55 protein-coding genes, 1 tRNA gene and 1 pseudogene (2 of these 57 running past the window's edge) are annotated in these 54767 nt (G+C 63.1%); 19 read left to right on the plus strand and 38 right to left on the minus strand.

What is annotated here, in order from left to right; translation table 11 throughout:
- Positions 1-365, plus strand: a pseudogene (locus PQT43_RS09985) (sulfatase) (its annotated part extends 398 nt beyond the left edge of the window); the annotation flags it as partial.
- A 124-nt stretch (positions 366-489) separates the two neighbouring features.
- Here the strand turns inward: PQT43_RS09985 and PQT43_RS09990 are convergent.
- From PQT43_RS09990 to PQT43_RS10005, 4 genes are all read right to left on the minus strand, one after another.
- The gene (locus PQT43_RS09990) at positions 490-1302 is read right to left on the minus strand and encodes an endonuclease (protein ID WP_272753789.1); all 813 of its coding nucleotides are present in this window, start codon (positions 1300-1302) and stop codon (positions 490-492) included.
- On the minus strand, positions 1295-2581 hold the full coding sequence (locus tag PQT43_RS09995; RefSeq protein WP_272753790.1) for a DNA cytosine methyltransferase: 1287 nt from the start codon (positions 2579-2581) through the stop codon (positions 1295-1297). The genes PQT43_RS09990 and PQT43_RS09995 overlap by 8 nt, the downstream gene beginning before the upstream one ends.
- Before the next feature lie 221 nt (positions 2582-2802).
- Positions 2803-2871, minus strand: a complete 69-nt coding sequence (locus PQT43_RS10000) for a hypothetical protein (RefSeq protein WP_272753939.1) — start codon at positions 2869-2871, stop codon at positions 2803-2805.
- Between the two features lie 245 nt (positions 2872-3116).
- Complete coding sequence (locus PQT43_RS10005; RefSeq protein ID WP_272753791.1) at positions 3117-3392, minus strand: fructose-bisphosphate aldolase; 276 nt, start codon at positions 3390-3392, stop codon at positions 3117-3119.
- Positions 3393-3921: 529 nt separating this feature from the next.
- Here PQT43_RS10005 and PQT43_RS10010 point away from each other — a divergent pair.
- The 3 genes from PQT43_RS10010 (at position 3922) to PQT43_RS10020 (ending at position 6129) form a co-directional block, all read left to right on the plus strand.
- Positions 3922-4890, plus strand: a complete 969-nt coding sequence (locus PQT43_RS10010) for a hypothetical protein (RefSeq protein WP_272753792.1) — start codon at positions 3922-3924, stop codon at positions 4888-4890.
- A complete protein-coding gene (locus PQT43_RS10015) occupies positions 4890-5576 on the plus strand; it encodes a hypothetical protein (RefSeq protein ID WP_267268569.1) in 687 nt (228 codons plus the stop codon). The genes PQT43_RS10010 and PQT43_RS10015 overlap by 1 nt, the downstream gene beginning before the upstream one ends.
- 70 nt (positions 5577-5646) lie before the next feature.
- On the plus strand, positions 5647-6129 hold the full coding sequence (locus PQT43_RS10020; RefSeq protein WP_272753793.1) for a DUF4265 domain-containing protein: 483 nt from the start codon (positions 5647-5649) through the stop codon (positions 6127-6129).
- Between the two features lie 207 nt (positions 6130-6336).
- On the opposite strand, the gene PQT43_RS10025 is transcribed toward PQT43_RS10020, so the two are convergent.
- The 3 genes from PQT43_RS10025 to PQT43_RS10035 all read right to left on the minus strand — a co-directional run bounded on the left by PQT43_RS10025 (position 6337) and on the right by PQT43_RS10035 (position 10680).
- Positions 6337-8520 (minus strand): TonB-dependent siderophore receptor, encoded by a 2184-nt coding sequence (locus tag PQT43_RS10025; RefSeq protein ID WP_272753794.1) that lies wholly within the window; start codon positions 8518-8520, stop codon positions 6337-6339.
- Positions 8521-8776: 256 nt separating this feature from the next.
- The gene (locus PQT43_RS10030; RefSeq protein WP_102881746.1) at positions 8777-9025 is read right to left on the minus strand and encodes an Arc family DNA-binding protein; all 249 of its coding nucleotides are present in this window, start codon (positions 9023-9025) and stop codon (positions 8777-8779) included.
- A 263-nt stretch (positions 9026-9288) separates the two neighbouring features.
- On the minus strand, positions 9289-10680 hold the full coding sequence (locus PQT43_RS10035) for an aldehyde dehydrogenase family protein (RefSeq protein WP_272753795.1): 1392 nt from the start codon (positions 10678-10680) through the stop codon (positions 9289-9291).
- 100 nt (positions 10681-10780) lie between these two features.
- On the opposite strand from PQT43_RS10035, the gene ptrR reads away from it, so the two are divergent.
- Entirely contained in the window at positions 10781-11659 is an 879-nt protein-coding gene (gene ptrR / locus PQT43_RS10040) for a putrescine utilization regulator PtrR (RefSeq protein ID WP_272753796.1), read from the plus strand.
- 12 nt (positions 11660-11671) lie between these two features.
- On the opposite strand, the gene PQT43_RS10045 is transcribed toward ptrR, so the two are convergent.
- The 4 genes from PQT43_RS10045 to PQT43_RS10060 all read right to left on the minus strand — a co-directional run bounded on the left by PQT43_RS10045 (position 11672) and on the right by PQT43_RS10060 (position 15382).
- A complete protein-coding gene (locus PQT43_RS10045; RefSeq protein WP_102881743.1) occupies positions 11672-12292 on the minus strand; it encodes a LysE family translocator in 621 nt (206 codons plus the stop codon).
- A gap of 111 nt (positions 12293-12403) precedes the next feature.
- Entirely contained in the window at positions 12404-13087 is a 684-nt protein-coding gene (locus PQT43_RS10050; RefSeq protein WP_267268567.1) for a hypothetical protein, read from the minus strand.
- Positions 13088-13250: 163 nt separating this feature from the next.
- Positions 13251-14279 (minus strand): hypothetical protein, encoded by a 1029-nt coding sequence (locus PQT43_RS10055; RefSeq protein ID WP_272753798.1) that lies wholly within the window; start codon positions 14277-14279, stop codon positions 13251-13253.
- Between the two features lie 104 nt (positions 14280-14383).
- Positions 14384-15382 (minus strand): bile acid:sodium symporter family protein, encoded by a 999-nt coding sequence (locus tag PQT43_RS10060; RefSeq protein WP_267268565.1) that lies wholly within the window; start codon positions 15380-15382, stop codon positions 14384-14386.
- Positions 15383-15467: 85 nt separating this feature from the next.
- On the opposite strand from PQT43_RS10060, the gene PQT43_RS10065 reads away from it, so the two are divergent.
- Positions 15468-16265: an AraC family transcriptional regulator gene (locus tag PQT43_RS10065; protein ID WP_110596085.1), complete on the plus strand. Its 798-nt coding sequence runs from the start codon at positions 15468-15470 to the stop codon at positions 16263-16265.
- A 162-nt stretch (positions 16266-16427) separates the two neighbouring features.
- Here PQT43_RS10065 and PQT43_RS10070 read toward each other — a convergent pair whose 3' ends face one another.
- The 4 genes from PQT43_RS10070 to PQT43_RS10085 are packed head-to-tail and all read right to left on the minus strand — an operon-like array spanning position 16428 to position 21029.
- Positions 16428-16880 carry a response regulator gene (locus tag PQT43_RS10070; RefSeq protein ID WP_102881737.1) on the minus strand — a complete coding sequence of 151 codons (453 nt, stop codon included), beginning with the start codon at positions 16878-16880 and terminating at the stop codon, positions 16428-16430.
- Positions 16877-19204 carry an ATP-binding protein gene (locus PQT43_RS10075; protein ID WP_272753800.1) on the minus strand — a complete coding sequence of 776 codons (2328 nt, stop codon included), beginning with the start codon at positions 19202-19204 and terminating at the stop codon, positions 16877-16879. Before PQT43_RS10075 ends, PQT43_RS10070 begins: the two co-directional genes overlap by 4 nt.
- A complete protein-coding gene (locus PQT43_RS10080; protein ID WP_102881735.1) occupies positions 19201-19869 on the minus strand; it encodes a response regulator in 669 nt (222 codons plus the stop codon). Before PQT43_RS10080 ends, PQT43_RS10075 begins: the two co-directional genes overlap by 4 nt.
- Complete coding sequence (locus PQT43_RS10085) at positions 19866-21029, minus strand: sensor histidine kinase (RefSeq protein ID WP_102881734.1); 1164 nt, start codon at positions 21027-21029, stop codon at positions 19866-19868. The genes PQT43_RS10080 and PQT43_RS10085 overlap by 4 nt, the downstream gene beginning before the upstream one ends.
- Before the next feature lie 172 nt (positions 21030-21201).
- On the opposite strand from PQT43_RS10085, the gene PQT43_RS10090 reads away from it, so the two are divergent.
- Positions 21202-21720, plus strand: a complete 519-nt coding sequence (locus PQT43_RS10090) for an SgcJ/EcaC family oxidoreductase (RefSeq protein ID WP_102881733.1) — start codon at positions 21202-21204, stop codon at positions 21718-21720.
- Positions 21721-21777: 57 nt separating this feature from the next.
- Here PQT43_RS10090 and PQT43_RS10095 read toward each other — a convergent pair whose 3' ends face one another.
- Positions 21778-22779 (minus strand): AraC family transcriptional regulator, encoded by a 1002-nt coding sequence (locus PQT43_RS10095; protein ID WP_102881732.1) that lies wholly within the window; start codon positions 22777-22779, stop codon positions 21778-21780.
- A 248-nt stretch (positions 22780-23027) separates the two neighbouring features.
- On the opposite strand from PQT43_RS10095, the gene PQT43_RS10100 reads away from it, so the two are divergent.
- Positions 23028-23801, plus strand: a complete 774-nt coding sequence (locus tag PQT43_RS10100; RefSeq protein ID WP_102881731.1) for an EAL domain-containing protein — start codon at positions 23028-23030, stop codon at positions 23799-23801.
- Positions 23802-23843: 42 nt separating this feature from the next.
- On the opposite strand, the gene PQT43_RS10105 is transcribed toward PQT43_RS10100, so the two are convergent.
- The 3 genes from PQT43_RS10105 to PQT43_RS10115 all read right to left on the minus strand — a co-directional run bounded on the left by PQT43_RS10105 (position 23844) and on the right by PQT43_RS10115 (position 25211).
- Complete coding sequence (locus PQT43_RS10105; protein ID WP_249735689.1) at positions 23844-24233, minus strand: YceK/YidQ family lipoprotein; 390 nt, start codon at positions 24231-24233, stop codon at positions 23844-23846.
- Positions 24234-24296: 63 nt separating this feature from the next.
- Complete coding sequence (locus PQT43_RS10110) at positions 24297-24617, minus strand: YceK/YidQ family lipoprotein (RefSeq protein WP_102881730.1); 321 nt, start codon at positions 24615-24617, stop codon at positions 24297-24299.
- A gap of 57 nt (positions 24618-24674) precedes the next feature.
- Positions 24675-25211, minus strand: a complete 537-nt coding sequence (locus PQT43_RS10115) for a DinB family protein (RefSeq protein ID WP_110596081.1) — start codon at positions 25209-25211, stop codon at positions 24675-24677.
- Between the two features lie 247 nt (positions 25212-25458).
- On the opposite strand from PQT43_RS10115, the gene PQT43_RS10120 reads away from it, so the two are divergent.
- The 7 genes from PQT43_RS10120 (at position 25459) to PQT43_RS10150 (ending at position 33933) form a co-directional block, all read left to right on the plus strand.
- On the plus strand, positions 25459-26733 hold the full coding sequence (locus tag PQT43_RS10120; protein WP_272753803.1) for a cystathionine gamma-synthase family protein: 1275 nt from the start codon (positions 25459-25461) through the stop codon (positions 26731-26733).
- A 152-nt stretch (positions 26734-26885) separates the two neighbouring features.
- Positions 26886-28322, plus strand: coding sequence for an amino acid permease (locus tag PQT43_RS10125; protein ID WP_102881727.1), 1437 nt, complete (start codon positions 26886-26888; stop codon positions 28320-28322).
- 41 nt (positions 28323-28363) lie between these two features.
- On the plus strand, positions 28364-29254 hold the full coding sequence (locus PQT43_RS10130) for a LysR substrate-binding domain-containing protein (protein ID WP_272753804.1): 891 nt from the start codon (positions 28364-28366) through the stop codon (positions 29252-29254).
- Positions 29255-29270: 16 nt separating this feature from the next.
- Positions 29271-30647 carry a threonine synthase gene (gene thrC / locus PQT43_RS10135; RefSeq protein WP_272753805.1) on the plus strand — a complete coding sequence of 459 codons (1377 nt, stop codon included), beginning with the start codon at positions 29271-29273 and terminating at the stop codon, positions 30645-30647.
- A gap of 22 nt (positions 30648-30669) precedes the next feature.
- The gene (locus tag PQT43_RS10140; protein WP_102881724.1) at positions 30670-31107 is read left to right on the plus strand and encodes an Lrp/AsnC family transcriptional regulator; all 438 of its coding nucleotides are present in this window, start codon (positions 30670-30672) and stop codon (positions 31105-31107) included.
- 365 nt (positions 31108-31472) lie between these two features.
- Positions 31473-32516, plus strand: coding sequence for a homoserine dehydrogenase (locus PQT43_RS10145; RefSeq protein ID WP_102881723.1), 1044 nt, complete (start codon positions 31473-31475; stop codon positions 32514-32516).
- A gap of 10 nt (positions 32517-32526) precedes the next feature.
- Positions 32527-33933: an aldehyde dehydrogenase family protein gene (locus tag PQT43_RS10150; protein WP_123394556.1), complete on the plus strand. Its 1407-nt coding sequence runs from the start codon at positions 32527-32529 to the stop codon at positions 33931-33933.
- A 111-nt stretch (positions 33934-34044) separates the two neighbouring features.
- Here the strand turns inward: PQT43_RS10150 and PQT43_RS10155 are convergent, their stop codons facing one another.
- A complete protein-coding gene (locus PQT43_RS10155) occupies positions 34045-34254 on the minus strand; it encodes a hypothetical protein (protein ID WP_102881721.1) in 210 nt (69 codons plus the stop codon).
- Between the two features lie 186 nt (positions 34255-34440).
- Here PQT43_RS10155 and ykgO point away from each other — a divergent pair, with 186 nt between their 5' ends.
- A complete protein-coding gene (gene ykgO, locus PQT43_RS10160; RefSeq protein WP_011062095.1) occupies positions 34441-34590 on the plus strand; it encodes a type B 50S ribosomal protein L36 in 150 nt (49 codons plus the stop codon).
- A 69-nt stretch (positions 34591-34659) separates the two neighbouring features.
- Here ykgO and pseH read toward each other — a convergent pair whose 3' ends face one another.
- Complete coding sequence (gene pseH / locus PQT43_RS10165; protein ID WP_253085114.1) at positions 34660-35208, minus strand: UDP-4-amino-4,6-dideoxy-N-acetyl-beta-L-altrosamine N-acetyltransferase; 549 nt, start codon at positions 35206-35208, stop codon at positions 34660-34662.
- Positions 35209-35337: 129 nt separating this feature from the next.
- On the opposite strand from pseH, the gene PQT43_RS10170 reads away from it, so the two are divergent.
- Positions 35338-36222 (plus strand): LysR family transcriptional regulator, encoded by an 885-nt coding sequence (locus PQT43_RS10170; RefSeq protein ID WP_110652785.1) that lies wholly within the window; start codon positions 35338-35340, stop codon positions 36220-36222.
- Between the two features lie 185 nt (positions 36223-36407).
- On the plus strand, positions 36408-37244 hold the full coding sequence (locus tag PQT43_RS10175; protein WP_102881717.1) for a bifunctional allantoicase/(S)-ureidoglycine aminohydrolase: 837 nt from the start codon (positions 36408-36410) through the stop codon (positions 37242-37244).
- A 238-nt stretch (positions 37245-37482) separates the two neighbouring features.
- On the opposite strand, the gene PQT43_RS10180 is transcribed toward PQT43_RS10175, so the two are convergent.
- From PQT43_RS10180 to PQT43_RS10190, 3 genes are all read right to left on the minus strand, one after another.
- Entirely contained in the window at positions 37483-38460 is a 978-nt protein-coding gene (locus PQT43_RS10180; RefSeq protein ID WP_267268560.1) for a DMT family transporter, read from the minus strand.
- Positions 38457-39029: a TetR/AcrR family transcriptional regulator gene (locus PQT43_RS10185; RefSeq protein WP_123394553.1), complete on the minus strand. Its 573-nt coding sequence runs from the start codon at positions 39027-39029 to the stop codon at positions 38457-38459. Before PQT43_RS10185 ends, PQT43_RS10180 begins: the two co-directional genes overlap by 4 nt.
- A 439-nt stretch (positions 39030-39468) precedes the next feature.
- Positions 39469-39556 (minus strand) — tRNA-Ser (locus PQT43_RS10190).
- Positions 39557-39679: 123 nt separating this feature from the next.
- Between PQT43_RS10190 and PQT43_RS10195 the strand changes: the two genes are divergently transcribed.
- Entirely contained in the window at positions 39680-40351 is a 672-nt protein-coding gene (locus tag PQT43_RS10195) for a Bax inhibitor-1/YccA family protein (RefSeq protein WP_011062013.1), read from the plus strand.
- A gap of 76 nt (positions 40352-40427) precedes the next feature.
- Here the strand turns inward: PQT43_RS10195 and gspM are convergent, their stop codons facing one another.
- The 14 genes from gspM to PQT43_RS10265 all read right to left on the minus strand — a co-directional run.
- Positions 40428-40928: a type II secretion system protein GspM gene (gene gspM / locus PQT43_RS10200; RefSeq protein ID WP_242553876.1), complete on the minus strand. Its 501-nt coding sequence runs from the start codon at positions 40926-40928 to the stop codon at positions 40428-40430.
- A 3-nt stretch (positions 40929-40931) separates the two neighbouring features.
- Positions 40932-42071: a type II secretion system protein GspL gene (gene gspL, locus PQT43_RS10205; protein WP_267268500.1), complete on the minus strand. Its 1140-nt coding sequence runs from the start codon at positions 42069-42071 to the stop codon at positions 40932-40934.
- Positions 42072-42077: 6 nt separating this feature from the next.
- Positions 42078-42965, minus strand: coding sequence for a type II secretion system minor pseudopilin GspK (gene gspK, locus PQT43_RS10210; RefSeq protein ID WP_267268499.1), 888 nt, complete (start codon positions 42963-42965; stop codon positions 42078-42080).
- Positions 42958-43557 carry a type II secretion system minor pseudopilin GspJ gene (gene gspJ, locus PQT43_RS10215; protein WP_102881628.1) on the minus strand — a complete coding sequence of 200 codons (600 nt, stop codon included), beginning with the start codon at positions 43555-43557 and terminating at the stop codon, positions 42958-42960. The genes gspK and gspJ overlap by 8 nt, the downstream gene beginning before the upstream one ends.
- Complete coding sequence (gspI, locus tag PQT43_RS10220) at positions 43554-43940, minus strand: type II secretion system minor pseudopilin GspI (protein ID WP_249735684.1); 387 nt, start codon at positions 43938-43940, stop codon at positions 43554-43556. Before gspI ends, gspJ begins: the two co-directional genes overlap by 4 nt.
- Entirely contained in the window at positions 43924-44418 is a 495-nt protein-coding gene (gspH, locus tag PQT43_RS10225; protein ID WP_185021158.1) for a type II secretion system minor pseudopilin GspH, read from the minus strand. Before gspH ends, gspI begins: the two co-directional genes overlap by 17 nt.
- A gap of 3 nt (positions 44419-44421) precedes the next feature.
- Positions 44422-44856, minus strand: coding sequence for a type II secretion system major pseudopilin GspG (gene gspG, locus PQT43_RS10230; protein WP_102864804.1), 435 nt, complete (start codon positions 44854-44856; stop codon positions 44422-44424).
- A gap of 16 nt (positions 44857-44872) precedes the next feature.
- Positions 44873-46090 (minus strand): type II secretion system inner membrane protein GspF, encoded by a 1218-nt coding sequence (gene gspF / locus PQT43_RS10235; protein ID WP_110596062.1) that lies wholly within the window; start codon positions 46088-46090, stop codon positions 44873-44875.
- Positions 46091-46092: 2 nt separating this feature from the next.
- Positions 46093-47586, minus strand: coding sequence for a type II secretion system ATPase GspE (gene gspE, locus PQT43_RS10240; RefSeq protein WP_272753808.1), 1494 nt, complete (start codon positions 47584-47586; stop codon positions 46093-46095).
- On the minus strand, positions 47583-49502 hold the full coding sequence (gspD, locus tag PQT43_RS10245; RefSeq protein WP_170003125.1) for a type II secretion system secretin GspD: 1920 nt from the start codon (positions 49500-49502) through the stop codon (positions 47583-47585). The genes gspE and gspD overlap by 4 nt, the downstream gene beginning before the upstream one ends.
- Positions 49499-50047: a type II secretion system protein N gene (locus PQT43_RS10250; protein WP_102881623.1), complete on the minus strand. Its 549-nt coding sequence runs from the start codon at positions 50045-50047 to the stop codon at positions 49499-49501. Before PQT43_RS10250 ends, gspD begins: the two co-directional genes overlap by 4 nt.
- 144 nt (positions 50048-50191) lie before the next feature.
- Positions 50192-51745 (minus strand): N-acetylglucosamine-binding protein GbpA, encoded by a 1554-nt coding sequence (gbpA, locus tag PQT43_RS10255; protein WP_272753809.1) that lies wholly within the window; start codon positions 51743-51745, stop codon positions 50192-50194.
- Positions 51746-52062: 317 nt separating this feature from the next.
- Positions 52063-53616 (minus strand): N-acetylglucosamine-binding protein GbpA, encoded by a 1554-nt coding sequence (gbpA, locus tag PQT43_RS10260; RefSeq protein ID WP_123394544.1) that lies wholly within the window; start codon positions 53614-53616, stop codon positions 52063-52065.
- Positions 53617-53831: 215 nt separating this feature from the next.
- Positions 53832-54767 carry the 3' end of an ATP-binding protein gene (locus tag PQT43_RS10265; RefSeq protein WP_272753810.1) on the minus strand. 2700 nt of this gene lie beyond the right edge of the window, so the window shows 936 of its 3636 coding nt (coding positions 2701-3636); its start codon lies beyond the right edge, outside the window; the stop codon is at positions 53832-53834.

The following is a 54767-nucleotide window of genomic DNA, read 5'->3' on the forward strand; positions in this document are numbered from 1 at the left end:
GCCCAGAGTGATCGAAGAAGCCGTCGGCCTCACCGACCTGCTGCCCACCGTGGCCGGCATGGCCGGGATGCCCTTTACCAATGGCGCCATGGTGCGGGACATTCAACAGCCTGCACCGGAGGGGGAGCGGGTGGTGCCGCTGGTATTGAGGGAAGGGACCTTCCCGGTGATTGGCGGCGTGACCAAGGACTTTTTTGTTGCAGATGCAGCACGACGGCAGAGGGGCGACCTTGCATGATTTGGTGTCGAGCAAACCGCGTGAGGATGTGGCGCAGCAACACCCCGAAGAGTTCCAGCGCCTGGCGGAGCTGACCCGGGGCCTGCACGAAAGTGCGCGCTTGATGCTCTACCGAAATGTGCGGTAATCCCAGGACTACCGAATCTTTTAGCCGCTATCGAAGGCTACGCAGGCTGGTGTTGTCTGCGATGCCGGTGGCAGTCCACTCACGGTAACGAGGTGTCTACGAAACCCGGGACGATTCATCCGGATCATTTTCCGCTTAGGTTGTAGAGCGCGAGATCCTCTCCTTTTATTTCCTTCGCAGGCACAAGCCGATAGTGTTTTTCTTCTACTACCTTGATTTCTCCGTCCTGCACGGTAAGTTCAAACATAGCGATCCTATCGTTACTCATGAACTGTGCAGATACTGCTCGGCACAGTAGCTCCGGGAACTTTGCTCTGGAAAACGCTATGTCCTGATGGGTTTGTACTACTCCATGTTTGTCCGAACCACCTTTAGCCTGTACGGGGATAATGAATTGGCGTCCATGGCGGTCAACGCCGACGTATACCTCATCGATTTCTAGCTGGCCCATGCCTTTTAAATTGGTGCGGAGATGGTTCTGTAGCGAATAGGCAGTGATGCCTAGAAAAATGTCGATAAGCCTGTTGTAACGAACCTTGGCAAGCAGAGCCTGCTCATCGCTCAATGCATAAGCAGTGATGATCTCAGGCGTAGAATCTGGAATCTTCACAGTGATGAGTTGTTCGTTGGGGACGATTCTGCTCAGTTTTGCAAGGCGGAAGCGATAAAGGGCTTGGCCGCTTCCTTCTATTATCCACTCAAGCCCTTCTTCCGCCGTTTCAAGGATACTTTCAGGTAAATCATAGCGATACCGAAACGAGTAGATGAGATCGCCTAGATTTTTCGGCAATACGATTTCTAATTGCGTAGCTACATCCACTATCTCGTCTCTGGCAAACTGAAACTCCCGTGCACCAGGCTCATAATGGCTAAAAAAGATCCTTTCAATTATCGCGGCGTAACGATTCGGCTTGCGAACTGCCTTGTTCTCAGACATTAGATAATTCCATCAGCGTTTCTTTAATTGCGACCTTTCGGGTGCGCTGAGCAATAGTGTCGTGTGGCACCTCAAAGTACTTAGCCGCTTTGCTCATATCCAAACTTAACTGTTTAGGGTTGCCCAGTTTCAAGGTTTCCAGCGGTTTACTTGGTGCAATACCGAGTGCTTGAATAATTGAACTGGCTACAGCGCGCCCCAGCAGCGGAGGAACGCTGTTGCCGATCTGACGGAACCCGTGCCATTTTGTGGTATGAAACCTAAACCAATCGGGAAATGAATGTAGGCGGGCTGCCTCTCGCACAGTAATGACCCTAGGGAGAGTAGGGTGAATCGGCCTAGGTGATGTGAAAGCTCCACGCGCGCTATCGGTGCCCGCGCGTAAGGTGTTGCACAGACCGTCTAAAGGTAACTTCCGGAAACGGCTCACCGGCTCGGTTTTCCCTGGTTCGGTGGCCAAGAAGCGTTCTTGTGAAAGTGCAGTGTGCTCGGTTCGTAGGCTTGAGGTAAGTAAGTCGCGTGCAAACAGGCGTTCGTAACCGAAGTCGAGAGAATCTATTTCAAGTCCGCGCAAACGGCGGGCATAGCTGGCCTTAGTATTCCACCTAGCGTTGACGTGGTCGCAATCTCGTAACTCATCGAACGCGTTGGCATCCGGAACATCCTCAATCGCTTCCGCGACGGTCACGCGTTCTACCTGAGGTTCTGGATAGATAGGTGCGGTCAGCCCCCTTCGCGTCCCAAGTAGAAATAGTCGCTTACGGTCCTGCGGAACCCCGTAGTCGGCTGCATTGAGAACTTTATAGGGAAGGGTAACGTCATATCCGGCTTCACCAAGAGCAGCGATTAGCTCTTTGAGAAACTCAGCATGCTTACCGAGAGTAAGGCCTTTGACGTTTTCGAAAACGCAATACTTAGGCTGCAACTCAGCGACGATACGCACGTAGTGAAACACGAGCTGGTTACGTGAGTCGTCTAGTGCGCGCTTTCCAATCATGGAAAAGCCCTGACAAGGAGCTCCGCCGAACACCACGTCAATGTCGCGATCTCCTAACCCTGCACGGAGGCGAATCTCTGTGCCGCTGATATCGGTGACGCTGGCGCAAATCGTCGCACAATTTGGGAAATTATATTCATGAGTAGCGCAATGAACAGGGTCGATCTCCACCGATGCAGCGATGTCGAAGCCTGCTTGCTCGAAGCCGAGGGACAAGCCGCCAGCACCAGCAAAGAGGTCAATGCCTAGGGGACGGGTGTTACTCGCTTTGAATGAACTCATTTATCCTACTCGTCAACAATTCGATTTCTTTCAGCTCGCATTGCCAAACGGTCAGCACTTGCCAGTCGTCGGCTTGGAGCATTCTGATGTTTTCACCATCTCGTTCGTGGTTACGGGCGATTTTTGCGTGCCCAGAACATCAAGCGAGATTTTGGAAGGGGGCCGAATTCACAGCCGAAATGGCCATGTCAGAAGCGGCCATTAACGAAAATGACCTTCTTTCACCCAGGAAGGTCAACATCGAGGCTGCCCGGCAGTCTTTTATAGTGCGGACGATACCGGTAACCCATTGAGAAAACCAAGCGTCTTACGACGAACTCGGAGTTGGTTTTTTTGAGCCAATCTGGCTCATCAGTCAGCTACGTCGGGCTGTGGGCGACCTATCCATGTGATGTAGCTTATCAGGCGGTTGCTGCAACGTGTCCTAAGTGGATGGCGCGGGGCGACGAAGCGTACTAAAAACCTCATTAAATTCATAAGTTTAATGAGTTAAAAAGCCGGCTTTTGGCCGGCTTTTCTAGGCCTTAACTACACACTAAACGCCCTTTGTCTCAATCACCCCCAACACGTCCCTCACATCCTGTAGCAACAACCTAGCTGTATTGGTTACGGTACTAATGTCCTTATCATTCGCATCACGCAACGTCATGCAGGCCATCAGGCTCAGATAATCAAGCGCAGTCACCAGTCGCTCACTCGCACACGCATGCAAGTCCACCAACGGCGCCTTGCTGTCTACAAACAGCACCGGCCCATCGCTGGCGATTGGGGTCATGGGAATAAATCGTTCGGATAGATCTTGAGTATTCATGGTGTCGTTTCTTCCAAGAAAATGAAAAATCGCCACCTGTTGCTGCGAATCAACTGGGTGGCAGCTGTACGCGGGTTCGCAGACCGAGGAAAGAAACAAACCCGGCAGACCCGAAGGTCTCCCACGCACAGCTGCCATAAACGAAACGCAGGCGAAGTTTGCCTGAGTTGGCAGTGACTGTGTTGCTTGAATCTTTCTGTTGGGCTGCGAAACCCTGCCGCTGACAAAATTCAGCGAACGAGAAAACTATAGGGACAGAGCAGGTCCGGGACAATGGCGCTTCTGTAGGAACGGTCTCTATTGCGAGTAAGGACCGGCTGAACTCTCCAGGGAATTTATATTCGCTGTGCCTGACCCTAACTGTATGGGCCTTTCAGCTTGGTAATCGGCAGCAGAGTGGGGCCCCCACGGCAATTGTCCAACAGCCTGTTGGACAATTTCAGATTCGGGCCAGGCCTCGGCAAACCATCTGACCTTCAATCGATTTTGCTATCCTGCGCCCCTTTTCCCCACCGCAAGGAACGCAGGTATGACCCGGCCCATTGGCAGCAGTCCGCAAACAAGGGCTGGTAAACGGCGTTACTTGCGACACTTCCTTTTTCGCCTGACTCCTGCACTTTGTCTGGGCATCGTTCTAGCGGCTCCCACCGCCCAAGCCAACCCCACCACCACCTACCGCGGCACCCTCGGCGACACTCCGGTTGAACTGGCGCTCACCTACGACTCTCAATACGGCGGCGGTATGTCCGGCTATTGGTTTTCCGAGTCCGAGCGCCTGCCCATGGCGTTGGAATCCACCCCTTTCCATCCCGGCTCCGCGCTCTTGATCAACATCATGGACAACCCGACCCTGCCGGCGACGGCGGTGTCGTTGCAGCCGTTCGCCGAGGGGGCAGAGGCGCTGCAGGGCAGTCTGGTGGATTTGCGCACGGGCACGCAGCAGCCGTTGCAGTTGCAGCGGGTGACGCGCTTTGGCGGCAGTCAGCGGGAGGCGTTTGAGGGGGAGTTGCTGCAGCCGGTGTTTGATCGGGATTTCTATTTCAGTGTGCATGCCGCGCGCAAGGCCGGGGAGGAGGTGGCGCAGGTGGACAGTATCCGGGTGATCAGTCGGGTCACCGGTAAGCGGGTGCAGGAGATTAGCGGGCAGTGGTGTCTGTCGTCCGTGGGCACCAGGACGCTGACCTTCGGGCATTTTCATGCCGAGGCGCGGATGGACTTTCAGGTCCAGGGCTATCGCGTGGGGGAGGCGGATGGCCGGGTGTGGTGCTCGCCCACGCAGTATTACCTGTACAGCCGGGATCTGCGGACCTATCGGCGTCATCCGCAGTTGGAGCAGTTCGCGGTGGAGGGTGATCTGCGCTTTTCCCCCAGTGGCCAGATGGAGTTCAGCAAGCAGGACTTTATCAATTACGACCAGCGCACTCGGCGTTGGGATTATTACCGGGTGATCACTCCTGAGCGTTTGGAATATCTGTCGTCGGGCGAGGAGCGTTTCTGATGCGTGGGTTTGATTTTGCTCGGGGGCTGGCGGTGCTGGTGTTGGCGCTGTGGCTGTTGCCGGCGCAGGCGTCCCACGGGGTGTATGAGGGGACCTTGGGCAAGCAGGCGATTGTCTTGACCCTGGGTAGCCAGAATGCGGTCTACCAGGGCACCTATGCCTATCAGCGCTATCGCACGCCGATCCGCCTCAAGCCGACCTTCAGCTACAGCAACAAGACGCTGGCCATGGATGAGCTGGACGAGCAGGGCTTGCCGGTGGCGCGTCTGCAGTTCAATGACTTGCTGAACTCCCGCCAGCAGGAGCAGGTGCGCGGCACCTGGACCAGTTATCGCACGGGCAAGTCCTTGCCCATTGCGCTGAAGCTGGTAGGGCTGGTGGATTCGGATCGCTCGTGGCCGCAGCCAGTCACCACGCTGTTGCAGAGTGCTTCCACCAAACGCTGGTATTTCCAGGTGCCGATGCCGGGCAATGATCAGCGGATCACGACGGTGGAGGTGATGGACAAGGCCAGTGGCAAGTTGTTGCAGACCCTGGCGGTTACGGCGCCGGGCTGTCCGAATCAGGGGGTGGATACCTTGCAGTTGCAGGGTGAGGGGGAGCAACTGCGGATTGGATTTCAGGACTGCAAGCTGCCGGGGTTTGCGTGGAATGCGGGCAGTGGGCGGTTTGAGCCGTTGCCCTGAGGCAGGGGATGGAAGCGCTGGGTAACAGAACAAGGATCAGGTGTTGAACGTGGAAACTGTGGAGCCTCGTATGGATGACAAGCAATCCCCTGTGCTGATTCAGGTGTACATGGCCGATGACGATGGCGCCGTTCGCGAGGAGTTGCTGGCGCGGCGCATCGATGAGGATACCTACGAGTTGCTGTCTTCACCGGGGCTGGCACAGAACCTGGCGCGGGGCGATATCGTTTCAATCCGCAATCCCGATGCTCCGGCGCAAGTGCTGAAGCGGGGCGGGAATTTCTGCATTCAGATCTATGCCGATTACATTGATCCGGCGGTGATCAGTGCGCTTGAAAACGAGGTCGCTGGTGAGCTGGGCGGAACCCTGGATGGGCTGTTCGAGGGGAACCTTTCATTCGCTGTTCCTGCAAGGAATGGCATGGACCCTATCAATGCGGTGTTCGATCGCTTCCGCGAGCAAACCGGGATCGAGTGGTACTACGCCAATGTCTATAAAAACCTCGACGACGATGAGGACGAGACGCTATTGAACTGGTGGTTGAACTGCTGATCTTTCCCGGGGCCTGGGCATGCCGACAAACAAACCGACCAAGTAGCGACCAAGTAAGCGATCAAGTCAGCACCCGGTAGTGCTACAGCGGCCGTTCTGTGGGGCGGGTCTGCATTTGGGTGTGCTTTCTGCTGGCGAGGGCGGTCTTGAGGACGCCTTCGCCGGCAAGCCGGCTCCTACGGGAGAGGTAGGAAGGGGCGGTCTGCATCAGAAACTCACCGAAGCACTCAACCGCGCCGTCAACGGCGCGCCCTGGAACAGGTAGTCGTCGCCCATGTATTCCCCGGCGTCGCGCCAGTAGCGTTTGTCGAACAGGTTGTCCACGGTCAGGCGGAACACGGTGTCGTAGCCATCAATGCGCGTGCTGTAGCGGCTGCCGATGTTGAAGATGGCGTAGGCGCCGGTGGCGACGTTGCCCTGGCGGTCGGCGTATTTGCTGCCGCTGTATTGCATGCCGCCCAGCAGGGCCAGGCCGTCGAGCCAGGGCAGGGCGTAGTCGCCTTGGAGGCTGGCCCGCAGGCGTGGGACGTTGAGGGTTTGATGGCCTTCGTAGGCCGGGGTGCCGGTGCCCTCGACCCGGGAGCGAATCGCCGCGACGCTGGCGGCAATTTGCAGGCGCTGGGTGGCCCAGCCGTTGGCGGAGAGCTCCAGGCCGGTGTTCTTTTGCTGGCCCTGCTGGACGTAGGTGAAACCGCCTGCAGCGTCCGGGCGCGAGTACTGGTAGGCCTGGCGCATCTGGAACAGGGCGGCGGCAAAGCTCATGCGTTGCCAGTCGTATTTGATCCCGGTTTCGATTTGGCGGGAGACGGTGGGGGCCAGGGTGTCGCCACTGTTGCTGGCGAACCAGGGGGCCTGGCCACCCAGGCTCAGGCCCTTGCTGTATTGGGTGTACAGCGACAGTTCGCTGATCGGTTTGTAGATCAACGCGGCCTGGGGCAGGAATACATAGCGCTGGGTGTGGCGATCGCGCACGCCGTCCTTGTCGAAGCTTTCTTCGTCGAGGCGCACTTCACGCCCGCCGAGGACGGTCTGCCACTGATCGTTGAAGCTGATGCGGTCGCTGAGGAACAGGCCGTATTGGCGGCTGTCGAGGCGTTTGTGGGAGTCGTTGAGGGCGCCGTTGTAGCGGTCGAAGTTTTCCGGCTCGCTCTGGATATTGCCCGTGCCAATCCATTGATTGATGGACTCGCGCCGGTCCACCACGCGGCGAAATGCACTGGTCCCCACGCTCAACTCATGGCCCAGACCAGCTGCGTCGAAGCGGCCATTGAGCACCGCCTGCACTTCATCGTTGCGCCGGGTGTCGTCGGGGCTGCGGAAGTCGTAGATGTCGTAGTTGCCTTCCGGGCTGAAGTAGTTGCCGTTGGCATTGGTGCAGCCGGTGGTGCAGCCGCCCCAGGCAAACGAACTGTAGTCATCGATCACCACCTTGCTGCGCGACGCACTGAGGTTGCCCTTCCAGTCGTCGTTGAAGCGGTACTCGAAACTGCCACCGATGTTCAGCGATTCATTGGTCACAGGCTTTGAGCCGCTCTGGTGCCCCAGGAGCTTTTTCGGCGAGGTGTGGTGGGGCAGGCTGGAGCCGCCCAGCAGTTGATAGCCCGGTGCCGAGCGTTGTTGCTTGTTCTGGTATTCGATGTCCAGTTGCAGCAGGGCATCGGGGCTGATGTTCCAGTCGAAGGCCAGGGAGGCGAAGTCGCGCTGGCCGTTGGTGTGCTCGACGTAGGAGTGCAGGTCTTCATGGGCCAGGTTGGCGCGCAGGCCGAACTGCTGTTCGCTGCCGAACCAGCCGCCGACGTCGGTGGCCAGGTAACCGCTGCCGCGATCATCGGTGGAGACGGTCACCGAGCGGATATCCGTGGGCCGCTTGGTCACGTAGTTGATCAAGCCACCCGGTTCGCTGACCCCGCTTTGCAGGCCGGAAAGGCCCTTGAGCAGTTCCACCCGCTGTTTGTTTTCCAGGGCGACGTTCTGCTCGCCGGTGATGGTGCGGTTGTTGATCTTGTAGCTGCTGGCCGCGTTCAGGGAGAAGCCGCGCACCTCGAAGTTTTCGTAGTAGCCCACCGGCGCGTAGCTCTGGCCCACCGAGGCGTCGTTCTTCAGTACGTCGCTGAGCAGCCGCGCCTGCTGGTCCTTGATCAGCTCTTCGTTGATCACGCTGATGGAGGCCGGGGTGTCCAGCAGCGGTGTTTCGCTGAAGCCGCCCACCGAGGCGCTGTCGGCGCGATAGCCGTATTGCTCTTCGCCACTGACGGTCTGGGTCGGTAACTGGGTGCCGCTGGCGTTGGCCACCGCGTGGCTACCGGCCAGCAGCAGGCCCAGGGTCAGGCGATTGAAAGGCAATCCTGTGGAGCTGGCGCGTGTGGGGGGCGTCGGGTGAGTCCGGCTCATGAACAATCCTAGAAGGCGACGCTGTCCCCATGGCAGAAGCCGGGGGAGGTTCCTGAGAAGGCTACGATCGTCGACCTGAGTGTGTAGTGAGGAACAGCGCGGGAGCCCTGCGGGCATCAGGCAAGGGCCTGGCGGTTGCCGCTGGGTGCTGTCGGGCAGGCGCCATCATACAAGCTGCGGCGCGGGGGTAAAGGCGGGAGAGGGATTGGCTCAGGTTACCGAGGGGGGCGGCCCTGATGCATGAAAAGAAACGGCGTTACCGGTCAGGTTCAGGGGTGTTCATTTGCAGGGATTCGATCTGTTGTTCCAGGGTTGCAATCTTGCCCAGCAGGATGTTGATGAGTTTCTTGTCGTGGCTACGGACTTCGGTGGCGACCAGCGACTTTTCCAGTCGGTCGACGATTTCATTGTTCATGCTGCGGTTTTCCTGCTTGGCGATGCGCTTGACTTGGGTGTGAAGCTCACCAGGCAGGCGAACGATGAATTTTTGAGCGGGTGCGCACATGCCGGACCTCGGGTGATATCAAAAAGAAACATCATAGAAAGGTCGGGGCAGGCAGGGCTTCAAGAAAATTCTGAAAAAACAGCAAGATCGGGCTTAGTTTCGCTGAGCAGGGTGGGCGACTCGCTGAGCGAATCAGGGCATTGCGCTGCCTAAAGCCAGGCCGCTCAATCAAGAACTGGCGCAGAGGGTGTCAGCCCCCTCGCCAGTGCTGAATGTCCGTTGGCATCAGGGCCTGGCCGGCGGCTCAAGCCCCGTGCCCGGCCTTAACGCCGATCCAGCCACACCGTCTGCGCATTGCAGAACTCGCGCACGCCGAAGTGCGACAGCTCGCGACCGAAGCCGCTTTTTTTCACCCCGCCGAAGGTCACCCGGGGGTCGCTGGCGCTGTAGCCGTTGATGAACACGCCGCCGGTTTCCAGTTCGTCGGTCATCTGCCGGGCCCGTTCCAGGTCCTGGGTGAAGATTGTCGCGGTGAGGCCGAACTCGCTGTCGTTGGCCAGTGCCAGGGCGTGCTCGGCATCCCGGGCGCTGATGATGGCGGCCACTGGGCCGAACAGTTCCTGCTTGAAGGCGGTCATTTGCTCGGTGACGTCCGCCAGCACCGTAGGCTGGTAATAGTTGCCGGCGCCTTCGACCTTGTCGCCCCCCAGCAGCAGGGTGGCGCCTTCGGCCAGGGTCGCCTGGACTTGCTGGTGCAGCTCGTCGCGCAGGTCGAAGCGGGCCATGGGGCCGAGGTAGGTGTCGCTGGCCAGCGGGTCGCCCATTACCAGGGCGCGGGTGGCTTCGACGAATTTGCGCGTGAACTCCGCGACCACCCCTTGTTCGATGATCAGGCGCTTGGCGGCGGCGCAGACCTGGCCGGTGTTCTGATAGCGGCCGATCACCGCGGCCTTGACCGCTTCGTCCAGATCGGCGTCGTTGAGCACGATAAAAGGATCGGAGCCGCCCAGTTCCAGCACGCATTTTTTCAGCGCGGCGCCGGCCTGGGCGCCGATGGCGATGCCGGCGCGCACGCTGCCGGTGAGGGTCACGGCGGCGATGCGGCGGTCGGCGATGGCGCGGGACACACCGTCCGGGGTGACGTTGAGCAGCTCGAAGACGCCTTCAGGGAAACCGGCGCGCTGCATGGCGTCCAGCAGCAGGTAGGCGCTGCCCATGACGTTCGGCGCGTGCTTGAGCACGTAGGTGTTGCCCGCCAGCAGCGCCGGCACCGCGCCGCGCAGCACCTGCCAGATCGGGAAGTTCCACGGCATCACCGCCAGCAGCGGGCCCAGGGGGCGGTACTCGATGCGCGCCTTGTTGTTTTCCACCAGGGTCGCTTCCGGGGCCAGCATGGCCGGGCCGTGCTCGGCGTACCACAGGCACAGCTGGGCGCATTTTTCGATTTCGCCCCGGGCCTGGGGCAAGGGCTTGCCCATTTCCAGGCTGATCATCCGTGCCATGGCCTCGCTGTTGTCCCGCAGGGCCTGGGCCAGTGCCGTCAGGTGCGCGGCGCGCTCGGCGACGCTCTGGCGTTTCCACTGGGCGAAACCGCGGGCGGCGCGCTCCAGGGTGGCGTCGGTTTCAGCCTCGGACTGGTAGGGGTAGGCGCCAATCTGCTCGCCGGTGGCGGGGTTGATCGACAAGGCGTGGGTATGGCTGGAAACAAGGCTCATGGCACCGTCCTGCTGGGTGGGAATGACGGCAGGTTACGGTGCTGGCTCTTTGCTGAAAACTGAATAATATTAAGCGAGTCGTTCACGTTTGGAGAATGAAGTGGATCTGATCCAGCTGGAAATTTTCAAGGCCGTTGCCGAGCAGGGCAGCATCAGCGCTGCGGCGCAATTGATCCACCGGGTGCCGTCGAACCTGACCACGCGGATCAAGCAACTGGAGCAGGACCTGGGGGTGGAGTTGTTTATCCGCGAGAAGAGCCGCCTGCGCCTGTCGCCTGCCGGGTGGAACTTCCTCGACTACGCCCGGCGCATTCTCGACCTGGTGGCCGAAGCGCGCCTGACCGTGGCCGGCGAGGAACCCCAGGGCCCGTTTGCCCTGGGTTCCCTGGAAAGCACGGCGGCGGTGCGCATCCCGGCGCTGCTGGCGGCCTACAACCAGCAATACGCCAAGGTCGAACTGGACCTGTCCACCGGCCCCTCGGGGACCATGATCGAAGGCGTGCTCTCCGGGCGTCTGGTGGCGGCCTTCGTCGACGGCCCGGTGCGCCATCCGGCCCTGGAAGGGCTGCCGGTGTTCGAGGAAGAAATGGTGCTGATTGCGCCCCTGGGGCACGCGCCGATTACCCGAGCGCGGGAGGTCAACGGCGAAAGCATCTACGCCTTTCGCGCCAACTGCTCCTACCGCCATCACTTCGAAAGCTGGTTTACCCAGGACGCCGCGGTGCCGGGCAAGATCCACGAAATGGAGTCCTACCACGGCATGCTGGCCTGCGTCAGCGCCGGTGCCGGGTTGGCGCTGATGCCCCGCAGCATGCTGGAAAGCATGCCCGGCTGCGCCACGGTCAGCGTCTGGCCGCTGTCGCCGCGCTTTCGCTTCCTGCGCACCTGGCTGGTCTGGCGGCGCGGCACCGTGTCCCAGAGTTTGAGCAGTTTTGTGAAGTTGCTGGAAGAGCGTGGGGCGGTGCTGGCTGAGGTTTGAGGGGAGCGATGTTCAACGCCTGCTCAAGGCCAGGCGAGCCGCGAACAGCACGAAGATCATCCCTGTGGTGCGGTCCATCCACTGGATCACCTTTTCCCGCTGCAGCACCCCGCTCAGGGAGCGGGTGGCGCCAATCAGCAGCAGGGACCAGATCAGCCCCAGCACCACGTGGATGCTCACCAGACCGAAGGTCCAGAGCACCAGCGGCTGTCCCTGGGGAATGAACTGCGGCAGAAAGGACACGTAGAAAACCCCCACCTTGGGGTTGAGCACGTTGCCCAGCATGCCCTTGAGAAACCAGTTGGCCCCGGGATTGCCGTCTGCGTCTGCCGGAGCAAACGAGCGGCGTGGGCGCAACAGCATGTTCAGCCCCAGCCACGCCAGGTAGGCCGCGCCGCAGTATTTCAGCAAGTTGAAGGCCAGTTCCGACACCGCAATCACGGCGCCCAGGCCGAAAGCCACGGCCGCGCCCCACAGCAGGCAACCGGCGTTGATCCCCAGCGCCGCGCGTAGCGCCTGTTGCTTGCCTTCCACGGTGGCGGTGCGCAGCACCAGGGCGGTGTCCAGGCCCGGGGTCAGGGTCAGCAGGGTAGCGGCGAAGGTGAAGGCCAGGAGGTTGTCGGTGATGGACATGGGCAGGGTTTCAAGCCGGGACGTTGGCGAACGTTAGCACAGCCGCGAAGCACTGATGCGCTCCACGGCGGTGTGGGTAAACCGCAGCGGTTTGGGCTCTGCAGGCAAGCCTCAGGCCTTGCACCGGACCAGCGCCAGATACACCCCCGAGCCTTTCCCAGGTTCGATGTAATTCGCGCTGTCCAGATTGGTTATCTGGGTCGGTTTCATCTCCAGTTCCAGCTCCGGTGCGTCGGCGTACCACTCGTTGTTGTCGTTCAGGCCATTCTCGAAAGCGTCGAGAAACGCCTGGCAACTGTCGAACTTGCCATAGCTGTAGTTGCCTTGCTGGTCACTGTAGAAGCGTGAGTAGCTCAGCAGCACGATGCCCCAGCGCTCGATGCGCTCATCGGGACTGGTGCGGGGTATCTGCTTGACCAGGTCCTTGCGGATTTCCCAGATCTTGTAATAGGCGTTCTTGTTGTTGTGCACCACCTTGAACTCGATGGCGGTCGAGGCCTCTTTGCCGTAGCTGTCCTCGACCCAGATATCCACCTTGCGCCGCTCGGCGGCGATCAGCCAACGCGGGACGTTGCAGCGAGGAACGCTGATGTGGCTGGGGCGGTAGTCGTCGCGTTCGTCCAACTGGCCGCCGAGGCCGAAGCGGTCGCGATTGATGTCCAGCAACGCCGCCGATTCCAGGCTCAGCCACAGTTCCGGAGCGACGCTGACAACAATCGATTTGAGAATGCGCTGGCGTTCTTCCTGTTGCAGGTGCGTCAGCAGCAGTTCGGTAAAGCGGGGAACAAAGGACATGGGATCTCCTTATCAGGTCCGAATAGGTGGAACGGTCAGATTAATGCCCATCTGTAAGAGCGAGCTTGCTCGCGATGCTTTCCAAAGCGCCGCCCATTCCCGGTGAGTGCGGGTTATCGTTGACGTCCTGGCGAGCAAGCGCGCTCCTACTAGAGGGTGGCGTTCAGAACGGGCCACGGGGTTCAGGAATGCCCAGTTGCTGTTGTCGGGCTTCGAGCTGTTTGTCCACGGCGCGTTTGCCACTGAGCAGCTTGAGGTGCTGGACGCTGGGCGGTAGCTGGCTGTCGATCAGTGTCAGCAGATCCATCTGTGGGGCCTTGATGATGCGCAGGTCGGCGATGTTCGAGGTTTTCAGGCCGCTGAGTTCCTTCAAGGCCTTGAGATTGGCCAAGCGCAGCCTGCGCAGATGCGCAGTGTCGCCCAGCGCCAGCCGGCTCAATTGCGCCTGATCCTCGATCTGAAGCACTTGCAGCTGTGGAAACCCGTCCAGGTCCAGGCGGTTGAGGCCACGGACCCGCAGGATATCCAGTTCCTTAACGTACGGGTTGCGCAGTTCCGGCATGCCCTCGCGGCTGCCGAAGCTCACCGACAGGCTGTGCAGGCCGGACATACGGGCCACCATGCCCAGGGGCGTCTTGGCCGGCATGCGGTGCAAGTTCAGGGTGGCGATGTTCGGGCACTGGCTCAGGACGTCCAGATTGTGGCTTTGCACACTGATGGATAGCTGGTGCAGGTCGGGCATCTGGTCGATGGGCGCGAGGTCGATGGCGGGGCCCTTGTCCAGGGAGAGCCGCAGTTGTTGCAGGTGCTTGAGGTTGGGCAGGGCCAGCAGCCCGGGCAGGTCGGCGCTGATCACCTGCAGGGCAAACTCCCGAAGCAGGGGCAGGCGACCGATGGCCTTGTAGTGATCCAGGGTGTCGAGGCAGTCCAGGCTCAGGGACTGCACATGGGGCAGGGCCAGCAACACCCGGGCATCGAACGCGCTGCCCGGGTAATGGCTATAGAAGCGCACCTTGAGGCGTTCACCGAAACGGGCGCAGAGCGTGTCGAGCTGACTCAGCAGTTCGCCGTCGTACTGTTCGGCCTTGGCGAACTGGACGATGACCTGGGCCTGGTCATCGGCCTCCAGGCGGGCGCTAACCTGCAGTTCCAGGTCGGCCTGGCTGGGGGCTTGAATTCGATGGGGAAACATCAGCGGTCCTTGATGATTTTCGCCGCGGCATCATGCCATTGCGCACGCTTCATCGCCATCTGCGCGCAGGCCCGGCCAGCTGCCGGGCCGCCTTGCAGGAAAGGTTACGGGTCGACCTGGCCCATCAGCTCGGCCACCGATTCCGGACGCTTGGCGTAGCGCTGGGCCAGCACCGCGCAGACCATCAGCTGGATCTGGTGGAACAGCATCAAGGGCAGAATCAGCACGCCCATGGTGCTGCCGGCGAACAGCACCTGGGCCATGGGCACGCCGGTGGCCAGGCTCTTTTTCGAACCGCAGAAGAGGATGGTGATGCGGTCTTCCTGGTCGAAGCCGAACAGCTTGCCGAGAAAGCTTGAGGCCAGCAGCACCATGGCCAGGAGGATGCAGCAGGCCACCAGCAGCCCGCCCAGTTCCCACAGCGGGATCTGCTGCCAGATGCCTTCGTTCACCGCCTCGCTGAAGGCGCCGTAGACCACCAGCAGGATCGAGCCCTGGTCGACGAAGCGCAGCCAGTTCTTGTTGCGCCCGACCCAGGCGCCGATCCAGCGCCGGGCAATCTGCCCGGCGATAAAGGGCAGCAACAACTGCACGCTGATCTTGACGATGGCATCCAGGGTCGAGCCGCTGTCGCCGTGCACGTTCAGCAGCAGGGTCACCAAGAGCGGGGTGAGGAAGATCCCGAACAAGCTCGACGCGGCGGCGCTGCAGATGGCCGCCGGGATATTGCCCCGGGCCAGGGAGGTGAAGGCGATGGCCGATTGCACCGTGGCGGGCAGGGCGCACAGATACAGCATGCCCAGGTACAGGTCGTTGCCCACCAGCGGCGACAGCAGCGGCTTGAGCGCCAGCCCCAGCAGCGGGAAGAGCACGAAGGTCAGGCTGAACACCAGCAGATGCAGGCGCCAGTGGCCGGCTCCGGCGATGATCGCCTCGCGCGACAGCTTGGCGCCGTGAAGGAAGAACAGCAGGCCGATGGCGAGGTTGGTCAGCCAGCCGAAGCCGACCGCCACCTGGCCGCTGGCGGGCAGGAAGCTGGCCAGCAGCACCACGCCGATCAGGGTCAGGGTGAAGTTGTCGGGCAAAAGACGCGAGCGAGTCATAGCGGGATCATCCGGGGGTTGCCAAGTGCGGTGGGGCGACTCTAACGTGGCTGGAATTTACCGACTAACGCCAAGGAGCCCATTAATGCCGCCTAAAGGACATGAAAAAATCGTCCGGCGCAGTATTCCCGGGCTGCCGAGTCTGCCGCGACCGGTGTACGGGCGCACCGAATCCTTGCCCAACCGCGCCTTGACCCGGCGCCACAGCCACCCCTGGGTGCAGTTGTCCTACGCGATTGCCGGGGTGCTGGAGATCCAGACCAGCGCCGGGCGCTTTGTCGCACCGCCGCAGCGCGCGGTATGGATTCCCGCCGGGGTGCCGCACCGGGTGTTCAGCTCGCCGCGCACCGAGATGCGCAGCCTGTACCTCGATTGCAGTGTTACCACCTGGGCGGCGCCAGACAGCTGCCAAGTGCTGGCGGTCAGCAGCCTGCTGCGGGAGCTGATCCGCGCCTTCAGCGAATTGCCGGTGGAGTATGTCGAGGACAGCGCCGACGGGCGCTTGGCCCAGGTGCTGCTGGACCAGCTGGCCGCCGCGCCGCAACTGGACCTGATGCTGCCGCTGCCCCTGGACCCGCGTTTGCGGGCGATCTACCGCAGCTTGCAGGCGCATCCGGAGCAGCCGACCACCCTGGGGCAATGGAGCCAGAAGCTCGGGGTCACGGAGAAAACCCTCAGCCGCCTGTTCCTCAAGGACACCGGGCTGACCTTTCGCGCCTGGCGCCAGCGTCTGCGCCTGCTCGGCGCGCTGACCCCGCTGGAGCAGGGCGAGCGGGTCACCGACGTGGCGCTGGCCTGTGGCTATGACTCGACCTCGGCCTTTATCGCCGCGTTTCGCCAGCAGTTCGACGCCACCCCCGGCGAGTTCTTCCGCGACCTCTGAAACCCCGCGATTCCTGTAGCCGCTGCCGCAGGCTGCGAACGGTCGCGAAGCGGCCGCTGCGTTATATCAGCAAGCCCGGTTTGGGTCTGCTGCGCAGCCCATCGCAGCCTGCGGCAGCGGCTACAGGGTGCGACGATGCGGCAGGTGCGGCGGCGCGGCAGGTCAGGCCCTGGATGGGCGCAGCAGTTCGATGCGCTCCGGCGGCACCAGGGTGCGCAAGGTCTTGTACAGGGCCCGGGTTTCCAGCAGGTTCCAGATCCGCAGCAGGGTTTCCAGGGCGTCCAGTGGCTTGCTGATGAAGTCCCGGGCGCCCAGGGCCAGGGCCCGCAGGCGGGTGTCGCGGGTGGCGTCGGCGGTGAGCACCAGAATGGGCAGGTAGTCGTTGGCCGGAATTCGCCGGTTCAGTTGCTCCAACACCGCAAAGCCGTCGAACTCGGGCATGTGCAGATCGAGAATCACCAGGTCCGGTTCGAAGCTGTTGAACAGTTCCAGGGTGCGCAGCGGCTGGGTGCTGCTCAGGACGTTGTGCAACCCTTCACGGGCCAGCAGTTGTTCCATCAGGTCGAGGTTGGGACGTTGGTCGTCGACGATCAGGATGCGCATATCGGCAGTCATACGGGCTCCACTAGGCAGGCTTGGAGGTGGGCAAGGAACGCCGGTACATGGATCGGCTTGGTGAGGATCGCGGTCGCCCCGGCTTCTCGCAGGGTGCGCTGGGTCAGCTCGCTGGCGTCGGCAGTAATCATCAGGATCGGTGTGGTGGCGGTGATGGCGGAGGCTCGCAGGCGTTGCAGTACTTCCAGGCCCTGCAGGTCCGGCAGGTTGACGTCCAGCAGGATCATCTGCGGTGCGTGCTGGCGGGCCAGATCCAGGCCCATCTGCCCCTGCATGCTCGACAGCAACTGAATGCCCGGCCGGCGCTGCAGCAGGGTTTCGATCAGCGCCAGGCTTTGCAGGTTGTCTTCGATGCAGAGGATCTTGCCCTGGTGCCGGGCCGGCGCCTGGGGCGTCGGCAGGCTCAGTGCCGGAGCGGCAAAAGGCGTTGCGGCGGGGGCATCGGGCAGGCGCACGAAGGGCAGCTCCAGGCTGAAGCGACAGCCGCTGCCCAGGGTGCTCTGCACGCTGAGGTCGCCGTCCATCATTTCCAGCAGGCTCTTGCTCAGGGCCAGGCCCAGGCCGGTGCCTTCGACCTTGGGATCGGCATCCAGGCGTTCGAACGGCTTGAACAGGCGCTCCAGATGATCAGGGGCAATGCCACCGCCGGTGTCGATGACGCTGATACGCAGGCGCGGTCCGTCGATCGCCACCTCGATGCTCACCTGGCCGGCGCTGCGGTTGTACTTGATGGCATTGGACAGCAGGTTGAGCAGCACCTGGATCAGCCGCTGGCGGTCGGCGATCACCCCGCTGTCCACCGGCAGTTCCGGCAGTGGTGCCAGGTGAATGCCGGCGTCGGCGGCCATCGGTGAAACCAGGGTCAGGGCTTCATGCAGCACCGCCGCCAGGGGCATGGGCTCGACGTTCAGCGGCAGGCGCCCGGCTTCAATGCGAGCGATGTCCAGCACCTCGTTGATCAGCGCCAGCAGGTGCTGGCCGGCCCGCAGGATATGCCCGACCTGGGGCCGCTGGCCGGCGCTGGAATCCATGTCCAGCAGTTGCGCGAAACCGAGGATGGCATTGAGCGGGGTGCGCAGTTCGTGGCTCATGCGCGAGAGGAACTCGCTCTTGGCGCGGCTGGCGCTTTCGGCTTCTTCGCGGGCGGTGCCCAGGGCGATTTCCGCGGCGCGGCGGTCGGTGATGTCCCGGGTGATCTTGGAAAACCCCCGCAGGGCGCCGCTGGCGTCGTATTGCGCGGTGATCACCACGCTGGCCCAGAAGCGGCTGCCGTCCTTGCGGCAGCGCCAGCCTTCTTCCATGTAGTGGCCGTGGGCGGTGGCTTCGCGCAGGGCCATGTCCGGGTGCTGCGGGCATTCTTCCGGCAGGTAGAACAGGGAGAAATGGCGGCCGATGATTTCCTGGTCGCGGTAGCCTTTGATCCGTTCGGCGCCGAAGTTCCAGGTGGTGACCATGCCGGCGGTGTCCAGGGCGAAGATTCCGTAGTCCTTGACCCCGTCGATGATCAGGCGCAGGCGTTCTTCGTTGTCGCGCAGGGCGCGCTCGCGTTCGGCCAGCAACTGCCCGGCCTCCACCAGGCGCGTGCCCAGCTGGCCGATTTCATCCAGTTCCGGGGCTTGCGGCAGCAGGGGCTGACCCAGGGCCAGGCGCTGGGCGTTGCCCTGGACCTGCTGCACCCGGGTGACGATGCCCCGGGACAGCAGCAGCACCGCAACGATGGCGCCAAACAGCCCGCAACCGGCGGCCAGCAGGGTGGCGAACAGCAGGCGCATGCGGGTTGCCGCCGCGGCCGCGGTGCGTTCGGCCAGCAGCGCGTCCTCGTGGATGCGCATGGCGCTGATCTGTTCACGCAGCACGTCCAGCACCTGCTTGTTGTCGATGAGGATCGCGGTCACGGTGGCGCTGTCGTCGCGGCTGCCGTTGCGCAGGGCCACCAGGCCTTCGAGCTTGGTCTGGATCAACGGGGTGATGGTGTGCAGGTACTCGCGCATGCGCGTGTCGCGCACGTTGCGGTCCAGGCGTTGCAAGGCGGCTTCAATCTGCGGGCGGGCCTGGAGGTAGGCGGGCAGGAAGTCCTCGCTGCGGGTCAGCAGGTAACCGCGCACGCTGGCCGCGGCCTCGGCCAGCAGGGTGTGCACGGTCTGGATATCGCCCTGCACCAGCAGCACCCGGCGTACGTCTTCTTCGGCGCGGGCGGTCTGGCGTTCGGCGCTGTAGATCAGCACCAGCGACAGCAGCAGGATGACCAGGGGCAGGGAGATCACCACCAGCGCCTTGCCCCGCAGCGGCAGGTCGGCCCAGCGCCGGGCGCTGCGCAGGTTCATGGCCACTGCCCGCTGGGCTGGGTCACCAGCCCCAGGGCGATGCCGCGCACCGCCGCCTGGGTGCGGTCGGAGGCGCCGAGCTTGCCGATCACCCGCTCGACGTGGGCCTTGGCGGTGCCGGTGGTGATGCCGAGCTTTTCGCCGATCTCGCGGTTGCTGAAGCCGCCGGCCACCAGCCCCAGCACCTGGCGCTCGCGGGCGGTCAGGGCCTGGACCTGGGGCGCCTGGCCGTTGCCGCGTTCGGTCATGCGCCGCAGCAGGCGCGCGCTGACCGCGCTGTTGAGGGCTTCCTCGCCCTGGGCCACCCGTTGCAGGGCGCCGATCACTTCGTCGCGGCTGGCGTCCTTGAGCAGGTAGCCCACGGCGCCGGCGGTCATGGCCGCTTCCAGGTGATCGGGGCTGTCGTCCATGGTGAAGATCACCACCTTGACCTCGGGCTGGCGTTGCTGCAGAAGGCGCGCGGCCCCCAGGCCATTGAGCCGCGGCATGCGGATGTCGAGGATGGCGATGTCCGGGCGCAGTTGCTCGCACAGGGCCAGGGCTTCTTCACCGTCCCTGGCCTGGCCCACCACCTCGAACTCCGGATTGCCCGCCAGCAGGGCGACGAAACCGGTGCGGGTCACTTCATGATCGTCCGCCAGGACCAGGCGTATCAGCGTACTCATAGCGCTGGCTCCAAAGGCTGGACGGGAACCCGGGCCAGTAGCCGGGTGCCATTGCCGGGCCGGCTGTCGCAGCTGAAGTAGCCGCCCAGCAGATGGGCGCGTTCGTGCATGGCGACCTGACCCAACTGTTCGGCCACCGGGGCCGGCGAGCTGATGAAGCCGCAGCCGTCGTCGCTGACCCCGAGCAGCGCCTGGCCGTCCTCCAGGGCCAGGCTCAGGTGCACCTGCGAGGCCCGGGCGTGTTTGAGGACATTGTTGATGGCTTCCTGGGCGATGCGGAACAGGGCAATTTCCACCGCGTCGGGCAGGCGCTGCGGCGCGCGCTGGCCCCAGTACACCAGCAGACCGGCGTCGCGCAGGCGGTCGGCCTCGCGGTCGATGGCCCGCAGCAGGCCGAAGTCGTCGAGCACGTGAGGGCGCAAGCCGCCGATCAGCTGCCGGCCCTCGCCGACGCAGCCCTGGGCCAGTTGCAGGATGGTCTGCAGGTCCTGCTGCAGCTCGGCGGACAACGGCGGACAGCGCCCGGCGAAGCCCTGCAGGCGCTGATGGAGTCCGGCCAGGGTTTGCGCCAGGCCGTCGTGCAGGTCATAGGCGACCCGCTTGCGTTCGTCTTCCTGGGCGCTGAACAGGCGCTGCACCAGTTCCGACATGCTGCGCTCCCGGGCTTGCAGGTCGCGCAGCAGGCGCTGGTTTTCCAGGTGCGCGGCCAGCAGGGTGGCCAGCAGTTGCAGGGATTCCAGGTCTTCGCTGTCCGGGGGGCTGATGGGCACGCTGTTGGCCAGCAGCAGGGCGCCGAAGGCCCGGCCGTCGGCGCGGTGCAAGAGCACGCGCAGCACGGCGCTGTCCGGGGTCGGCGGCGGCTCCGGCCACTGCGGGTGATCGGCCAGGGCGCGCAGGCCTTGCAGGCGCTCTTCATGACCCTGGGCGGCGCGGGTGTGGATCACACCGTCTTCGGCCCATTCCAGCAGCAGCCCGTGGTCCATGGCGGCAAAGGCACAGGCCCGTTGCACCACCCGCTGGCGCATCTGCTCGGGGGGCAGTTGCAGCAGCTCCTGGCCGGTGTCCACCAGCAGCCGCAGGCGCGCGGCGCGGCTCTGGGACTGTCGATACTGGCTGCGCAGGGCCAGGGCGCTGGCGGGGTCGAAGGATGGGGTGGACATGGCGGGGCTCCAGTGTGGCGGCGCTGCTGTTGAACAAAAGCGGGCATTAGACCCGCTGCTGCACGTCACGCCTATCTGCCAAATGGCATAGGCCAAAAGCTCCAGTTGGCCGATGGCGCGGGCGACGGCGATGGGCAAAGTGTGGCTCATTGAAACCCACTGGAGAAATCGTATGAAACTGAAAACCACTGCCCTGGCCCTGTTTTTTGCCTTCACCGCTCCATTGGCGGTGGCCGCCGAGGTCAAGCCCTATGTCTATAGCGCCGTTGCCGAGCAGCCGCAAGCGGCCCAGGACCGTGAGATCGCCGGCCTGTTCGACCGCTGGAACAGCGCCCTGCAGACCGGCAATCCGCAGTCGGTGGTGAGCCTGTATGCGCCGAACGCGGTGTTGCAGCCGACCGTGTCGAACCAGGTACGCAGCACTCACGCACAGATCCAGGACTACTTCGAGCACTTCCTGGCGTCCAAGCCGGTGGGGCAGATCAACTACCGTGAAATCCGTCACCTGGGCCCCGATGCCGCCCTGGACAGCGGCGTCTACACCTTCACCCTGACCGATGCGTCGGGCAAGGCCGAGAAGGTCCAGGCGCGCTACACCTTCCTGTACGAGCGTATCGATGGCCAGTGGAAGATCCTCAACCATCACTCCTCGGCGATGCCGCAAGTCCAGCCGCAGCTGGCCGCTCACTGATCCACCTTGCGTTCCCTTCACGCCGAGCTTTCGCTCGGCGTTGTCGTTTCCCGCGGCTCACTGCTCGCGGTAGCGCCCCGGGGTCATGCCGAACCAGCGCAGGCAGGCCTTGTGAAAACTGCTCTGGTCGCGAAAGCCCAGCAGCGCGCCGATGTACTTGACGCTGCGCATGGAGTTACGCAGGAAGCTGTGGGCCAGCATCAAGCGGGCTTCGTCCAGTAAGGCGGAGAAATGCACGTCTTCGTGTCCCAGGCGGCGTTGCAGGCTGCGGGTGCTGACCCCGACGATTTGGGCGATGTTCGGCAGGTCGCTCGGCGCGCCCTGGGCCAGGCGTTCGGACAGCGCTCGGCGGACCCGGGCGGTCATCGAACCGTTGTGCAGCAGGTTGAGGCGATTGCGCGCGTACTCCAGGTGCAGCACATCCAGGGCCGGGTCGGCGGTGGGCAGGGCAATGGCGCAATCCTGGCTGCTGAAGGACAGGCTGTTGTAGGGCGCGCAAAACTGCAGGTTGTCTCCCAGCAGTTGGCGCAGTGACCCGGTGTCCAGCGGCTCCTCGTAGGTGAAGGTGGCCGCCAGGGGCCGCAGTTTGTGCTGCGGCAACAGCCAGTGCAGCAGGCCCAGGGTCTGGGCCGCGCCGGCGTCGATAAAGGCCCGGGGCATCATCGAGGGTTCGCTGGCCACGTCGAAGCCGATCAGGGTCAGCATCTGCGGTTTGCGTTCCAGGCACATGCAGAAGCCGTTGCTGATCAGCGCGTGGTAATCCACCAGGCGTTGCAGCGCGATGCCCAGGGTGGCGCAGGACATCACCGCATACCCCAATGCCTCCAGGTTGGCCGGATGGGCCTTGCTGTAGGCCAGCAGGCCCAGGTCCGGCTTGCCGGTGCGGCGCACGGCTTCCTGTATCACCTGATAGACCAGTTCCAGCCTCACGCCCTTGGGGTTTTCATACACATCCCGCAGGCTGCTGCCCAATTGCTTGAGCAAGGTTTCGACGTGGGCGCCGCCCTCATTCATGACATCGGCAAGCACCCGAAAGCTGGCGCTGGTCATTCTATGCATAGGTCTTCCTGGACTGATGGCTAAGTGATATCGGAGAGGCCATTGGCATGATTGCAATAAACACGGGGCCACAGACGATTCGGCAGTGCCGCGCGTTTCCGAGGACAAGCGAAAGGTATCCAGGAACACTTCCTCAAGGCCTGTGCCAGGGTCGATCATGCTCGGCCAGGGCCCTTGGGAAGGGTGACGGCCAGCGCGTCGCATCCGGTTCGCCGCGAGGGTGCCGTTGTCTTGCCCGGGGAGTTGTCATGCAAAGCGTCAGAGACTTTTATCGTGAACTGGCCCAGGGCCGCCTGATGCTGGCGTTCCAGCCGGTGGTGTGGCTGCCCGACAGCAGCCGGGTGCTGTACCACGAAGGCTTGCTGCGCCACATCGATGCCCAGGGCGGCGAAGTCTATCCTCTGGCGCTGCTGGAAAAACACCAACTGATGCGCGAGCTCGATCACAGCGTGGTGCGCTGCGTGATCGAGGCGCTGCACCGTGATGAACGCCTGCGCCTGGGCTGCAACATTTCCGCCCAGAGCGCGATCATCGACGGCTTCTGGTTGCCGATTCTGCAGGTGCTGCGCGACTCACCTTCAGTGGCCGCGCGACTGGTGATCGAGATCACCGAAAGCGCCACGCCGCCGAGCATCGAGGCGGCCAGCGAATTCGTCCTGTGCCTGCGCGAAATGGGCTGCCGGGTGGCCATCGACGATTTCGGCGCGGGCCTGGGCACCTTGGAGTTCATTCGCCAGACCCGGCCGGACATCGTCAAGATCGACAAGGGCTACATCCAGCGTGCCCGTGGCGAACTCAACAGCGCCCAGACCCTCAGCCACCTGGTGCAGCTGTGCAAGACCCTGGCGCCGTGCGTGATCATCGAAGGGGTGGAGACGGGCAGCGACCAGAACCTGGCCACCGCCTGTGGTGGCGAGTGGGGGCAGGGCTATCTGTTCGGTCGCCCGCAGGTGGATCGGCTGGGGCGGCGCTGCTGCCTGGAGCAGCGCAGGGCAGCGCTGTGCGCGTCGGATCAGGCGTAGCCCGGTTGCGCCAAGGCACGGCGCATGCCCGCCTGAAGGGGGTCAATCAGCCTGCGGGGTGATGGGCGGGGTGTGGGCCGTTGGGTCTTGCACCTCGGCACTGATGGGCAACGCCGGCAGCTCTTCCTCGGGAATCTCCTTCTTCTTCACGTGCCTGTTGCGCTTGGGCCGCTCCGGCTGGAACGCGTCGTAGGGCAGCAGCACGGTGTCGAGCGCCGCATCCAGGGGCAGGCTGGCCACCAGCAGGATCGGGCACACCACCGTCACCCAGCAGCCGCCGGTGATCATGCGTGCGTAGCCCATGTCATAGCCGGTGAGCACTTGGGCGTTGGTCTTGACGCTCCGGTAGTAGCGGTCGTCGCGAAAATCCAGGGCATTGCCGCGAGTCATGTAGGTGCCGCAGCCGGACAGCAGCAGGGTGTTGAGCAACAACAGGTAATGGAGGATTCGGATGATCGGGCTTCCACGCAGGGGCGAAACAGGGTCGGGCGCGAATCAGTGATTCATTGCGTCATAGGGCAGCAGCGCGGTGTCGGCCACGGCATCCACCGGCAGGCTGACGATGGCCACCACCGGGCAGACGATGCTGACCCAGCAGAAGACCGTGGCGTAGCCGTCGTAGCCACTGGAGCCACGCATGGTCAGCAGCTCGATATTGGCCTGGGTGCCTTTGTAGTAGTCGTAGCCGCTATGGGCGTTGGGCGTGCGGGCGATCAGGGTGCCGCAGCCCGTCAGGGACAGCAGGGACAACAGAAGTACAGCGTTGAGGGCTTTGATGATGCCATTCCTTAGCGAGCAGATTTTTGCCGCGCGCATCGTCGCAGAAGCCTGGGGCGCACGCTAGATAGGCTCGAATAAATAATCGGCGCCCGATCAGAGCGCTGATGGAATCAACAGCAGCAGATCGGTATCGCCGATGTCCACGCCGGCTTGGGTCAGCAGGGTGCTGGCCTGGCCCCGGTGATGGGTCTGGTGATTGAAAAAATGCACCAGCAGGGCATACACATTGCGCTCGGCGACCACGCCCCGGGTGTTGGTGTAATGCAGGCTGCTGTCCAGGTCGGCGTCGCTCAGGGACTGGCTGAAATCCAGGATCAACTGGTCCAGCCATTGGCGCTGCTGCCAGAGCCCGTCGAGGTTTGGGAACAGCAGGGTCTTGAGGTCCTGGGGCAGGGCCACCTGCTGCAGCGGGGCCAGCGCCGGATGCTGCGTCGGGTGTTGGGCAAAGCGCTTGAGCCAGATGGTGTCACCGGCCAGCAGGTGATTGAGGGTGCCGAGGATCGAGCCGAAAAACGCCTGGCGGTCGAGGACGATCTGTCCCTCGGGCAGGCTCATGGCGGCGTTGTACAGCTTGGCGTTCATCCATTGGTTGTAGCGGGCCATCAGGCCCAGGTGCTCGGTGCGGTTCATGGCCGTTCCTGGTGGTGGTGTGGGGCGCTCGATCAGGCGGTCGTCAGCTTCGCAAGGTGCATGGCCGGCGCGCAAGGGCGGCTTGAAAATCTCCGTGCGATGGGCGTTTTTCCGGCCGACGAGGCATTAAAAAAACCGCCCCTTTGGCCCCGATAACATCGTTTCTCGGGGCTTGGGCTTTTCTCTATATTGGCCACCAGATCCAGCGCGGCAACAGGCCGCGCGCCCTCTATGGTGAGCCGTTGCAATGAATAAAAAACCTGAACGCACAGGGCTGGAAAATCCCGGGACCGCCACTCGCGTGGTCTGGGGCGGGGAGCAGATCCGTCATCCCTACAACGCCACGCAAACGCCGATTGTCGCCAGCGCCGCCTATGGCTACGACGACATCGACCAGTGGTATGACGTGGCCCTGGGCAAGGCCCCGGGCTTTATCTACAGCCGCATGAGCAACCCCACGGTGGAAACCCTGGAAGCCAAGCTGCGGGACCTGGAAAACGCCGAGTCGGCGGTGGCTTTCAGCAGCGGCATGGCGGCCATCAGCGGCGTGCTCTACAGCTTCCTGCGCCACGGCCAGCGGGTGGTGTCGACCAAGGACAGCTACGGCGGCACCAACAAGATCTTCGAGGAATTTCTGCCGCGCATGGGCGTGGCCGTGACCCTCTGCGAAACCTTCGACCAGCAGCAGATCGAAGCCGAGATCGCCCAGGGTTGCGACCTGCTGTACCTGGAGACCCCGACCAACCCGACCCTGAAGATCGTCGACATCCAGCGTCTGGTGAGTGCGGCGAAGAAGGTCGGCGCCCTGGTGGTAGCGGACAACACCTTTGCCACGCCGCTGAACCAGAACCCCCTGGCCCTGGGCGTGGACGTGGTGATCCACAGCGCCACCAAGTTCCTCAGCGGTCACGGCGACGTGCTCGGTGGCGTGGCCTGCGGCAGCGAAGCGCTGATGAGTCAGGTGCGCCATTACCGGGAAATCAACGGCGCCAGCCTCGATCCGTTCTCGGCCTACCTGATCATCCGCGGGATCAAGACCCTGGCCCTGCGTATGCGTCAGCAGCAGCACAGCGCGGCGCAACTGGCGCAGTTCCTGCTCAACGAGCCGCTGGTGGAAGCGGTGAATTACCCAGGGTTGCCCAGCCACCCGAACCACGCCGTAGCCTGTGCACAGATGCGCGGTTTCGGCGCCATCGTCAGTTTCGTCCTGGTGGGCGGCATGGACAGCGTCAAGCTGCTGTTGCCGCGCCTGCGCTACGCCCACTGCGCCGGCAACCTGGGGGCGGTGGAAACCATCTACGGCCCGGCGCGCACCACCAGCCATGTGGAGAACACCCTGGAAGAGCGCCAGGCCCTGGGCATCTCCGAAGGCCTGGTGCGGATCTCGGTGGGCATCGAAGACACCGACGACCTGCTGGCCGACCTGCAACAGGCCTTCGCCTGGCTGCGCCAATCCCTCAAGCACAACCCGGCGCCCGGCGCCGTCCCTTCCCTGAATACCCGGGCCGAGGTCGCCCACTGAAAGAGCGCGCAACACCCCCACAGCAAGGCAGCCCGTGGGGGCTTCATGAAGAGGAATAACAATAAAAACCTGGTGGCATCCGATTTGTTTTCTGCCCATTTCCACAGTCGCAGAAATTGAGACTTGCCCTGACAACTTTCATGAGAACCATCATGTCCCTACAAGAACAACAGGCCGACTTGCGCGGCGGCTTCAAGCAAGAAATGCAGACCCGGCACATCGTCATGCTCGCCCTCGGCGGGGTGATCGGCACCGGGCTGTTCCTCACCTCCGGCTACACGGTGAACCAGGCCGGCCCGCTGGGCGCGGTGATCGCCTACATCATCGGCGCGCTGATGGTGTACATGGTGATGATGTGCCTCGGCGAGTTGGCGGTGCAGATGCCCGAGACCGGCTCCTTCAGCACTTACGCCACGCGCTTTCTCGGCCCTGGCACCGGCTACACCGTGGCCTGGCTGTACTGGCTGACCTGGACCGTGGCCATCGGCTCGGAATTCACCGCCGCCGGTATCCTCATGACCCGCTGGTTTCCCGACACCCCGGTGTGGATCTGGAGCGCGCTGTTCGCCCTGGTGGTGTTTTTGTCCAACGTGGTCTCGGTGCGGCTGTTCGCCGAGACCGAGTTCTGGCTGTCGCTGGTCAAGGTGATCACCGTGCTGGTGTTCCTGGTGGTGGGTGGCGGGGCAATCCTGGGCCTGTTGAACATCGATCAGGCCCACAGTATCGGCTTGAGCAACTTCACCCGCGAGGGGCTGTTCCCCACCGGCTTCATGCCGATTGCCATGACCCTGCTGGCGGTGTCCTTCGCCTTCTCCGGCACTGAGCTGATCGGCATTGCCGCCGGTGAAACCCGCGACCCGCAACGCAATGTGCCACGGGCGATCCGCACCACGGTGCTGCGCCTGGCGATCTTCTTCGTCGGCACCATCTTCGTCCTCGCCACCCTGTTGCCCCGGGAGCAGGCCGGTTTGGTGGAAAGTCCGTTCGTCACGGTGTTCACCTACATCGGCATTCCGTACTCGGCGGACATCATGAACTTCGTGATCATCAGCGCGCTGCTGTCCGCCGCCAACTCCGGGCTGTACGCCGCCTCGCGGATGCTCTGGACCCTGAGCGACCAGGGCCACCTGCCCAAGCAGTTCTCGGCCCTGACCCGCATGGGCACGCCGCTCAACGCGATCATCGTGAGCATGGCCGGCGGTGCGGCCTCGTTGCTCAGCAGTGTGTTCGCCCCGGACACCATCTACCTGGCCCTGGTGTCGATTTCCGGGCTGGCGGTGGTGGTGGTGTGGATGAGCATCGCCGCCAGCCAGATCGCTTTTCGCCGTCACTACGTGGCCAATGGCGGTGATGTGCGCGAGCTCAAGTTCCGTGTCCGCGGCTACCCCTGGGTGCCGCTGGGGGCCTTGTTCTGCTGCGCCCTGGCCTGTGTCGGCATCGGCTTCGACCCCGAGCAGCGGGTGGCCTTGTACTTCGGTGTGCCCTTCATCGCCTGGTGCTACTTCGTGTATTACATTACCCGCAGTAGCCGCCAGCGGCGCCTGGCCCTGGCACCTCTGGCACGCTCGTCCGATGCCCTTCAGGGCTGAAGAACGGGAGCGGTCTCCAGGGTGTCCATGAGAGTCAGGCCATGAAGCAGAAAAGCTTGCCCCCGCTGAACTGGCTGCGCGCCTTCGAAGTGTCCGCCCGCTGCCTGAACTTCACCCACGCCGCCGAGGAACTGTTCCTCACCCAGGGTGCGGTGAGCCAGCAGATCCGCCAACTGGAAAGCCACCTCGGGGTGGCGCTGTTCAAGCGCCTGCCCCGGGGCCTGGACCTGACCGAGGAGGGGCGCTCCTACCTGCCGGTGGTGCAGGACGCCATTACCCGGCTGGCGGTGGGCACCAACGAGATCTTCGGCCAGCACCAGCACCGGCCGATCAAGGTGCGCGGCAGCCTGGCGTTCTTCGTCCACTGGCTGGCGCCCAAGCTGGTGACCTTCCAGCAGGCCCAGCCCCAGGTGGACCTGCGCTACATCAGCAATATCTGGGTCAAGGAACTGGACGGCGAGGACGACATGGAGATCCGCTGGGGTCGCGGTCATTGGCCGGGGCTGGTGGCCCAGCGCCTGACCTGGGACAGCCTGTTCCCGGTCTGTGCCCCGGCCTTGCTGGCGCGCTTGCCGCTGCAGGTGCCGGACGATCTGGCCCGGCATCAACTGCTGCATGTACTGGGCTATGAGGAGGGCTGGGGCTACTGGCTCAAGCGCGCTGGCTCCAGCCGCGTGGACTCGTCCCGGGGCATGCAGTTCGACACCCTGATCTCGACCCTGCGCATGGCCGAACTGGGCCAGGGCGTGGCCCTGGCCCGTTCCTCGATGGTTGCTGAAATGCTGGCCGACGGGCGTCTGGTGGAGCCTTTCGAGCAGCGTATCGAGGCCAGCGAATCCTTTTATCTGGTGCGCGGCGCTGACGCCGAGCAACACCCCGATGCGCTGAAGTTTTCCACCTGGCTGGTGGAGCAGGCCCATCGCTACAAATGACTGGCCGGAGCCAAGCATGCGTTATGTGAGTACCCGCAGTGCCACCGAGCAGGTGGATTTTGCAACCGTGGTCCTGTCTGGCGTGGCTGCCGATGGCGGGCTTTATGTGCCGCAGCAGCTGCCGAGTTTCAGCCCCCAGGAAATCGCCAACTGGTCGACCCTGGATTACCCCGAACTGGCTTTTCGCGTGCTCAGTCCCTTTGTCGGCGACAGCCTGCCCGAGGCCGACTTCAAGCATCTGCTTGGCCAGGCCTACAGCGGTTTTGGCCATCGCGCGGTGGCGCCGCTGCGCCAGATCGATCGCAACGAATGGCTGCTGGAGCTGTTTCATGGCCCCAGCGGTTCGGCCAAGGACTTTGCCGCACGCCTGCAGGCCCAACTGGTGGGCTACTTTCTCCAGCGCCGGCAGCGCCCCGGGGTGTTGGTGGGAGCCACCAATGGCGACACCGGGCTGGCGACCATCGAGGCCTTCAAGGACTGCCCGCAGACGCGAGTGCTGGTGTTCTATCCGCAGCACGGGGTGCCGGAACAGCAGGGGCGGCAGTTGCAGGCGGCGCACCACCCGGGCCTGTGGCGCTTCGCCGTGGAGGGCAGCTTCGATGATTGCCAGACCCTGGTCAGCCGCTTGCTGCGCCAGTGGCCGTTGGCCGAGCATGAGGTGATCGGCTTCAACTCCAGCAACTGGGTCGGGGTCATGGCCCAGCTGGTGCTGTACTTCCATGCCGTGCTGCAACTGGGCGGGGGCCAGCGGCCCATCGGCTTCAGCGTACCGGCGGCCAGTTTCGCCGAGGTCTATGCCGGCTACATCGTGCAGAAAATGGGCCTGCCCATCACCCAGATGATCGTGGCCACCAACCGCAATGACGCCCTGCACCAACTGTTCCTGAAGAACCAGTATTCCCGGGGGCAGGCCAGCCAGAGTCTGTCGCCGGCCATGGACCTGTCGCTGTTCGCCAACCTGGAGCGCCTGGTCTGGGAACTGTATGGCCAGGACCCGCAGGCGGTGGCGGCGCTGATGCAGGGCTTCGAGGACAGCGGCGAGATGACCCTGGACAACGAGGCCTGGCTGCAGGCGCGGATGATCATCGACTCCTATTCGGTCAGTGATGAAGAGACCGGCAAGGAGATCGTCAGCCTCTACCGGGACACCGGCTACGTCATTGATCCCCATGCCGCCACCGGCGTCCTGGCGGCGCGCCTGTACCGCCGCAGCCTGGTGGCGCCGATGGTCACCCTGGGGGAGATTGCACCGGCCAAGTCGGCGCGCCTGCTGAGCTCGCTGGGCATCCCCGGGTTGCCGCAAGAGCCGGTGGCACCGCCTTCGACGCTGCAGTGGCAGACGCTGGCCGCGGATGACTTTGGCGCGCTGCTGCACTGCCTGGAGTCCTGGTGATGGGCCGGTGCAAGGTGAGCCCATGAAGCGGATTCTTGATCCTCTGGACGAGCGCATCCTGGCCGAGCTGACCCTCAATGCCCGGGCCGCCCACGCCGAGCTGGCGGCCAAGGTCAACCTGTCGCGCAATGCCGTGCGCCAGCGCATCGAACGCCTGGAGCGCGACGGCGCGATCCAGGGCTACACCATTCGCCTGGGCGAGGGGCGCGGGGCGGAGACCCGGATCAATGCGCTGATCTTCGTCTACCGCTACGACCGCATGCGCGGCGCCGAGGTATTGCAGGCCTTGCGGGCGATGCCGGAGATCGTCCAGTGCGAAGTGCTCAGTGGCGAGTTCGATGTACTGGTGCGGGTCAGCGCCGCCAGTGCGGAGCGGGTGCACCGGGTGTGGAATGACATCGCCGCCTTGCCTGGGGTGGAAAATACCGTGACGTCCTTTGTTTTGTCCTCTGTGGCCTGAGCGCAGAGCCGGATCTTCTGGCCTCCTGTAGCCGCTGGCGCAGCCTGCGAAAAGGCCCGAAGGGCCTTCCTGCGCCGTCAATCAGCATGTTGCGATGAATGGAACCCTGTGTGTGGTCCTGATGGGCCGCACCGCCAGGTTTGGCGTCTCCTGCGGAGCCGATCGCAGCCTTCGGCAGCGGCTACAGGGGCAGTCTTGGTTGCGGGTTTTGCGTAGCCAGCGCCTGTGAGCGCAGCCTTCGGCAGCTGTCACGGGCGCTGGGCAAAATGCTCAGCAAATACAGCAAAACGGCATATTTCACTGCCCGGCCCCGGCCCCTAACCTTGTGTCCATCAGCTTCTCAACCCGGATGGAACACAACAAAAATGACTGAATACAACATCGCCCTGGTGGGCTTCGGCGGGGTCAATCGGGCCCTGGCGCAATTGATTGCCGAGCGCAATCAGGCATGGAAAAAACAGCTGGGTTTCAGTTTGAAAATCGTTGGTGTCAGCGATCTGTTCCTCGGCTCTATCGTTGCTCCCCAGGGACTGGACGCCGGCTTGCTGAGCCAGCTGCCAGCGACCAAAGGCGCTTTGGCGCAACTGCCCGGCGGCCAGGTGGAGGCGCTCAACGAGCAGGTGATCAAGGACTCTGGCGCCGACATCATTGCCGAAGCCACTTTCACCAATCCGGTGGACGGCGAGCCGGCCACGACTTTCTGCCGCTGGGCCCTGGAGCAGGGCAAGCATGTGGTGACTACCAACAAGGGGCCGATTGCCTTGCACGGCGCCGAGCTCAAGGCTTTGGCCCAGCGTAATCAGGCGGCGTTCGAGTACGAAGGCGCGGTGATGAGCGGCACTCCGGTGATCCGCCTGGCCCAGCAGTCCCTGGCCGGCAGCGAGCTGCTGGGGTTCGAGGGCATTCTCAACGGCACCTCGAATTTCGTCCTGACCCGCATGGAAGGCGGACTGGGCTTTGCCGAGGCGGTGGCCGAGGCTCAGGCACTGGGGTATGCCGAGGCTGATCCGACGGCGGATGTCGAAGGCTTTGATGTGCGCTTGAAGGTGGTGATCCTGGCCAACGAGCTGCTCGGTGCACAGTTGACCGTCAGCGATGTCAGCTGCCGGGGCATCTCCGGCCTGACGGCGGCGGACCTGGAGCAGGCTCGGGCCGAGGGTGCGCGCTGGAAGCTGATCGGTTCGGCCCAACGCCTGGCCGATGGTTCGCTGCAGGCCAGCGTCGAGCCGCGGTTGTTGCCGCTGGCCCATCCGCTGGCGGGTATTTCCGGGGCGATCAACGCGGTGTCGTTCAACACCGAACTGCTGGGTGCGGTGACGGTGTCCGGGCCGGGCGCCGGGCGTATCGAGACCGCCTTTGCCTTGCTCTCGGACATCATCCACATCCACCAGTCGCGCTCGAGCCGCTAGGAGCCTGCCCATGAATCTGTCACGCCTGGCGCCGGTCGCCGATTCGATTGACGTCTGCAGCCCTTTCGATGGCCGCGTCATTGGTGCGGTGCCACGCCTTGAGGCCGGTGCCGTACCGTACCTGTTACAGCAGGCCCGCGAGGGCGTAAAGGACTGCGCTGCGCTGCCGCGTTATCAGCGGGCGAGGATTCTGGAGCGGGCGGCCTTGAACATCGAGCGCGACGCCGAGCATTTTGCCCGGCTGATCGTCGACGAAGCGGGCAAGACCCTGAAGCAGGCGCAGAAGGAGGTCAAGCGCTGCATCAACACCCTCAAGCTGTCGGCGGAAGAGGCCAAGCGCAATGCCGGCGAGGTGCTGCCGTTCGATGCCTATGAAGGCTCGGAAAACCGCCAGGGCTGGTTCTCTCGCGAGCCGCTGGGGCTGATCCTGGCGATCACCCCTTATAACGATCCGCTGAACCTGGTGGCGCACAAGCTGGGCCCGGCCATCGCCGGGGGCAACGGGGTGATTCTCAAGCCGTCGGAGTTGGCGCCGCTGTCGGCGATCAAGCTGGTGGACTACTTGCGCGATGCCGGGCTGCCGGCTTCGGTGGTAACCCTGGCCACCGGCGGCGCGGAGCTGGGCAAGGCCCTGGTGGCGGCGCGTGAGGTGCGGATGATTTCCTTCACCGGCGGCTTTGTCACCGGTGAGCAGATCGCCCGCAGCGCCGGCCTGAAGAAACTGGCCATGGACCTGGGGGGCAACGCGCCGGTGATCGTCATGGCCGATTGTGATCTGCAGGCCACGGTACAGAGCTGTGTGTCGGGGGCGTTCTGGGCGGCGGGGCAGAACTGCATCGGCACCCAGCGCCTGCTGGTCCAGGCCTCGATCTATGAGGCGTTTCGCGAGGCCTTTGTGCGCCTGGCCCGGGAGCAGGTCAGTGGCGACCCATTGGCCGACAGCACGGATATCGGGCCGATGATCAGCCTGCAGGCCGCACAGAACGCGCAGAAGGTCGTGGATGAAGCGCTACAGCAGGGCGCGCGGCTGCTCTGCGGGCATCAGCGCCGGGGTTCCTGCTACGCCGCCACGGTGCTGGAGAATGTCGACCATGGCAGTCGCCTGTGGCAGGACGAAGTCTTTGCGCCAGTGGTGGTCTTGCAGCCGTTCGATGATCTGGATCAGGCCATCGCCCTGGCCAACCAGCCCGAATACAGCCTGCATGCGGGGATTTTCACCAACGATCTGCGCACCGCCATGGACGCTGCGCGGCGGATCGAGGCGGGCGGGGTGATGATCAACGATTCGTCCGATTACCGTTTCGATGCCATGCCGTTTGGCGGCTTCAAGTACGGCAGCCTGGGCCGCGAGGGGGTGCGTTTCGCCTATGAGGAAATGACCCAGCCCAAGGTGGTGTGCCTCAACAGTCTGGGCTGAGGCCGATTGCAGCAACACGACAGGTCGTCGGGCACCGGGCAGGTTTGGTCACCTGCCCGGTGTTTTTTGCCTGTGGCCAAGGCACGGCTGTGGCCATCCGGGGGGCGCGGATCAGACGACTTCGTCGATCAATGAGGTTTTTGGCGCCGTGACCGGTGGCTGAGGCTGTTCCTTGGCCTTGTCTCTGAGTTTTTCCAGCGCCTCTTTCTGTTCCGCCGTCAGTGGCGGAGGGGTCAGCACCTTGCCCGAGTCAGGCAGCTTGATGCCGGGCTGAGAGCCGCCGGCGGTCAGTGGTGGAAGGGGACGGTTGTTTATTTCCATGTCACTGCATCCTTGAGTGGGGTGAATAAAAGATAACGACCGCTTTGCGCTGATCTTTAGAGCCAATGCTCTAGGCCGCCAGCTGAACCTTCTTTCGAGGGGGGCTTGATTTGGTGTTGATAATTATTCTTGTTTGCAAATAAGATATGTTATTACGTTTTTAAATCACCCCAAGGAGTCTCTCCCATGAAAGTCCTGTCCTCCCTCAAAGAAGCCAAGAACCGTCACCGCGACTGCCAGATCGTCAAGCGTCGCGGGCGGATCTACGTGATCTGCAAATCCAATCCTCGCTTCAAGGCGCGCCAGGGCGGGGCGAAAAACCGCAACAAGGGCTGATCCGCCGCTTGCTCCTGTCCAGGACAGGGCGCCCGATACGTGGCAAGCACCGTCGGGCGCCTTGGCGGCTTATCTACCGAGGCGGGCGATCAGGGGCTCAAGCGTCGGGCGTTTGCTCTGCCACTCCGCTTTGGTGATGCCCAGCAGGACCACGTCCATGCGTTGGCCATCCTTGAGAATGTTTTGGCGCCGCAACCCCTCCTGTTGGAAACCGAATTTCAAATGCATGTTGATGACGGCAGGGTTGCAGGCCAGCACCTCGCAGTTGAGTTTTTCAAGACCGGCTTCGGTGAAGGCGTAGTCCAGCATCCAGAACTCGATCAGGCTGCCCAGGCCTTTGCCTTGCTGCTTGGCGTCCAGGTAGAACGCCCAGTCGGCGGTCTTCTGTCGGGCATTGATGGCATTCAGTGAAACGATGCCCAGGGCCTGGCCTTCGTCCATGACGACAAACACTGCCTGGGCCGGATTGCCCTGCAAGGAACTCAGCCAGCGCTGGTGTTCCTCTTCACTGATTTCATGGGAGGTGTACATGTACTTGCGCACCTGTTCCTGGTTGCGCAGCGTGCGTACATGGGCCTGAGTGGCGGGATCGGCATCGACCAGGGGGATGAACTGCATCCTGATGTCCTTCTCGGATGGGGGAGCGGTGGTGGCGCATGATGGCATATCCACTGCTGTCGCATGGATTTGTCTCCCGGGACAAGAACCGGTAGAAAGAACCCTCGCATTCAGAAAACAGATACCCGCATGAGCGACATTGAGAAACCCAATAGCCGCCTGTTCGACCTCGACTTGCTGCGCGCCATGGTCACGGTGGCCGATTGCGGCAGCTTCACCACGGCCGCCAGTCGCCTGCACTCGACCCAGTCCACCGTCAGCCAGAAGATTCGCCGCCTGGAAGACATGGCCGGGCATCGGCTCCTGGAACGCGGCAACCGCGACGTGCTGCCCACCGATGCCGGCGAGACCTTGCTGGGCTATGCCCGGCGGCTGTTGGCGCTGAACGACGAGATGCTCGAGGCACTGTCCGGGGCCACGGTGGCGCTGACGGTGCGTATCGGCGTACCGGACGACTTCGCCGCGGGGCGCACCACAGAGCAACTGGCGGCGTTCAACCGGCGCTACCCCCAGGTCAAGCTGGAAGTCACCAGCGGCATGAGCCGCGACCTGAGTGGCAGTTATGACCGTGGCGAACTGGACCTGGTGGTGCTCAAGCAATTGCGCAACAGCCGTGAGGCCGTGGCGTGCTGGCCCGAGAAGACCCGCTGGGTGGACAGTGCGAAAAACCCCTGCATCGACCTCGACCCGTTGCCCATCGTCACCTTCCCGCCTCGTGGGGTGTACCGCGATGAAATGATCAGCGCTCTGGAAACCATCGGCCGGCGCTGGCACATCAGTTTCACCAGCTCCAGCCTCAGTGGTTTGCAGTCGGCCATTGCCGATGGCATGGGCATCGGCCTGCTGCCGCTGCGGGCGGTGACGGCGGGGCATGAGGTGCTGCCCAAAAGCATCGGGCTGCCATCGGTGGATGTGTTCGAGGTGGCGCTGCTGCACCGTCCGGCGGCCGATCCCATGGTCAAGGAGCTGGCGCGGGTATTGTCACGGGTGCTGGCCCAGGACACCCGTGGCTGAATCCGCTTGGCATTCGGTAAATGAATATGCCGTAGTTCGGTATTTAATTTGTGCATGAAAGCGACGCTGGATATCGTGATGGTCAGCAGCGATCCGCAGCATTGCCTGACGCGTCGCTCCGCAGATTTGTTCACCCCGGCGGCGCTGCTGCACGGGGCAGCAAAACAACAATGAGGAGAGTCTCCATGTCCAAAACCACTTATTACGCACCCCACGGCGGGCACCCGGCGCAGACCGAAATGCTCACCGACCGCGCCATGTTCACCGAAGCCTATGCGGTGATCCCCAAGGGCGTGATGCGTGACATCGTCACCAGCCACCTGCCGCACTGGGACAACATGCGCATGTGGGTCATCGCCCGTCCGCTGTCGGGTTTCGCCGAAACCTTTTCCCAGTACATCGTGGAAGTGGGCGCCAACGGCGGCAGCGACAAGCCCGAGCAGGACCCCAACGCCGAAGCCGTGCTGTTTGTCGTCGAAGGCGAAGTCAACCTGACCCTGCAAGGCCAGGTGCACGTCCTCAAGCCCGGCGGCTATGCCTTTATCCCACCGGGCGCCGACTGGAAGCTGCGTAATACCAGCGGCACCGAAGCGCGTTTCCACTGGATCCGCAAGCACTACCAGAAAGTCGACGGCGTGCCTTACCCGGACGCGTTCGTCACCAACGAGCAGGACATCGAGCCGCGGGTGATGCCTGACACCGAAGGTCGCTGGAGCACCACCCGTTTCGTCGACATGAGCGACATGCGTCACGACATGCACGTCAACATCGTCAACTTCGAGCCGGGCGGTGTTATTCCCTTTGCCGAAACCCACGTCATGGAGCACGGCCTGTATGTCCTGGAAGGCAAGGCGGTGTATCGCTTGAACCAGGATTGGGTCGAGGTTGAGGCCGGCGACTTCATGTGGCTGCGCGCGTTCTGCCCGCAGGCCTGCTACTCCGGTGGTCCGGGTCGCTTCCGCTACCTGCTGTACAAGGATGTGAACCGCCAGATGCGCCTGACCCTGAACGCGCCGCATTGATACGAAGGTGGGGCAGGGGCGGTTCGAACCTCTGCACCGCCGAACGGCGAGTCATGAAAACCGGCGAATATTCGCCGGTTTTTTCGTCTGCTGGTTTAACCGTGGGGATGTTCAGGTGTCTGGCAGGTTGTATCGGCGTAACCTGCGACCAACACCTTTTTCCGACGGCAGCAGTTAAGGCAATGATGTCGAGTCAATCCAAAGTGAACATCTGAAATGTCGATACCGGCACAGCGCCTTAGGTTTGGCTAAGGTCAGTTATCCCGCCATGCGTCTCGAGGGGCGTTCGCCTGCGATAAAAGGCGTGAATAGCCCACACCACCCCTACTAATAGCAACCCAGTTCCCAGCGCCTCCATAGGAGTGGGCCAGCGTTGGTTGATGAACAGGCCCATCGTAGTTGCATAAATGGTTCCGCTGGCGATCAATTGCCCGCTCAGAGCCAGAGGTAGACGCCGACTTGCGATTGACCATGCCCAGGCACCTGCAAGGGTAGCCCCTAGCCCCTGAATTAACCCACAGACTATTAGCGACTGAGTACCCGCCAACCCGCTCGGATGGCTGGCGAAGTGAGACAGTTTTAGGTACAGCCCAACTGGGATGAAGGCGAGCATTTCAACACTGCACATGAAGATCAGCATGGCTGACCACAACATGGGCGATAGGCTTGGGCGTTGAGCCAAAGCGCTTTCATTTAATAGGCCGAAACCAGTCCAAAACCCGATCGCCAACAACGTTGCGAATAACCCGAATAGTATTGAAGTGGTAGGGCGTACCGCCGTTGCGCTGTTAAAGTCAAACACGCTCAGGTTGACTAGGCTGATGCCCAAAGCCGCCACCATCAGCGGCCCGGCAATGGCGCGCCAGGGCACACTGGAGCTTCGCATGTTGCCGGCAATCGCGAGCACAATCGGTACTGACCCCATCATGACCGGAGGGATCACCGGCCCAGCTGCCAAGACCGCAGTGGTGATCAGGAAGAAGTAGCCGATGTACCCCAAGAAACCCAGCAGTGCGGCACAGCCCCAGTCTTTGAGTCGCAGCTGCCGCACTTCGTTTCGGTAAACAACCAGCACGAGCAGACTGCCTAAACCGGCAAAGGCATAACTCACCACCGCCAGATCAAAAAGGCTGTAGTCGCCGACCAGCGTCGGAAAGACGTAGAGCAGCGACCAGGAAAACGTGGCGGAAATTGCCGCTAACAAGCCTAGGGTCATACGCTCTGCTCCTGCTGACAATGCTTCTGAATCCAGCACTGAGCGACGTGCCGCGCCGTGTCGAATACTCCTGCGTCCTGGCCCATGGCGCCGCTGACGAAACTGCCCTCCAGCAAGATAAACAGCCCCTCAGCAACGGCGCCTGGGTCGCTGACACCGGCGCTCATGGCCAATGCAGCAAGATTTTCACGTATCCCTTGCTTATGGCTGCTCACTGCCAAATGCACAGGGTGGCTGAATTGGGGGAACTCAGCCGCACTGTTGACGAACAGGCACCCACGCCCGCTATCTTGTAAAAGAAAGCGCTGATACAAATCGAAAAACGCGAGCATGCCACTGATCGGGTCAGGATGCCCTGCCAAGGTGTGCGCTACCTCTTCACGCCAGCGTCGGTCACGCTCCTCAAGGCAAGCGACTATCAGCGCATCCTTGGAGGGGAAATGGCTGTAGAGCGTCATCTTGGTGACACCTGCCATCGCGGCGATGGCCATCACACCAGTAATGTTTATACCTTGTGACACAAACAGCTTCAGCGCTGAGTCAATCAAGCGCTCACGGGTATTGTCCAATTTAAGGCACTCCGGCATCGGGACGCCGCTGACTATACTGACCGGTAAGATTGAGGTGCATCCAGATACGACCTAAATCATGATTGTTACGACGCAGATCGCGGCATGCCAACGCAGCAGTCAATCCTAGGGTTTGGTCAGTCAGAGCAACCTGCTCAGCATCCCTGCACCCGCGTGATTAAACGGATGCCCATTTATGCGACGGTCACTTGGCAACTTCACTTGCCTGCTACTGCGGTAATCGAGGTTTCACTGGACTGCGATGCGAGCCGACGAGATGCGGGGATAGGGGATTGGTATTTTTTCGACAGGACGTCGGAGGAGGCTTGGTTCTGGAACACATCCATAATAGTTATGGAACGCTTTAAGTGGAATGGCGACAAGCCTGAACGCCAGACACAAAAAAGCCCTGAAAAATCAGGGCTTTCTCGTTGAGATTTGGCGGAGGCGTAGAGATTCGAACTCTAGGACCTGTTACAGTCGGCGGTTTTCAAGACCGCTGCCTTAAACCACTCGGCCACACCTCCAGATCGCATTGCGGGCGCCATAATACCCGAATGAAACACACTGTCAAACTCTCTGCATCGCGAGTTACAGAGCCTCTGTTATCATCCTTGCCACTAAATGTTTCCCCCAACAGGAGTGTCGCCATGCGCGAACAGGATTACGCAGTTAACAACGGCGTGCAGGCCGAGCAGCTAGAGGTTAGCCGCGTCCTGCGCAACACTTATGGCTTGCTGGCTCTGACCCTCGCGTTCAGTGGTGTCATGGCTTATGTGGCGCAGCAGATGCGCGTCGGCTACCCGAACATCTTCGTGGTGCTGATCGGCTTCTACGGTCTGTTCTTCCTCACCAACAAACTCCGTGACTCGGCCTGGGGCCTGGTGTCGGCTTTCGCCCTGACCGGTTTCATGGGCTTTTTGCTCGGCCCGATCCTCAACCGTTACCTGGGTATGCAGGGCGGCGCCGAAGTGGTCAGTTCGGCCTTCGCCATGACGGCGCTGGTGTTTGGCGGTCTGTCGGCCTACGTGCTGATCACCCGCAAGGACATGAGCTTCCTCGGTGGTTTCATCACCGCTGGTTTCTTCGTGTTGATGGGCGCCGTGCTGGCCAGCCTGTTCTTCCAGATCAGCGGTCTGCAGTTGGCGATCAGCGCCGGTTTCGTGCTGTTCTCCTCGGTGTGCATCCTGTTCCAGACCAGCGCCATCATCCATGGCGGCGAACGTAACTACATCATGGCCACCATCAGCCTGTATGTATCGATCTACAACCTGTTCGTCAGCCTGCTGCAGCTGTTCGGCATCATGGGCCGCGATGACTGAGTCCGGTTGTTGAGCCAATAAAAAAAGCCCGCTTCGGCGGGCTTTTTGTTGTCCAGGTTTCAAGCGTGACAAGGTTTCAAGGGCTGTGCAGCTGCAAGCGTGCGCTGGCCATGGCGTCCTTGTTGACCTCGATGGAGAACGACAGCACAGCGACTTGCTGCTGCTCCAACTGGTCGATCCAGGTGATCAGGCCGTTGAGAGGCCCCTCCAGACTGAGGTTGACCCGTCCTTCATCCTCCTGGTCCATGCGTTCCAGGTTGAGCCCGGCCTGGCTGCTGGAGCGTGCCAGCATGCCCGGCAGGGCATCACCGGAAATGACTGGGCCACGAAGTGCGGAGGTGCTGACGGGCAGCCGTTGTAGATCTAAAAGCAATTGCGTTTCCTCGGTATAGCGTTGCTCGGCCAGGGCCAGAGCCTGTTGTTGCGGTTGCCAGAGTAGATAGAGGCTGGTCAGGCCAGCGAAGACCACCAGGGCTTGTACTGCCCGTTGTTCGCGCTTTGCCAGACGCTGCCAGCGTTGTCGGAGTGGGTTCGCCAGGGCGGTCCTGGTCGGAGTCGTGGCGCTGGATGGATTCACGTCTTACTCCTTGATTTGAAAACGCGCGGAGACGCCTTGAGCGTCCCGCACGGATGAGTCGGTGCTGACGCTCAGGCCCTGGTTGATCAGGCCCTCGCGCAGCATTTGCAGATCGGCAAAGGCCGGGGCGCTCACTTGCAGGCTCCAGCCTTCCTCGGCCTGGTAATCCAGACGCTGGATCATCGACAGCGCGCCGCCACTGGCGACCCATTGCTCCGCCAGTTGCGACAGACGCAGGGCTACACCCGGTGTTTCCTGCACCTGTTGGCGTTGCTTGAGCCGCACCTGACGCGCCAGGTCGGCGGTAACCGGTTCATCGGTAAAGCGTTCTTGCCACAGACTCTGGCTGGCGGCGTGCAACTGGTCGCTGCGTTGCTCCAGGTACAACCGGTGCCCGATGTTCTGCAGCAGATGGGCGCCGCCGGCAATCGCCAGCACCAGTAGCGCCAGGCGCCAGGGCCTCGCTTTGCGGGTGCGACGCTGGAATTGGCCCTGGCACAGGTCGATTGCCTGCAGGCTGCCCTGGCTGAGCACTTGCCAAGGCTGCTCCTCGACCTGCCAGTGTTGCGGTTCCAGGCCGTCGATGCCCGGGGCCTGGGCGCCTTGCCAGAGCAGCCCGTCCGGCACCAACCGGTTCAGGTCACCGAGCTCCTGGTCGCTGAGGGTCAGGCGCAGTGGGGCGCTGCCGCCCAACAGCCAGCGGCCGTCCCAGGCCAGGGCTCGTGGCCGGTCCAGGGGCAGGCAGTCTGCATCGATGTGCATGCGCGACGGTTGCAGTCCGTGTTCGGCCAGGCGCTTGAGGCAACGCTGCAGGCGCTCGCGATTGATGACCAGCACCGAGCAGTGACGTCGCTCGCGCAACGGGCCATGGGCCATGTGCAAGTGCTCGACGTCGTCGATCAAGTGTTCTTCCAGGGCACTGTGCAGCGCCTGGCGCAACCAGCGACCGCTGCGTGCCGGGACGCTGACTTGATGAAAACTGGCCATTTCCATCGGCAGCAGCAGGACAAATCCATGCTCGCGAAGGTGTTCGGCGGCCTGTTCCAGGCTGCCTTGCTGGGGCGTGCTGCCGGCTGACCACCAGTGGCAACGCCACGGTGTGTCGCCGGTGGTATGGGGCGAAAGGTAAAGCCAATGGCTCATCAATGGTTACTCGGTAAGCAGATGGGCGTTGGACGGTCCGGGGAGCAGCGTGCGCTGTTGCACCCGGACCTGTTCAGCGTTCATGACGCGCAGGTCGCTGACCAGGCGCAGGCGTCGGCCATGCAGTTCAACGTCGATGGTGGCGCGGAACTGGCGACTGTTGACGCTCAGCCCGCGAGGGGTAATGTCCCGGCCCTGGAGCATGGGGTTGGCGAGGAACGCGGCGACCGTGGGATAGCCCTTGCTCGGGCGCGATTGGGCCAGGGTCTGGGCGGTCGGCAGGTCGATGCCTTCGATGCTGGCCAGCACCAGGGCGCTGGCGGTATTGAGGTTGATGTGGGCTTGTTCATAGGCCGCGACCAGTGGCGACAGGCGTTGCAGGGTGTCACGGTCGACTTCCGGCAATTGTCGCAGCTCGCTGATGTCGCTCAGGGGCAATGGGCGGCCCAGGCGATCAAGAGGGCGCGACAGCGCCGCCGGGTCGTGGGGCTTGATCTGGGCCAGGGCCAGCAGCCGCTGGTAGCGGGCACGGGGGATGACATCGTCCTGCACCAGCGCGCTGTTGAGGTTGAAGCGCGCGCCCAGATCGACGATCTGGATCGCAATCCTACCACCCTCGATCGGGAACGCCGGGGCCGGCCGGGCCCAATGCTGGCCCAGATGGGTTACCAGCAGGCCGCCTTCGCTGCGGGCATCTTCCTGCAACTGGCTACGGGCCCAGCTTTCGCCACTCAGGGCCAGTTGCCAGAGCTGCTGGTGTTGCACCAGGTGGCTGCTGCTGGCGAGGCTGAGCCGCTGGCGGGCGAGCATATTGCTCGCCACCAGGGTTACCAGCGCGGTGATCAGCAACACGCTGAGCAAGGCAACGCCGCGCTGTGCACGAGGCTTATTCACGGGGTGCGTCCTCGTCCACTTCGGCGCCACCGGGCAGCAGAATGACCCGGCGGATATGCGGGAAGCCGGGCGCGCTCAGCTCAATGTCCACGGCGGCCGGCAGGCTCAGGGCCTCGCTGCCGATGGGCCAGCTGTCATGGGGCTGGCCCTGGGCGTCGATGAAGCGCAAGTGGACCAACTCGACCCCACTGAGCAAGGGTTGCACCTGGCTGAGGCTGTCTCGTTCCAGGCCCTGGGTTTCGCGAATCCACGCGCCGTCGCTCAAGCGATGATTGACCTGCAACAGATCGCTGCGCGGAGCGTCCAGGGGGTTGCGCCAGCCGCCGCGCAGCAGGCGCAGCCCCTGATGCTGGCTGATCAGCGCCTGGCTATGGCTGTGGTCGTCCTTGAGGGCGTGACGCTGCACTTGCACCAGATCACGTTCCAGCAGACTCAGGGCCCGTTGCAGGTGGCGCAACTGCTGTTCCTGGGTCTGGATGCGCTGGTCGCTGCGCATCACCCGATCCAGCAACTGATAGGTCGCCAACCCCAGGAGGCTGAAGATGGCGATGGCCACCACCACTTCCAGCAAGGTGAAGCCGCGCTGGTTCATGGGTTGGCCTCGATGTAACCCAGCAGCTGCGCGCGGCTGTATTGCCGGGCCCGTTGCGGGTCCTGCTCGGCCGAGACCCGCAGGTTGACCTTGAGCAACCGCGAGTCCGGGGCCGCTTCGATCTCGCTGAACAGCCACCAGTTGCGCCCGCCAAACTCGACCTGCCGTTGCTGGCGCCCAAGGGTGCGCGGCTGCATGCCGCTGCGCAGTTCATTCAGGTAGTTGTCGGCAATCCAAGTGGCTTGGGTGCGTTCGGCCAGATTGCCGCTGTTGATGGCCACATGCTGAATAGCACTGAACAGCGCAATCGACACCGTGGCGAAAATCGCCAGCGCCACCATGACTTCCAGCAAGGTAAAACCCTGCTCAGTTCGAGGTTTCAAGTCGAGGCTCCTGTATGCCGTCGCTGGACAGGGTCAGCAACGGAGTGTTGCGGTGCTCGATCCACAGGGTGAAGGCACTGGTTTCATCGCTGGACAGCACCAGCAGTTGGGGCAGGGCGCTGCGACTCACCGCCTGGCCCAGGGCCGGGCCGGCTTCGGCAACCTCAAGGCGCAGGCGCAGGTTGTCGGGCAGGCTCTGGGCCCGCCAGTCGCGGTCGGTCAGCCACTGCCCCTGTTCATCCAGGCGCAGCACGGAGTAGGCGTCGGGTTCGATGCGCAGGCCGTAGTCGCTGTTGCTCAACACCGCCTGCTGGCGCAGCAGTTGCAGCAGCGCCAGCAGGCGATCGCCTTCACGGCGCGCCTGACGGCTGGCGGAGTCGGGGTTGATCAGGCCGATCATGCCCGCGGACAGGGCGATGATCAGCACCACCACCAGTACTTCGACCAGAGTGAAGCCCTTGGCGTGGGAGCGTTGCACCGCTCAGCGGTCCCAGTTGCCGATCTCGGCGTTCAGGCCGTCACCGCCGAGCTTGCCGTCGGCGCCAAAGGAGAACAGGTCATAGCCCGTGCCGCGGGCGCCTGGCACGCGGTATTGATAGGCATTGCCCCAGGGATCGATGGGCAGGCGCTTGAGGTAACCGTCGGGGTTCCAGTTGCGTGCCGGCGGGTTGCCGCTGGGCTTGCTGACCAGGGCTTCGAGCCCTTGCTGGCTGCTGGGGTACTGGTGGTTGTCGAGCTTGTAGATGTCCAGGGCCATGGCAATGGCCTTGATATCGCTCTGGGCGGCGGCGCCCTTGGCCTGGTCGGGACGGCTCATGATCTGGGGCACCACCAGGGCCGCGAGGACCCCGAGAATGACCACCACCACCATGATTTCAATCAGGGTAAAACCGCGTTGTTTGTTCTGAGTCTGCACGTAGGGGGTTCCGCATTCAGGTAATCAATTGGTTCAGGCTGAGGATCGGCATCAGGATCGCCAGCACGATGATCAGCACCGAGGCGCCCATGAACACCAGCATGGCCGGTTCGAACAGGCCCACCAGCAAGGCAATGCGGTTGGCCAGTTGTTCTTCCTGCTGCTTGGCGGCGCGTTCGAGCATGCTGTCCAGCTCGCCGGAGCGTTCACCGCTGGCGATCATGTAGAGCATCATCGGTGGGAAACTGCCGTTGAGTTCCAGGGCCCGGGTCAGGCTGATACCTTCGCGTACCCCCCGGACAATGTCTTTCAGACCGGTACGAATTTTCTGATTGGCCACCACTTCGCTGGCGATGGACAGGGCGTCCAGCAGTGGCACGCCACTGCGTCCGAGAATCGCCAGGGTGCTGACAAAACGCGTGCAGTTGCTAGCCCGGATCAGCCGGCCCAGCAGCGGCAGTTGCAGCACCAGGGCATGCCAGCGCTCGCGGGTGGCCGGGTTGCGGACGGCGCCGCGGGCGGCCAGGACCAGGGCCGCTATCACCAGCAGCATGAGCAGGCCATAGTCCTGCAGGAAGGCGCTGCTGGCGATCAGGCCGCGGGTCAGCAGCGGCAGTTCCTGGCCACTGTCGATAAACACCTTGACCACATCGGGCACCACGAAGCCCAGCAGGAAGCCGACGATGCTCACGGCCGCCAGCATCAGGATGCTCGGGTAGAGCATGGCCAGCTGGATCTGCTGACGGGCCGCTTGCTGGGCCTCGGTGTAGTCGGCCAGGTTCATCAGCACCTGACCCAGGTGTCCGGAGCGTTCGCCGGCGGCCACCGTGGCCCGGTACAGATCGGGGAAGGCCCGCGGGTAGGCCGCCAGGGCCACCGCCAGGCTATAGCCCTCCAGGACCCGGGAGCGGATGGCCAGGAGCATGCTCTTGATCCGCTGTTTCTCGCACTGCGCGGCGACCGCCGCTAGCACCTCCTCCAGGGGCAGGGCGGCTTGGACCAGGGTCGACAACTGGCGGGTGAGCAAGGCCAGTTCGGCGCTGCTCAAGCCGCCGCCGGACACCTGCAGCAAGCCTTTGCCACGCACGCGCTTGCTCTGCGCGACGCTGACCTTGAGGATCACCAGCTGGCGCTCGCGCAACAGTTGCCGGGCATGGCGCGGGCTGTCGGCTTCCACCACGCCGGTGGATTTTTTGCCGGCGGCGCACATGGCCAGGTATTCGTAAGCGGCCATGATCAGTCCCTCTGGGTCACGCGTAGCAGTTCTTCCAGGCTGGTCTGCCCTTGCAACACCATGGCCTGGCCGTCGTCGAACAGGCTGGCGCTGTGCTTGCGTGCATGCTCCAGCAGTTCGTACTCGCCGGCGCCGGTGTGGATCAGCTGGCGCAAGGTGTCGTCGAACAGCACCAGTTCATAGATGCCCCGGCGCCCGCGATACCCCGAGTGCTGGCAGGCGCTGCAGCCTTTGGGTCGGTACAACTGCGGCGCTGCGTCGGCGCTCAGCCCCAGGCGTTCGCAGGCGGCGGCATCGGCGCTGTGGGGCTCCTTGCACTCCGGGCACAGCAGGCGCATCAGGCGCTGGGACAATACCCCCAGCAGCGAGGTGCAGAGCAGGAAGGGTTCGATGCCCATGTCCACCAACCGGGTCACCGCGCCGATGGCGCTGTTGGTGTGCAGGGTCGAGAGCACCAGGTGTCCGGTGAGGGAAGCCTGCACGGCAATTTCCGCGGTTTCGCGGTCGCGGATCTCGCCCACCATCACCACGTCCGGGTCCTGACGCAGGATGGCCCGCAAGCCCCGGGCGAAAGTCATGTCGACCTTGGCGTTGACCTGGGTCTGGCCGATCCCGGTGAGGTGGTACTCCACCGGGTCCTCGATGGTCAGGATGTTGCGCTCCAGGCTGTTGAGGCTGGCCAGCCCGGCATACAGCGTGGTGGTCTTGCCGGAGCCGGTGGGGCCGGTGACCAGGAGAATGCCGTGGGGTTTGTGCAGGGCGATTTCCAGGCGCTGGCGCACTGTCTCGTTCATCCCCAGGTGGCTCAGATTGAGGCGCCCGGCCTGTTTGTCCAGGAGGCGCATCACCACCCGTTCGCCATGACTGGAGGGCAGGGTCGAAACCCGCACATCCACCTCGTGGCCGGCAATGCGCAAGGCGATCCGGCCGTCCTGGGGAATACGCTTCTCGGCGATGTCCAGCTTGGCCATGACCTTGATCCGTGACACCAGCAGGGTCGCCAGCTCGCGGCGCGGGCGCAGCACTTCACGCAGCAGGCCGTCGACCCGCAGGCGCACCGACAGGTGTTCTTCGAAGGCTTCCAGGTGCACGTCGGAGGCCTTGCTCTTGACCGCCTCGCTGAGGATCGCGTTGATCAGGCGGATGATCGGCGCGTCATCTTCCTGTTCCAGCAGGTCGGTGGTCTTGGGCAGTTGCTCGGCCAGGCTGTTGAGATCGAACTCTTCGTCGAACTGTTCGCCCAGGCCGTCGGCCACCTGCTTGGCGCCGTTCTGCCCGTCGCGGTAGTGAGCGGCCAGGCGCTGGGCGAAGGCCTCGTCGTCCAGCACCTCGCTGCGCAGCAGCGCACCGTTGAAGCGCCGGACTTCGGCCACCACCGACAACGGCGTACTGGCGCGGCAATACAGCACCGCGCCGTCCGGCTGATGGTCCAGCACCACACCGTGGCGGCGCGCGTAGGCAAAGGCCAGACGCGCGTCTTCGGCAGTGGCGATCATGGTTGCCGCTGGGCGCCGGGGGCGCGCATGTCGATCAGGCCCGCATCGCCCTGGCGGTTGGCGTCGAACAGGCGGTTGGCGTCAGCAGGCAACTGGCCGCCGGTCTTGCCGTCCGGGCTGCGCAGCGAGCGCATGTTGTTGTACTTGTGCTGGCTCATCTGCTCGGTGCTGGCGGCGTTGCGCAGCAGGGTCGGACGCAGGAACACCATCAGGTTGGTCTTCTCGTTGACTTCCTTGCTGCTGCTGAACAGACGGCCAACCCAGGGAATGTCCCCCAGTAGCGGCACCTTGCTGACCTGGACCTTGACGTTGTCCTTGATCAGCCCGCCGAGGACGATGATCTGCCCGTCGTTGGCCAGGATGGTGCTCTTGACCGAGCGCTTGTTGGTGATCACGTCGCTGGTGTTGATGCCCGGCGGCGCGGCGGCCAGTTCAGAGCTTTCCTGCTCGACATTCAGGCGCAGGAAGTTGCCTTCATTGATATGCGGCGTGACCTTGAGGGTGATCCCCACATCCTTGCGCTCCACCGTGGTGAAGGGGTTGCTGGCACCAGCGGTGTCGGTGGTGTAGGAGCCGGTCTGGAACGGCACGTTCTGGCCGACGAGGATTTCCGCCGCTTCGTTGTCCAGGGTCAGCAGGCTCGGGGTGGACAGCAGGTTGTTGTTGGAGTCGCTGGACAGTGCGGTGATCAGCGCGCCGAAGTTGCTGCCGCCGATGCCGATGATCGCGCCATCGGGCAGGTTCGGGCGCTTTTCGTCCTGCAGGCTGTTGAGCAGGGTGCCGATGGACAGGCCAGCGCTATTGAAGTTGGCAGCGGCGGACAGCTTGCCGCGGTTGCCGGCCCATTGCACGCCCAGGGCCTGGTTGATGTCGCCGCTGACTTCGACGATTGCCGCTTCTACCAGCACCTGGGCCCGGGGCCGGTCCAGCTCGTTGATGATGCTTTCGAAGGTCGCCAGCTGGGCCGGCGAGGCCATCAGCACCAGGGCGTTCTGGCTGGTGTCGGCGCTGACCAGCACTGGGCTGTCGGGTTTCTGGCTGTCGCCGCTACGGTTGCCGGATTCCATGCGCTTGCCAATGCCGCTGAGCAGTTCTTCGAGCTTCTTCGCATCGCTGTGGTTGAGGCGGCGTACCCGCGCGGTGTCGCCGACATTGGTCGGCACATCCAGGCTTTGCGCCAGACGCTGCATCTGCTGGCGGATCGGCGCCGGGCCCACCAGGATCAGGCGGTTGCTGCGCGAGTCGCCAATGGCCTTGGCGCTGGTCATCGCACTGTTGCTGTCGGCCAGGCTGTCGGTCAGGGTCTTGGCCACTTCGGTGGCCCAGGCGTGCTTGAGCTGCACGATGCTGAACTGCCGTCCACCGGCGTTATCCAGCTCGTTGATCACCATACGCACCCGCTCGACGTTGTTGGCGCTGTCGGAAATCACCAGGGCGTTGGAGGTGGTGGAGGGCGCCATGTAGGCGTCCGCGGCCACCAGTGGGCGCACCGCGCTGGCCACTTCGCTGGCGTTGGCGTTGTTCAGTTCGATGACCTGGGTCACGAACTCTTCGCTGGCGCCGCTGGGTTCGGCGTGGGCCTTGGTCTTGGCTTCGGCCACCGGCAGGATCAGCACCCGGTCGCCCTGGTCCATGGCGACAAAACCCTGGCTGCGCAGGGCGGTGAGAAACAGCGAGTAGATGCCCTGCTGATCCATGGCGGTGCTGGACTGCACCGTGACCTTGCCGTTCAGGCGCGGGTCCAGAATCATCGTCTTGCCGGTGATCTGGCCCACTTCGTTGACCAGGTCGCGCAGCTCGGCGTCCTTCATGTTCAGGGTCCATTGCTGGGCCGCGGTGGTTTTTTCCGTGGCGTACACGGGATTGATCAGGGTGCCCAGGGTCAGCAGGGACCCGGCGATAAATGCTCGATTCATGATGCTCCAGGGGGTTGCAGAGACGGTTGCAGCAGGCTCCCGCTGCCTGGCTGTGGATGGGGTTGGGCCGCGGCGGTGTCCTGGTCCTGCGGGGTCAGCAATGGCGTTTCGTGCTGGGGCAGGCTCAGGATCAGTTCCTCGCCAAAGCGTTGCACCCGCACTTGGTCGGTGCCGATCTGGCGCAGGCTGCCACCGCCGGGCAGGGGCTCGCCGATGCCATAGAAGCGGCGGCCTTCGGGCGATTCGATCAGGGCCCGGGACTGTTCCGGTTGCCCGGCCACTAGGCTGGCCACCAGGTTCAGCGGTACCCGGGGCAGGTCGCTGGAGTGCTCCGGCAACTGCACGCCGAACAGCCGGGCGATGGCTTGCGGGTCGGGCTGGGCCCGGGGCGTTGGCGGCGCGACGGAGGGCGCCTGCAGGCTCGCCGGGTTCAGGCTTTGCCGGAACTGCCAGCTGCTGTAGGCCAGCCAAGTCAGCCAGGCCGCCAGAAACGACAAGGCGCCGACCAGCAGGCCAGCGCGAAGTGAGAGGCGAAGGGCGCTCATAAGCACATGCGCCTGGGCAGGTTTTCACCCTGCCAGTGCAGCAGCACATGGGTTGTTGAATAGGGGGTTGAGCTCATGGGGGGCTTGACCGCTAACAAGGAGCGTGGCGCCGTGGCGCCACGCTCGGGTGGTTGACGCTATGACTTACTTGGCGTTCCAGGCCGACTGCCAGGCGAAACCTACGCCCGGCTCGTAGGCGTTGGAGCCGCTGGTCCACTGGGTGCACCAGCCGGCGACGGCGCCAGGCTTGCACTCATAGGTCTTGCCGTCCTTGGGTTGCAGGACCACGGTGCCGGCCTTGTAGGATTTCAGGCCATTGGGGAACACGTAGTCGTACTTGGCGCCGCCTTCACCGCCGTTGCCGCCTTCGTTGCCACCTTCACCAGCGCCGGCTTCGGCCTTGAGGGTGAAGCGGGCGGATTGTTGCAGCACTTCGCCTTTCTTCGAGGTGGCCACGACCACCAGGTCATAGACCCCGGGGCTGACATTGTTCAGCGGGATGGAGAAGTGCGGGGTGTTGCCGGCCGGCGCTTGCTGGAAGGTCACGCTTTCGCCTTTGGCGTTGAGCACGGTGGCCTTCACGGTGTAGTCGCCGCCCTTGGCGATGGCGTTGAAGTGCAGTTCGGTCTTGCCGTCTTTCAGGGTGTATTCGGTCTGCATGCCGGTGATGGACAGCTCGCCCGGTTTGGCGGCCTGTTCCTTGTCGATCATCACGTTGACGATGTCGCTGCCTTTCTTGACCAGGATTTCGTTCCTGCCGAAATTCGGCACCACTTCGTCCTTGTCGTTGAGCAGGCCCATCTGGTAGCCCTGCTTGGCGGCATTGACCTTCTTCGCCAGCGCGTGCGGCCAGACGTCGGCCTTGGCCAGTTCGGCGCTATCGATGTTCAGCACCACTTGCTTGGCGTTGAGCTCGCCCTGTGCGTTGAAGACGCGAGTCTTGACCTTGTCGCCGATGCTCAGGGCTTCAGGTTGTACCGCGCCCACGGTGTTCCAGTTCGACGGGATGACCTCGCCATTGTCGATGTTCAGGTCGACCACGCTGTAGAAAGTGGCGTCGGTGTCGTTGACTTTCCAGGTGGCCAGCAGCACGTGGTAACCGGAGCGGTCAGACGGGATGTTCACGGTGTGATGGGTTTTGCCTTTGGCCGGGGCCGGGACGGTGCCAGACGGCCATGGCTGATCCAGCAGTGGGGTCATTTCGAACGAGTCGCGGGTCAGCGGCTGGTTCGGGTTCCAGTCTTTTTTGGTGATGTAGAACTGCCAGTAGCGGGTGGCGTGACCGGCTTCATAGTGCCAGGTGAAGTTCTGCGGGCCCGGCTTGATGGTGGTCTTGGCCCAGCGGGTAGCACTCTGCTCGTTGATCTGGGAGAAGCGCACCAGGCCGGCGGCGGCGATGGTACCGTCGGCCGGGCCGCATACCTTGAAGTCGCCGGTGCAGGCCTGGGCGTTGCTTGGAAAGTGCTCGAGATCGTTACGGCCAGGCACGCCGATGTACTCGGTGCTTTGTGGCTCGTACATCACTGGACCGCAGTTGACGTTCAGTCTGCCGCCATCGGAATGGCACATGAAGGCGCGGGACTTGGGGCTCTCGATATAACCGTGGGCGGAGGCTTGCTGGGCGGCCAGTCCCGCCGTCGCCATGGCGATGACGATTGGCAGTTTGAGGAAGGAGCGAGTCCGGTTGGAGTTGATCATGGTGTATGCCTTGAGCAATTAAAAAATGAGTGTTGAAGCGCTGCGAGGGGCCGGTGATGGGGCACAGGGACACCCGTGATGTCCGCTGCTCCGGCAGCCTTGCCAGCGAGCACAGGCTACGTGCTGCTCCAGGGTGTTCACATGGGACGAGTACGAGAGTCGGAAGGCTCTAGAACAGGTTTTTTGCCGGATCTGGCGAGGGCTGGCGCGGCACGTCGAGTGAGCCTTTGCGGCCTTGCGCACGCGAGCCGACGGGAAAAAAAATGAGCGTGACGCTTGCGCGTCACGCCCCAAGGAGCAACTGGGGAGTTGCAGGATTACTGGCGGGTCCAGGCCATTTCCCAGTGAGAACCGATGCCCGGCTCGTAGTGAGTCGCGCCGGCCTTCCACTGCACGCAGTAGCCGCTATAAGGGAACGGCTTGCACTGGTAGGTCTTGCCGTCCTTGGGTTGCAGCACCAGCGTGCCGGCCTTGTAGGCCTTCAAGCCCTCAGGGAACACGTGGTCGTACTTGCCCGGGGTCTCGGGGGTGGTGCCGCCGTCATTGCCGCCGCCTGGGGTTTCCTCAACTTCTGGCTCGGCCTTGAGGTTGAAGCTGATGGTCTGTTGCAGCAGCTCGCCTTTCTTCGACTTGGCCACCACCACCAGATCGTACTGGCCCGCCGTCACGCCTTTGAGCGCGAGGCTGAAGTGCGGCGCATTGTTGCCACTGTCGGCTTGCTGGTGAGCGACAGTTTCACCCTTGGCATTGACCACGCTGGCGGTGATGGTGAAGTCGCCGTTCAGGGCGATGGCGTTGAAGTGCAGGTCGACCTTGCCGTCCTTGAGGCTGTACTCGGACTGCATGCCGGTGACCTTGAGTTCACCCGGCTTGGCGGCTTGCTCCTTGGCGATCAGCACGCTGTTGATGTCACTGTTCTTGTCGACAAAGATGCTGTTCTTGCCGAACTGCGGCACCACCTGGTCCTTGTCGTTGAGCTCACCGATCTGATAGCCGAGCTTGGCCCGGTTGACCTTCTCGGCCAGGGCTTTGGGCCAGATGCTGTCCTTGGCCAGTTCGGCGCTGTCGATGTTCAGGGTGACCTGCTTGGCCGACAGTTCGCCCTGGTCGTTGAACACCCGGGTCATGACCTTGTCGCCGATGCTCAGGGCCTGGGGTTGAACGGCACCGATGTTCTTCCAGTTCGAAGGCGCGACTTCGCTGTTCTCGATGTTCACGTCCACCACCTGATAGAAGGTGTTGGTGTTGTCGCCCACCATCCAGGTGCCGAGGACGATGTGGTAGCCGCTGCGGTCGGCCGGAATGTTGACCTTGTGGCTGGTGGTGCCGCCGGTCTTGGTCGGCAGGGTGTTGTTCCAGTTGTCGGTCAGCAGTGGCACCGGTTCGAACGAGTCGCGGGTCAGCGGCTGGTTGGGATTCCAGTCTTTCTTGGTGATGTAGAACTGCCAGTTACGGGTGGCGTGCACCGCGGTGTAGCGCCAGTCGAAGGTGTTCAGTCCGGGCTTGATGTTGACCTTGGTCCAGCGGTTGGCGGTCTGTTCGTTGAGGCCGGCGAAGTTGCGCAGGCCACCGGCGGCAATGGTGCCATCTGCGGGGCCGCACTTGGTGAACTCGCCGTGGCAGGCCTGGGCGGTGCTCGGGTAGCCGTCGCGGCTGCCGTTGGCCAGGTATTCAACGCTCTGCGGCTCGTAGGTCACGCCGCCGCAGTTGCTGTTCAGGTTGCCACCCAGGTTGCTGCACATGAAGGCGCGGGATTTCGGTTTTTCGATGTAACCGTGCGCCGCCGCCTGTTGCGCGCTGAGTGCCGCCAGGCCGATGGCCATCGCCAGCGGAAGCTTGAGGAATGAGTGGAGGGTATGCCGCGTGATCATCGATTGTTCCCTGATTGGACGTTATTGGATTCAACAAGCCATCGAGAGCTGGCGTAGCGACTCACCGGGAGTCTGGCGCCATTGACTGTCAGTACTCGAAAGCCGGCGCAAGGTTAGGCAGGCGGGGGCGGCGGTTGAATGAGACAAGTACGAGAATGGCGGCAGTGCCGGGCCGGGGCGCGCAGCCCGGCGCCCCGGCGTCCGCCTCAGGGAGGCTAGCCCTGGACCTGGGGTGTCTGGGGCAGAGGCGGGCTGTCGGCGTCGGGCGCTTCGCGCAGGCTGGCCAGCTGCTTGCGGGCCTCTTCGTAAACCTGCTCCATGGCGTTGAGCAGCGCTTGCTGGCAGTTGCGCACGGACGGCAGGTGGGTCACGTCGACCTTTCTCAGGGCGTCGCAGGTTCTGGCCATGTCCTGCGCGTTGATCAGGCAGGCCACGCCGCTCAGGCGATGGGTCAGGTCGTTGATCAGGTGCGGGGTATTGGCCAGGACGCAGGTGCGCAGTTCGGCGATTTCCTGCTGCAGGTTCTTGGTCAGTTCGTTGAGGATGCGCCGGTGCAGGGTCGGACTGTTTTCCCCCAGGTCCCTGAGGTGGTCGATGTCGAAGGCGCGTACCCGCTCTTCGCCGGCGCCGGTGTGACTGCCTAGCACTTCCTGCAGCCGGGCCAGGGTCACGGGCTTGATCATCAGATCGTTCATCCCGGCGTTGGAGCACTGGGTCGCTTCGTTGCTCAGGGCGCTGGCGGTGTAGCCGACGATCAGGCGCGGCGGGGCACCGCTCTGTTGTTCGGCTTCACGCACCGCACGGGCCAGGCTGTAGCCGTCCATGCCCGGCATGTTGCAGTCACTGATCAACACGTCGTAGTGGCGGTGGCGCAGTAACTGCAGGGCTTCTTCGCCACTGCTGACGTGCTCTGCAACGTGGCCGATGCGCTCCAGTTGCAGGGTCAGCACCAGGCCATTGGTGGAGACGTCGTCCACCACCAGCACCCGCAAGGCTTTGCCGGTGATCGGTTTCACTTCCGGTTGTTCCGCCACTTCCGCGTTCGCCGTCTGCCAGCTCACCGGCAGTTCGACGTGAATGCAGCAGCCTTGTCCGGGTTCGCTTTCCAGCCAGATGCGGCCCCCCATCAATTGCACCAGCTGATGGCAGAT

The sequence above is a fragment of the Pseudomonas sp. BLCC-B112 genome (assembly GCF_028550695.1).
GTDB lineage: Bacteria > Pseudomonadota > Gammaproteobacteria > Pseudomonadales > Pseudomonadaceae > Aquipseudomonas > Aquipseudomonas danubii.

Excerpts from the sequence above, each read along its gene's own strand:
- PQT43_RS09990 (WP_272753789.1), bottom strand. The coding sequence starts at position 1,302 with ATGTCTGAGAACAAGGCAGTTCGCAAGCCGAATCGTTACGCCGCGATA.
- PQT43_RS09995 (WP_272753790.1), bottom strand. The coding sequence starts at position 2,581 with ATGAGTTCATTCAAAGCGAGTAACACCCGTCCCCTAGGCATTGACCTC.
- PQT43_RS10005 (WP_272753791.1), bottom strand. The coding sequence starts at position 3,392 with ATGAATACTCAAGATCTATCCGAACGATTTATTCCCATGACCCCAATC.
- PQT43_RS10010 (WP_272753792.1), top strand. The coding sequence starts at position 3,922 with ATGACCCGGCCCATTGGCAGCAGTCCGCAAACAAGGGCTGGTAAACGG.
- PQT43_RS10015 (WP_267268569.1), top strand. The coding sequence starts at position 4,890 with ATGCGTGGGTTTGATTTTGCTCGGGGGCTGGCGGTGCTGGTGTTGGCG.
- PQT43_RS10020 (WP_272753793.1), top strand. The coding sequence starts at position 5,647 with ATGGATGACAAGCAATCCCCTGTGCTGATTCAGGTGTACATGGCCGAT.
- PQT43_RS10025 (WP_272753794.1), bottom strand. The coding sequence starts at position 8,520 with ATGAGCCGGACTCACCCGACGCCCCCCACACGCGCCAGCTCCACAGGA.
- PQT43_RS10030 (WP_102881746.1), bottom strand. The coding sequence starts at position 9,025 with ATGTGCGCACCCGCTCAAAAATTCATCGTTCGCCTGCCTGGTGAGCTT.
- PQT43_RS10035 (WP_272753795.1), bottom strand. The coding sequence starts at position 10,680 with ATGAGCCTTGTTTCCAGCCATACCCACGCCTTGTCGATCAACCCCGCC.
- PQT43_RS10045 (WP_102881743.1), bottom strand. The coding sequence starts at position 12,292 with ATGTCCATCACCGACAACCTCCTGGCCTTCACCTTCGCCGCTACCCTG.
- PQT43_RS10050 (WP_267268567.1), bottom strand. The coding sequence starts at position 13,087 with ATGTCCTTTGTTCCCCGCTTTACCGAACTGCTGCTGACGCACCTGCAA.
- PQT43_RS10055 (WP_272753798.1), bottom strand. The coding sequence starts at position 14,279 with ATGTTTCCCCATCGAATTCAAGCCCCCAGCCAGGCCGACCTGGAACTG.
- PQT43_RS10060 (WP_267268565.1), bottom strand. The coding sequence starts at position 15,382 with ATGACTCGCTCGCGTCTTTTGCCCGACAACTTCACCCTGACCCTGATC.
- PQT43_RS10065 (WP_110596085.1), top strand. The coding sequence starts at position 15,468 with ATGCCGCCTAAAGGACATGAAAAAATCGTCCGGCGCAGTATTCCCGGG.
- PQT43_RS10070 (WP_102881737.1), bottom strand. The coding sequence starts at position 16,880 with ATGACTGCCGATATGCGCATCCTGATCGTCGACGACCAACGTCCCAAC.
- PQT43_RS10075 (WP_272753800.1), bottom strand. The coding sequence starts at position 19,204 with ATGAACCTGCGCAGCGCCCGGCGCTGGGCCGACCTGCCGCTGCGGGGC.
- PQT43_RS10080 (WP_102881735.1), bottom strand. The coding sequence starts at position 19,869 with ATGAGTACGCTGATACGCCTGGTCCTGGCGGACGATCATGAAGTGACC.
- PQT43_RS10085 (WP_102881734.1), bottom strand. The coding sequence starts at position 21,029 with ATGTCCACCCCATCCTTCGACCCCGCCAGCGCCCTGGCCCTGCGCAGC.
- PQT43_RS10090 (WP_102881733.1), top strand. The coding sequence starts at position 21,202 with ATGAAACTGAAAACCACTGCCCTGGCCCTGTTTTTTGCCTTCACCGCT.
- PQT43_RS10095 (WP_102881732.1), bottom strand. The coding sequence starts at position 22,779 with ATGCATAGAATGACCAGCGCCAGCTTTCGGGTGCTTGCCGATGTCATG.
- PQT43_RS10100 (WP_102881731.1), top strand. The coding sequence starts at position 23,028 with ATGCAAAGCGTCAGAGACTTTTATCGTGAACTGGCCCAGGGCCGCCTG.
- PQT43_RS10110 (WP_102881730.1), bottom strand. The coding sequence starts at position 24,617 with ATGCGCGCGGCAAAAATCTGCTCGCTAAGGAATGGCATCATCAAAGCC.
- PQT43_RS10115 (WP_110596081.1), bottom strand. The coding sequence starts at position 25,211 with ATGAACCGCACCGAGCACCTGGGCCTGATGGCCCGCTACAACCAATGG.
- PQT43_RS10120 (WP_272753803.1), top strand. The coding sequence starts at position 25,459 with ATGAATAAAAAACCTGAACGCACAGGGCTGGAAAATCCCGGGACCGCC.
- PQT43_RS10125 (WP_102881727.1), top strand. The coding sequence starts at position 26,886 with ATGTCCCTACAAGAACAACAGGCCGACTTGCGCGGCGGCTTCAAGCAA.
- PQT43_RS10130 (WP_272753804.1), top strand. The coding sequence starts at position 28,364 with ATGAAGCAGAAAAGCTTGCCCCCGCTGAACTGGCTGCGCGCCTTCGAA.
- thrC (WP_272753805.1), top strand. The coding sequence starts at position 29,271 with ATGCGTTATGTGAGTACCCGCAGTGCCACCGAGCAGGTGGATTTTGCA.
- PQT43_RS10140 (WP_102881724.1), top strand. The coding sequence starts at position 30,670 with ATGAAGCGGATTCTTGATCCTCTGGACGAGCGCATCCTGGCCGAGCTG.
- PQT43_RS10145 (WP_102881723.1), top strand. The coding sequence starts at position 31,473 with ATGACTGAATACAACATCGCCCTGGTGGGCTTCGGCGGGGTCAATCGG.
- PQT43_RS10150 (WP_123394556.1), top strand. The coding sequence starts at position 32,527 with ATGAATCTGTCACGCCTGGCGCCGGTCGCCGATTCGATTGACGTCTGC.
- PQT43_RS10155 (WP_102881721.1), bottom strand. The coding sequence starts at position 34,254 with ATGGAAATAAACAACCGTCCCCTTCCACCACTGACCGCCGGCGGCTCT.
- ykgO (WP_011062095.1), top strand. The coding sequence starts at position 34,441 with ATGAAAGTCCTGTCCTCCCTCAAAGAAGCCAAGAACCGTCACCGCGAC.
- pseH (WP_253085114.1), bottom strand. The coding sequence starts at position 35,208 with ATGCAGTTCATCCCCCTGGTCGATGCCGATCCCGCCACTCAGGCCCAT.
- PQT43_RS10170 (WP_110652785.1), top strand. The coding sequence starts at position 35,338 with ATGAGCGACATTGAGAAACCCAATAGCCGCCTGTTCGACCTCGACTTG.
- PQT43_RS10175 (WP_102881717.1), top strand. The coding sequence starts at position 36,408 with ATGTCCAAAACCACTTATTACGCACCCCACGGCGGGCACCCGGCGCAG.
- PQT43_RS10180 (WP_267268560.1), bottom strand. The coding sequence starts at position 38,460 with ATGACCCTAGGCTTGTTAGCGGCAATTTCCGCCACGTTTTCCTGGTCG.
- PQT43_RS10195 (WP_011062013.1), top strand. The coding sequence starts at position 39,680 with ATGCGCGAACAGGATTACGCAGTTAACAACGGCGTGCAGGCCGAGCAG.
- gspL (WP_267268500.1), bottom strand. The coding sequence starts at position 42,071 with ATGAGCCATTGGCTTTACCTTTCGCCCCATACCACCGGCGACACACCG.
- gspJ (WP_102881628.1), bottom strand. The coding sequence starts at position 43,557 with ATGAACCAGCGCGGCTTCACCTTGCTGGAAGTGGTGGTGGCCATCGCC.
- gspF (WP_110596062.1), bottom strand. The coding sequence starts at position 46,090 with ATGGCCGCTTACGAATACCTGGCCATGTGCGCCGCCGGCAAAAAATCC.
- gspE (WP_272753808.1), bottom strand. The coding sequence starts at position 47,586 with ATGATCGCCACTGCCGAAGACGCGCGTCTGGCCTTTGCCTACGCGCGC.
- gspD (WP_170003125.1), bottom strand. The coding sequence starts at position 49,502 with ATGAATCGAGCATTTATCGCCGGGTCCCTGCTGACCCTGGGCACCCTG.
- PQT43_RS10250 (WP_102881623.1), bottom strand. The coding sequence starts at position 50,047 with ATGAGCGCCCTTCGCCTCTCACTTCGCGCTGGCCTGCTGGTCGGCGCC.
- gbpA (WP_272753809.1), bottom strand. The coding sequence starts at position 51,745 with ATGATCAACTCCAACCGGACTCGCTCCTTCCTCAAACTGCCAATCGTC.
- gbpA (WP_123394544.1), bottom strand. The coding sequence starts at position 53,616 with ATGATCACGCGGCATACCCTCCACTCATTCCTCAAGCTTCCGCTGGCG.